The sequence below is a fragment of the Bacillus sp. M5A3_1b genome (assembly GCF_053345335.1).
Map to the genome: position 1 here is coordinate 403,700 of NZ_JBKEZY010000004.1, position 57,671 is coordinate 461,370.

General features: G+C 33.9%; 57 protein-coding genes, 4 pseudogenes and 1 riboswitch (1 of these 62 cut by a window edge). Of the genes and pseudogenes, 18 read left to right on the forward strand and 43 right to left on the reverse strand.

From position 1 onward, the window contains the following. The 5 genes and pseudogenes from ACLBWW_RS14685 to ACLBWW_RS14705 all read right to left on the reverse strand — a co-directional run. On the reverse strand, positions 1–50 hold the 5' end (the start) of the coding sequence (locus tag ACLBWW_RS14685) for a GrpB family protein (RefSeq protein WP_048547756.1). It extends 493 nt beyond the left edge of the window; the window shows 50 of its 543 coding nt (coding positions 1–50); its start codon is at positions 48–50; its stop codon lies off the left edge, out of view. A gap of 43 nt (positions 51–93) precedes the next feature. Further along, a pseudogene (locus tag ACLBWW_RS14690) lies at positions 94–760 on the reverse strand (hypothetical protein). Positions 761–871: 111 nt separating this feature from the next. After that, positions 872–1,615, reverse strand: a complete 744-nt coding sequence (locus ACLBWW_RS14695; protein WP_048547760.1) for a metallophosphoesterase family protein — start codon at positions 1,613–1,615, stop codon at positions 872–874. Between the two features lie 13 nt (positions 1,616–1,628). Next, positions 1,629–2,567 carry an aminoglycoside phosphotransferase family protein gene (locus tag ACLBWW_RS14700; RefSeq protein ID WP_048547761.1) on the reverse strand — a complete coding sequence of 313 codons (939 nt, stop codon included), beginning with the start codon at positions 2,565–2,567 and terminating at the stop codon, positions 1,629–1,631. Between the two features lie 14 nt (positions 2,568–2,581). Continuing rightward, positions 2,582–3,379, reverse strand: a complete 798-nt coding sequence (locus ACLBWW_RS14705) for a VOC family protein (protein WP_048547763.1) — start codon at positions 3,377–3,379, stop codon at positions 2,582–2,584. A 98-nt stretch (positions 3,380–3,477) separates the two neighbouring features. Here ACLBWW_RS14705 and ACLBWW_RS14710 point away from each other — a divergent pair, with 98 nt between their 5' ends. Beyond that, entirely contained in the window at positions 3,478–4,488 is a 1,011-nt protein-coding gene (locus tag ACLBWW_RS14710; protein WP_048547764.1) for a sulfite exporter TauE/SafE family protein, read from the forward strand. Between the two features lie 39 nt (positions 4,489–4,527). Here ACLBWW_RS14710 and ACLBWW_RS14715 read toward each other — a convergent pair whose 3' ends face one another. Further along, on the reverse strand, positions 4,528–4,977 hold the full coding sequence (locus ACLBWW_RS14715) for a GNAT family N-acetyltransferase (protein WP_048547765.1): 450 nt from the start codon (positions 4,975–4,977) through the stop codon (positions 4,528–4,530). 385 nt (positions 4,978–5,362) lie between these two features. Continuing rightward, positions 5,363–5,555, forward strand: a riboswitch (Lysine riboswitch). 112 nt (positions 5,556–5,667) lie between these two features. On the opposite strand from ACLBWW_RS14715, the gene ACLBWW_RS14720 reads away from it, so the two are divergent. The 3 genes from ACLBWW_RS14720 to ACLBWW_RS14730 all read left to right on the forward strand — a co-directional run bounded on the left by ACLBWW_RS14720 (position 5,668) and on the right by ACLBWW_RS14730 (position 8,356). Further along, positions 5,668–7,134, forward strand: coding sequence for an amino acid permease (locus ACLBWW_RS14720; protein ID WP_048547767.1), 1,467 nt, complete (start codon positions 5,668–5,670; stop codon positions 7,132–7,134). Positions 7,135–7,247: 113 nt separating this feature from the next. Further along, positions 7,248–7,553, forward strand: coding sequence for an iron-sulfur cluster biosynthesis family protein (locus ACLBWW_RS14725; RefSeq protein ID WP_048547768.1), 306 nt, complete (start codon positions 7,248–7,250; stop codon positions 7,551–7,553). A 32-nt stretch (positions 7,554–7,585) separates the two neighbouring features. Then, complete coding sequence (locus ACLBWW_RS14730) at positions 7,586–8,356, forward strand: DNA alkylation repair protein (protein ID WP_048547770.1); 771 nt, start codon at positions 7,586–7,588, stop codon at positions 8,354–8,356. Positions 8,357–8,419: 63 nt separating this feature from the next. Here the strand turns inward: ACLBWW_RS14730 and ACLBWW_RS14735 are convergent, their stop codons facing one another. After that, positions 8,420–8,911 (reverse strand): DUF2716 domain-containing protein, encoded by a 492-nt coding sequence (locus ACLBWW_RS14735; RefSeq protein ID WP_048547772.1) that lies wholly within the window; start codon positions 8,909–8,911, stop codon positions 8,420–8,422. Between the two features lie 198 nt (positions 8,912–9,109). Here ACLBWW_RS14735 and ACLBWW_RS14740 point away from each other — a divergent pair, with 198 nt between their 5' ends. Continuing rightward, positions 9,110–9,871: a class I SAM-dependent methyltransferase gene (locus tag ACLBWW_RS14740; protein ID WP_048547774.1), complete on the forward strand. Its 762-nt coding sequence runs from the start codon at positions 9,110–9,112 to the stop codon at positions 9,869–9,871. A 48-nt stretch (positions 9,872–9,919) separates the two neighbouring features. Here the strand turns inward: ACLBWW_RS14740 and ACLBWW_RS14745 are convergent, their stop codons facing one another. Together ACLBWW_RS14745 and ACLBWW_RS14750 are read right to left on the reverse strand one after the other, a co-directional pair. Then, positions 9,920–10,777: a PhzF family phenazine biosynthesis protein gene (locus ACLBWW_RS14745; protein WP_048547776.1), complete on the reverse strand. Its 858-nt coding sequence runs from the start codon at positions 10,775–10,777 to the stop codon at positions 9,920–9,922. A 208-nt stretch (positions 10,778–10,985) separates the two neighbouring features. After that, positions 10,986–11,171, reverse strand: coding sequence for an antitoxin VbhA family protein (locus ACLBWW_RS14750; protein WP_048547778.1), 186 nt, complete (start codon positions 11,169–11,171; stop codon positions 10,986–10,988). Between the two features lie 225 nt (positions 11,172–11,396). Here ACLBWW_RS14750 and ACLBWW_RS14755 point away from each other — a divergent pair, with 225 nt between their 5' ends. After that, positions 11,397–12,020 (forward strand): CmcI family methyltransferase, encoded by a 624-nt coding sequence (locus ACLBWW_RS14755; RefSeq protein WP_053078552.1) that lies wholly within the window; start codon positions 11,397–11,399, stop codon positions 12,018–12,020. A 33-nt stretch (positions 12,021–12,053) separates the two neighbouring features. Here ACLBWW_RS14755 and lepB (ACLBWW_RS14760) read toward each other — a convergent pair whose 3' ends face one another. The 11 genes from lepB (ACLBWW_RS14760) to ACLBWW_RS14810 all read right to left on the reverse strand — a co-directional run bounded on the left by lepB (ACLBWW_RS14760) (position 12,054) and on the right by ACLBWW_RS14810 (position 21,818). After that, positions 12,054–12,575, reverse strand: a complete 522-nt coding sequence (lepB, locus tag ACLBWW_RS14760; protein ID WP_048547782.1) for a signal peptidase I — start codon at positions 12,573–12,575, stop codon at positions 12,054–12,056. Between the two features lie 82 nt (positions 12,576–12,657). Next, positions 12,658–14,811: a peptidoglycan D,D-transpeptidase FtsI family protein gene (locus tag ACLBWW_RS14765; protein ID WP_048547784.1), complete on the reverse strand. Its 2,154-nt coding sequence runs from the start codon at positions 14,809–14,811 to the stop codon at positions 12,658–12,660. 241 nt (positions 14,812–15,052) lie between these two features. Then, entirely contained in the window at positions 15,053–15,790 is a 738-nt protein-coding gene (locus ACLBWW_RS14770) for an NAD-dependent protein deacylase (RefSeq protein WP_088110319.1), read from the reverse strand. Between the two features lie 80 nt (positions 15,791–15,870). Further along, entirely contained in the window at positions 15,871–16,065 is a 195-nt protein-coding gene (locus ACLBWW_RS14775; protein ID WP_048547791.1) for a hypothetical protein, read from the reverse strand. Between the two features lie 168 nt (positions 16,066–16,233). Next, on the reverse strand, positions 16,234–16,881 hold the full coding sequence (pcp, locus tag ACLBWW_RS14780; protein WP_048547793.1) for a pyroglutamyl-peptidase I: 648 nt from the start codon (positions 16,879–16,881) through the stop codon (positions 16,234–16,236). Between the two features lie 15 nt (positions 16,882–16,896). Next, positions 16,897–17,859, reverse strand: a complete 963-nt coding sequence (locus ACLBWW_RS14785; RefSeq protein ID WP_046959846.1) for a DUF979 domain-containing protein — start codon at positions 17,857–17,859, stop codon at positions 16,897–16,899. A gap of 1 nt (position 17,860) precedes the next feature. Beyond that, complete coding sequence (locus tag ACLBWW_RS14790) at positions 17,861–18,556, reverse strand: DUF969 domain-containing protein (RefSeq protein WP_000593393.1); 696 nt, start codon at positions 18,554–18,556, stop codon at positions 17,861–17,863. Positions 18,557–18,577: 21 nt separating this feature from the next. Next, complete coding sequence (gene pxpA, locus ACLBWW_RS14795) at positions 18,578–19,339, reverse strand: 5-oxoprolinase subunit PxpA (protein ID WP_048547795.1); 762 nt, start codon at positions 19,337–19,339, stop codon at positions 18,578–18,580. An 18-nt stretch (positions 19,340–19,357) separates the two neighbouring features. Continuing rightward, positions 19,358–20,347 (reverse strand): 5-oxoprolinase subunit C family protein, encoded by a 990-nt coding sequence (locus ACLBWW_RS14800; protein ID WP_048547796.1) that lies wholly within the window; start codon positions 20,345–20,347, stop codon positions 19,358–19,360. Beyond that, positions 20,338–21,051: a 5-oxoprolinase subunit PxpB gene (gene pxpB / locus ACLBWW_RS14805; protein WP_098069184.1), complete on the reverse strand. Its 714-nt coding sequence runs from the start codon at positions 21,049–21,051 to the stop codon at positions 20,338–20,340. Before pxpB ends, ACLBWW_RS14800 begins: the two co-directional genes overlap by 10 nt. A gap of 14 nt (positions 21,052–21,065) precedes the next feature. Next, the gene (locus tag ACLBWW_RS14810; protein WP_098721208.1) at positions 21,066–21,818 is read right to left on the reverse strand and encodes an IclR family transcriptional regulator; all 753 of its coding nucleotides are present in this window, start codon (positions 21,816–21,818) and stop codon (positions 21,066–21,068) included. A gap of 252 nt (positions 21,819–22,070) precedes the next feature. Here ACLBWW_RS14810 and ACLBWW_RS14815 point away from each other — a divergent pair, with 252 nt between their 5' ends. After that, positions 22,071–22,484, forward strand: a complete 414-nt coding sequence (locus tag ACLBWW_RS14815) for a hypothetical protein (RefSeq protein WP_098048421.1) — start codon at positions 22,071–22,073, stop codon at positions 22,482–22,484. A 48-nt stretch (positions 22,485–22,532) separates the two neighbouring features. On the opposite strand, the gene lepB (ACLBWW_RS14820) is transcribed toward ACLBWW_RS14815, so the two are convergent. The 4 genes from lepB (ACLBWW_RS14820) to ACLBWW_RS14835 form a co-directional block, all read right to left on the reverse strand. Continuing rightward, complete coding sequence (lepB, locus tag ACLBWW_RS14820) at positions 22,533–23,084, reverse strand: signal peptidase I (protein WP_048547804.1); 552 nt, start codon at positions 23,082–23,084, stop codon at positions 22,533–22,535. Positions 23,085–23,107: 23 nt separating this feature from the next. After that, positions 23,108–23,785 (reverse strand): copper homeostasis protein CutC, encoded by a 678-nt coding sequence (locus ACLBWW_RS14825; RefSeq protein WP_098048420.1) that lies wholly within the window; start codon positions 23,783–23,785, stop codon positions 23,108–23,110. A gap of 225 nt (positions 23,786–24,010) precedes the next feature. Continuing rightward, the gene (locus tag ACLBWW_RS14830) at positions 24,011–25,156 is read right to left on the reverse strand and encodes a stage II sporulation protein P (RefSeq protein ID WP_048547808.1); all 1,146 of its coding nucleotides are present in this window, start codon (positions 25,154–25,156) and stop codon (positions 24,011–24,013) included. 236 nt (positions 25,157–25,392) lie between these two features. Then, a complete protein-coding gene (locus ACLBWW_RS14835; protein ID WP_048547809.1) occupies positions 25,393–26,097 on the reverse strand; it encodes an ArsR/SmtB family transcription factor in 705 nt (234 codons plus the stop codon). Positions 26,098–26,166: 69 nt separating this feature from the next. On the opposite strand from ACLBWW_RS14835, the gene ACLBWW_RS14840 reads away from it, so the two are divergent. Further along, a complete protein-coding gene (locus ACLBWW_RS14840) occupies positions 26,167–26,637 on the forward strand; it encodes a DinB family protein (RefSeq protein ID WP_098079365.1) in 471 nt (156 codons plus the stop codon). Positions 26,638–26,776: 139 nt separating this feature from the next. Next, entirely contained in the window at positions 26,777–27,136 is a 360-nt protein-coding gene (locus tag ACLBWW_RS14845; protein ID WP_098069189.1) for a nuclear transport factor 2 family protein, read from the forward strand. 136 nt (positions 27,137–27,272) lie between these two features. Here the strand turns inward: ACLBWW_RS14845 and ACLBWW_RS14850 are convergent, their stop codons facing one another. The 10 genes from ACLBWW_RS14850 to ACLBWW_RS14895 form a co-directional block, all read right to left on the reverse strand. Further along, positions 27,273–28,421, reverse strand: a complete 1,149-nt coding sequence (locus ACLBWW_RS14850) for an acyl-CoA dehydrogenase family protein (RefSeq protein ID WP_098132510.1) — start codon at positions 28,419–28,421, stop codon at positions 27,273–27,275. A 153-nt stretch (positions 28,422–28,574) separates the two neighbouring features. Further along, positions 28,575–29,207: a YdcF family protein gene (locus tag ACLBWW_RS14855; RefSeq protein ID WP_000662223.1), complete on the reverse strand. Its 633-nt coding sequence runs from the start codon at positions 29,205–29,207 to the stop codon at positions 28,575–28,577. Positions 29,208–29,537: 330 nt separating this feature from the next. Further along, complete coding sequence (locus ACLBWW_RS14860) at positions 29,538–30,125, reverse strand: GNAT family N-acetyltransferase (protein ID WP_098123647.1); 588 nt, start codon at positions 30,123–30,125, stop codon at positions 29,538–29,540. Positions 30,126–30,711: 586 nt separating this feature from the next. After that, positions 30,712–32,040 carry a YjiH family protein gene (locus tag ACLBWW_RS14865; protein WP_098132511.1) on the reverse strand — a complete coding sequence of 443 codons (1,329 nt, stop codon included), beginning with the start codon at positions 32,038–32,040 and terminating at the stop codon, positions 30,712–30,714. A gap of 622 nt (positions 32,041–32,662) precedes the next feature. Next, positions 32,663–33,046 carry a hypothetical protein gene (locus tag ACLBWW_RS14870; RefSeq protein WP_064475712.1) on the reverse strand — a complete coding sequence of 128 codons (384 nt, stop codon included), beginning with the start codon at positions 33,044–33,046 and terminating at the stop codon, positions 32,663–32,665. 187 nt (positions 33,047–33,233) lie between these two features. Further along, complete coding sequence (locus ACLBWW_RS14875) at positions 33,234–33,806, reverse strand: histidine phosphatase family protein (protein ID WP_098152471.1); 573 nt, start codon at positions 33,804–33,806, stop codon at positions 33,234–33,236. A gap of 625 nt (positions 33,807–34,431) precedes the next feature. Then, positions 34,432–35,310, reverse strand: a complete 879-nt coding sequence (locus ACLBWW_RS14880) for an aminoglycoside phosphotransferase family protein (protein ID WP_098222100.1) — start codon at positions 35,308–35,310, stop codon at positions 34,432–34,434. A 4-nt stretch (positions 35,311–35,314) separates the two neighbouring features. Then, complete coding sequence (locus ACLBWW_RS14885; RefSeq protein WP_048547820.1) at positions 35,315–35,827, reverse strand: GNAT family N-acetyltransferase; 513 nt, start codon at positions 35,825–35,827, stop codon at positions 35,315–35,317. A 161-nt stretch (positions 35,828–35,988) separates the two neighbouring features. Continuing rightward, positions 35,989–36,423: a ferritin-like domain-containing protein gene (locus tag ACLBWW_RS14890; protein ID WP_048547821.1), complete on the reverse strand. Its 435-nt coding sequence runs from the start codon at positions 36,421–36,423 to the stop codon at positions 35,989–35,991. 189 nt (positions 36,424–36,612) lie between these two features. Further along, positions 36,613–37,833, reverse strand: a complete 1,221-nt coding sequence (locus ACLBWW_RS14895; RefSeq protein WP_098079397.1) for a YhgE/Pip domain-containing protein — start codon at positions 37,831–37,833, stop codon at positions 36,613–36,615. A gap of 131 nt (positions 37,834–37,964) precedes the next feature. Between ACLBWW_RS14895 and ACLBWW_RS14900 the strand changes: the two genes are divergently transcribed. Further along, the gene (locus ACLBWW_RS14900; protein WP_141497583.1) at positions 37,965–38,582 is read left to right on the forward strand and encodes a TetR/AcrR family transcriptional regulator; all 618 of its coding nucleotides are present in this window, start codon (positions 37,965–37,967) and stop codon (positions 38,580–38,582) included. A 55-nt stretch (positions 38,583–38,637) separates the two neighbouring features. Here the strand turns inward: ACLBWW_RS14900 and ppsA are convergent, their stop codons facing one another. Both ppsA and ACLBWW_RS14910 read right to left on the reverse strand, forming a co-directional pair. Then, positions 38,638–41,244, reverse strand: coding sequence for a phosphoenolpyruvate synthase (gene ppsA, locus ACLBWW_RS14905; protein ID WP_098079386.1), 2,607 nt, complete (start codon positions 41,242–41,244; stop codon positions 38,638–38,640). A gap of 119 nt (positions 41,245–41,363) precedes the next feature. Then, entirely contained in the window at positions 41,364–41,645 is a 282-nt protein-coding gene (locus ACLBWW_RS14910) for a YolD-like family protein (RefSeq protein ID WP_048547829.1), read from the reverse strand. A gap of 188 nt (positions 41,646–41,833) precedes the next feature. Between ACLBWW_RS14910 and ACLBWW_RS14915 the strand changes: the two genes are divergently transcribed. Further along, positions 41,834–42,487: a CPBP family intramembrane glutamic endopeptidase gene (locus ACLBWW_RS14915; RefSeq protein ID WP_098132514.1), complete on the forward strand. Its 654-nt coding sequence runs from the start codon at positions 41,834–41,836 to the stop codon at positions 42,485–42,487. A 461-nt stretch (positions 42,488–42,948) separates the two neighbouring features. Here the strand turns inward: ACLBWW_RS14915 and ACLBWW_RS14920 are convergent, their stop codons facing one another. Beyond that, on the reverse strand, positions 42,949–43,290 hold the full coding sequence (locus ACLBWW_RS14920) for a YolD-like family protein (RefSeq protein WP_048547830.1): 342 nt from the start codon (positions 43,288–43,290) through the stop codon (positions 42,949–42,951). Then, positions 43,287–44,351: pseudogene (locus ACLBWW_RS14925) on the reverse strand (Y-family DNA polymerase); the annotation flags it as partial. The gene ACLBWW_RS14920 and the pseudogene ACLBWW_RS14925, both read right to left, overlap by 4 nt. Before the next feature lie 171 nt (positions 44,352–44,522). Between ACLBWW_RS14925 and ACLBWW_RS14930 the strand changes: the two are divergent. The 5 genes and pseudogenes from ACLBWW_RS14930 to ACLBWW_RS14950 all read left to right on the forward strand — a co-directional run. Next, positions 44,523–45,908, forward strand: coding sequence for a hypothetical protein (locus ACLBWW_RS14930; protein ID WP_098273977.1), 1,386 nt, complete (start codon positions 44,523–44,525; stop codon positions 45,906–45,908). Continuing rightward, on the forward strand, positions 45,874–48,843 hold the full coding sequence (locus ACLBWW_RS14935) for a hypothetical protein (protein ID WP_107134519.1): 2,970 nt from the start codon (positions 45,874–45,876) through the stop codon (positions 48,841–48,843). The genes ACLBWW_RS14930 and ACLBWW_RS14935 overlap by 35 nt, the downstream gene beginning before the upstream one ends. 16 nt (positions 48,844–48,859) lie before the next feature. Further along, complete coding sequence (locus tag ACLBWW_RS14940; protein ID WP_223265747.1) at positions 48,860–50,578, forward strand: tyrosine-type recombinase/integrase; 1,719 nt, start codon at positions 48,860–48,862, stop codon at positions 50,576–50,578. A 12-nt stretch (positions 50,579–50,590) separates the two neighbouring features. Further along, on the forward strand, positions 50,591–51,325 hold the full coding sequence (locus ACLBWW_RS14945) for a hypothetical protein (RefSeq protein WP_074651245.1): 735 nt from the start codon (positions 50,591–50,593) through the stop codon (positions 51,323–51,325). A gap of 23 nt (positions 51,326–51,348) precedes the next feature. Continuing rightward, positions 51,349–51,462: pseudogene (locus ACLBWW_RS14950) on the forward strand (helix-turn-helix domain-containing protein); the annotation flags it as partial. 336 nt (positions 51,463–51,798) lie between these two features. On the opposite strand, the gene splB reads toward ACLBWW_RS14950, so the two are convergent. Both splB and ACLBWW_RS14960 read right to left on the reverse strand, forming a co-directional pair. Further along, entirely contained in the window at positions 51,799–52,827 is a 1,029-nt protein-coding gene (gene splB, locus ACLBWW_RS14955; RefSeq protein ID WP_107134517.1) for a spore photoproduct lyase, read from the reverse strand. Next, positions 52,824–53,087, reverse strand: coding sequence for a transcriptional regulator SplA (locus ACLBWW_RS14960; RefSeq protein WP_000423611.1), 264 nt, complete (start codon positions 53,085–53,087; stop codon positions 52,824–52,826). Before ACLBWW_RS14960 ends, splB begins: the two co-directional genes overlap by 4 nt. Before the next feature lie 463 nt (positions 53,088–53,550). Between ACLBWW_RS14960 and ACLBWW_RS14965 the strand changes: the two genes are divergently transcribed. Then, on the forward strand, positions 53,551–53,799 hold the full coding sequence (locus ACLBWW_RS14965; protein WP_000114446.1) for a DUF3243 domain-containing protein: 249 nt from the start codon (positions 53,551–53,553) through the stop codon (positions 53,797–53,799). Positions 53,800–54,153: 354 nt separating this feature from the next. On the opposite strand, the gene ACLBWW_RS14970 is transcribed toward ACLBWW_RS14965, so the two are convergent. Then, the gene (locus ACLBWW_RS14970) at positions 54,154–55,125 is read right to left on the reverse strand and encodes a YbgA family protein (protein ID WP_447614100.1); all 972 of its coding nucleotides are present in this window, start codon (positions 55,123–55,125) and stop codon (positions 54,154–54,156) included. A 582-nt stretch (positions 55,126–55,707) separates the two neighbouring features. Between ACLBWW_RS14970 and ACLBWW_RS14975 the strand changes: the two genes are divergently transcribed. Then, positions 55,708–56,616: a TIGR01777 family oxidoreductase gene (locus tag ACLBWW_RS14975; protein ID WP_447614101.1), complete on the forward strand. Its 909-nt coding sequence runs from the start codon at positions 55,708–55,710 to the stop codon at positions 56,614–56,616. 303 nt (positions 56,617–56,919) lie between these two features. Here the strand turns inward: ACLBWW_RS14975 and ACLBWW_RS14980 are convergent, their stop codons facing one another. After that, on the reverse strand, positions 56,920–57,081 hold the full coding sequence (locus ACLBWW_RS14980) for an MMPL family transporter (RefSeq protein WP_107134514.1): 162 nt from the start codon (positions 57,079–57,081) through the stop codon (positions 56,920–56,922). Beyond that, a pseudogene (locus tag ACLBWW_RS14985) lies at positions 57,065–57,309 on the reverse strand (MMPL family transporter); the annotation flags it as partial. The pseudogene ACLBWW_RS14985 and the gene ACLBWW_RS14980, both read right to left, overlap by 17 nt. Between the last annotated feature and the right edge of the window lie 362 nt (positions 57,310–57,671).

The following is a 57,671-nucleotide window of genomic DNA, read 5'->3' on the forward strand; positions in this document are numbered from 1 at the left end:
GACTCATTCGCCCATACAGGCCAATTGTTCGGATTCTCTTTTGTATCCATCCAAAACATCTCCTTTCACGAATTTTTTGCTGTATAAACAATATTAAATTTCTTTAAATACAACTACTGGATCATCAAAGTTATTATTCCGAAATATAACATCCGCACAACTTTTCGGATTATGCTCATCTATATACATCTTACAGGCCGCGTGATACCTGTTTAAAAATATTTTCTCTGCTTCTTCATAACTTCCAAAAGCTTCAGTTTCCCGCTTAGCACCACGTTTTCTCGCCATCTCAAAATTTGTATCTACAAAGATTTTGTAATCAAATAAATGCGCAACGTCTTTTTTCAATAGAAACGTTCCATCTACTATTAATATCATATTTTGTGTGGCCAATAGCGGCTCAGTATGTACAGGCATATCCGTTATTAAGTTATGAGAAATCGTTTCATACTGTAAATTCCCGTTAGGTCCTAAAGGCATTAATAATCTTTCTTTGAAAGCTGTATAATCGTGTGCATCTTCGTAATACTCTTGCAGACTCTTTTCCTTGTGCATAACGAATCGCTCGCGGATTATGAAAATCGTCAATGCTGGCGCGTGTTACTGGTAATCCTCGTTTTTTTATTTCTTCCGCTAGTTCGTTTGCAAATGTTGTTTTTCCTGAAGCTGTAATACCACTTACTCCAACTCTTGTTGGATGTGTTAAATTTAATTTTAAAATATGATCTGCAATTTCTTTCATGCGTTGTATTCGGTTCATGATATTTCCTCCTACAGTTAGTTTACATAAAATAATTACAGGTAACAATCCGTGTCATTATTTGTCGGTAAGTCGATATATCGAAAAAATCGTTGATATATTATGATTAGCTTACTTTCCCTTAAACCCTCGATATAAAGCAGTCCGTAATTCTTGTTTGTATTCTTCAATTTCTGGCATATCGAGTTCTTCTGCTAGTCTGATAGCTAGTTCAATATCATATGGTACACGTACGAGTTGAATAGAAAAGCTCGCTGCTTCTTTTTCATTGTAAGTACCTTCGAATATTAAATAGGAAGCTTGTGTAATTTCAAGAGGATTACCTACACTACCAGCATTACATAACGTTTTCCCTCTGAAGTTTTGAACGAATGCTTGGTGAACGTCACCGTAGCAAACGACATCTGGTTTTCTTTCCCCTTCTATATTCTCTGTCAGCTCACTGTTTTCAAACATACTAATACGCTCTTCTCTTAAGGCATGTGGCTGAATTCTTTCATATAAACTTCTCGGCGATGCGTGGAACATACGAATTAATTTGCCACTCATAAAAAATTCGATTGAAAATGGTAAGCTTCTTAAATAGTCATTTTGTTCTTCCGATAATTGTTGTTGATGCCATTTTAACGCTTCAAATTCCGTAGGTTTTGTGATGAAATCATCCCAGTTCCCCATTACAACTCCATCACATTCTTTACGAATGATTTCAATCACTTCACTAGAATGAGGACCTTTTCCGACTAAATCTCCAAGACAAATGATGCGCTCAATTCCTCTTACTTTAATATCTTGCAGTACAGATTCTAAAGCTGGAATATTACCGTGAATATCTGAAATTACCGCTATTTTATCCATATGAATCCCTCCATTACTTATTGTTTATTATATCCTCATGTTGTGATTGATACCATTTTGGAATATAGGATGAAAAATTGTTATGATCTTCTAAAATTCCTTTCAATCTTTCCTTCATATCATCTACTAAATGTGGCGTGCTTCTGTTTGTCCATACGATATCAGCTGGGAATGTCATTGCTGCATATAATGAGTACAACTGCCAAAAGTGAAGTGACGGTTCTCCCACGCAATAACCGTGAACTTGTCCAACCGCAAATGGTTTACTTATTCTTGTAGTAAAGATCGCTACGTTATAAAAATCATGTATTGGATCGCCAAAATCATATCCACCAAAATCGATAACGATAAACTCTTTATTATGAATCATACTATTTGCTGGATGGAAGTCATCGTGTAAAAAGGTAATAGGGCGATTTTTCAATAATTGTTTATGCTCCCCTACAAAACTTAATACTGGCTTCAAATCAAGGAAGTCTATTTCATAGTTTGCTAACGCTTCTACGTATCTTTCGTATTTATTCCATCGAACTGTTTCCCATTTATTACTTGCACTTTCTTTTCCAATTGAGTGGATCCTCTTTAATACTTCCCCTGCTTTTCTTCCTGCATTATACTGTTCTTCCACCGATAGCTTCCCTAAACCTTCTTCAGCATTTACACCTTGGGTCCATTCAAATACTTGTACACATTTATTTAATTCCTCAAGTTTTATGAAATGAATTAACTTGGGCGTTGGAATATGTAATAACTCTAATTGTTTCATATACGTATATTCTTCTTGTTTACGTTCAAAATGAACAGCATCACATACTTTCACAAAATAAGTTTCTTCGTTCTTTAATTCAACTTTATATTTTTCTTCATGTGAAAAACCTTTTGAAATAGCTGTACACTTTACAATACGAGGCCATTCTAGTTGTCTCTCTATCTCTCTAAGCATTTCCTTCACGACATTCACCTCTATCAATATATGTACAAACTACTTAACACTTCATGCTCTCGTTTATTGTCACCTTTAAACTCCACTGCAAATGGATATTCGCCATGATGTTTCAAACGTTCTAGTACTAACCCTTCTCCTATTGGTTCACAAAACTGCACATGAACATCACCAAATGATACGCTTTGACACTCCGCATTCCATTCTTCATTTTTAACGACCTGGCTTGCAGTTAGCCCCATTACTTCTTTCCATTTCTGTACTGTTTCTCGAACATTTTTCACTGCGTAATGAATCGTTTCAATTTGTTGTACTTTGTTTTTATGTTCAGTGATCGTCCCTATGTTACGTAAATCGTTTCTTCTTTCTTCATCCGTTTCATTCCACTGTATAAAGAATGGTAATTTCGGTCCGTTTTCCTCTTGCTTTACAAATAACATTTTCCATTCTAAAAGGCGGCCATCTTTTCTCATACGTTTCCCTTCAAATGGTCCTATCGTATGTAAACCTTGCTTACTAAACTTAACTGCTAGGTCTTCAATGGCATCTACTCGAATTGCGATTTGTAGCATTCCTTCTCCGTCTTCTAATTTTACTACTGTTTCTTGTACTAATGGATTGTCTGCTTTCTTCGCTTTTTCTTCATGCTGAACTGCTAAAAATTCTATATATGATAAATCAAAATAACATAAACTATTCCAAGTACCCCAGGTCGTATGCTCTCCGCCTATTGCAGTATGAAATCCACGCTCCTGCATTTGTTTTGCCGCTTCCTCCGGTGTACCATATACTGCGTGTACGAGATGATCAAATCGTAACATGTCTTTCTCCCCTTTCTCTCCATCCTTTTATTGTATATTTTATTTTTCTTTCATTCAATTCAAAAAACTTTAAAACCTAGTTGATTTATACGATTAATATGCATTATAATGAAACAAATTTAATTATTGCTGATTGGAAAAACCAAAGGCACTTTTCTCATACGGGAAAAGTGTCTTTTTCATTTATTATTACAGGGGGATTATTTATGCAGAAATTAATTGTCTTTGCTATTATTGGATTTTTCGCTCAATTGATTGATGGGGCGCTTGGAATGGCGTATGGGGTAACATCTACCTCACTATTATTAATGTTTGGTATCGCACCGGCTGTAGCTTCCGCTTCTGTTCATTTAGCTGAAGTCGTTACAACCGCCGCTTCTGGTGCATCTCACATCAAATTTGGAAACGTTGATAAATATACCGTTTCCAGGCTTACATTACCAGGAGCAATTGGCGCATTTATTGGGGCATGTTTTTTAAGCAATTTACCTGGCGATGTAATTAAACCGTACATTTCCGTATTTTTATTTACTTTAGGGGTTTATATTTTATTACGATTCATCATTCAAAAACAAATTGTTACTTCAAATAAACGTATGTCTGCAAAACAGCTTGTTCCGCTTGGCTTATTCGCTGGATTCGTTGATTCAACTGGTGGTGGTGGCTGGGGTCCGATTACGACACCTGTACTTTTGGCAAGAGGAAATGAAGCTAGAAAAGTTATCGGATCTGTAGATACGAGCGAATTTCCTGTTTCACTCGCTGCAACAATTGGATTTTTCATTTCACTTGGATGGGAACAAGTAAGCTGGGTTTGGGTATTTTCTCTCATGCTCGGTGGTATCGTTGCGGCACCGATCGCTGCATGGTTAGTGCGCATCGTTCCTTCTCATTTACTTGGCGTATTAGTTGGCGGCCTTATTATCTTTACAAACATTCGTACACTGCTTACTACATTTAAAGTTGATCCAACTATTATTTCACTTTCTTACGTGGCAGTTGGTCTTGTCGTTATTATTTCTATTTTCATTGCTGTTCGCAATCATTCCAAGCGTTCTAACGCATCGACAGCTGGATATCCGAATGATCAAAAACAAATGCTACCATAACGATAAAAATACCGCCCGATATACTTCGAGCGGTATTTTTTATTGTTCTATTTTCCAATTAATCATCGTTTCTGTAGTGCCAATTCTCTTCATATGTAGTTTCTCTAATACACGAATCGAGCTAATATTTTCAAGAAGTGTCTCTGCAATAATCGTTTCTACCTCTTCTGTTTGAAAAGCCCAATTTATTAGCTCTCTTACAGCTTCTGTCGCATACCCTTTATTCCAATATTTCTCAATAAATCCGTAACCAATTTCTACTATATGTTCCTCATTTGGTTTCCCTTTAAACCCTATATCACCTAGAACGATGTCATCTTCTTTTCGAATGACATACCACGCACCCCAAGGTAATACTTCCTTATCTTTTTTTACAGTTTCTACATGTCCTACAATATGTGGACCACTATCATATCCTTGCTTGCTCGCAACGTGCATCCTCTCTTCTGTACACGGTACTATATAGAGCCTTTCTGTTTCTAATTTCATGTTGATTTCCCCTTTTCAATTAAACAATACTTCAATTTTACCAGAAATAAAAAGAATATTCATTCTATTCATCAGATTTATACTTATTCTTTGAAACGAATTTAAGGAATAATCCTCTTTTAATAGTTATGTCGAATTATATTTTCTGAATTTTCTTTTAATTTTAGAGGGTTTTTCAATATTTTTTGCGAAACATTTGTATAACAATTTTTTCTTTGCTTATTGTTACATAATAGTAAGTTCGGGTGGAGTTTTGCAAGCGTTTCCTATACAATAACCGATATTTTTTGACTTTTCCTAACAAAATATCTTGCAATATATTCAGAAAGTCATTACAATTGCCATATATTAAAAATCTTAGCAATATATCAAATCCTCATCAATCCGATGAGGTAGAGGTTGCGACTTTTATGAGTAAAACGGACGAGACACAGAGAATGTCACCGACTCCGTTTGAAAGGAAAAGTTGCCGAAGTTTATATTTCTTCTCTGGAATTATGAGCTGGGGCTGTCTCCGAAAGGAACAGAACTGTCACGTTTACAAAATTACCGTGTAAACGTGGGGTGCTATCTTAACGGAAGGGTATGATGGGGTGGTTATTTGTGAAACGTTCCGCCAAATTCCTTTGGCGGTTTTTTGTATTTTTCTCCCCCGTTCCTTCCTATCTTACAAGAAAAGGAGTGTTGAACATGAATAGCGCAACGAATCAAGCTACCTCTAAAACGCAAACTACACAAGGACAAGGTGAATTAAAACGCGGATTAAAATCTCGTCACCTTACGATGATTTCTCTCGGTGGTACAATCGGTACCGGACTATTTCTTGCCAGCGGTGGTGTCATCCATTCAGCTGGACCTGGTGGCGCATTAATTGCATACGCCGCAATTGGGATTATGGTTTACTTTTTAATGACAAGCTTAGCTGAACTCGCAGCTTACATGCCTGTTACTGGATCTTTTAGTACTTATGCAACAAAATTTGTTGATCCGTCCCTTGGCTTTGCACTTGGATGGAACTATTGGTATAACTGGGCCATTACAATTGCTGCTGAACTCGCTGCTGTAACATTAATTATGAAATTTTGGTTCCCTGATACCCCTTCTCTTATTTGGAGTGGATTATGTTTAGCTATTATTTTCCTTTTAAACTATTTATCTGTTAAAGGGTTTGGTGAATCTGAATATTGGTTCGCACTTATTAAAGTAGTTACTATTATTATCTTTTTAATTGTCGGCTTTATGATGATTTTCGGAATTATGGGTGGCGAAACTGTTGGCTTCAAAAACTTTACAGTTGCAGATGCACCATTTAATGGCGGCATTATGGCAATTATCGGTGTATTTATGGCTGCTGGTTTCTCCTTCCAAGGAACTGAATTATTAGGAGTAGCTGCTGGTGAAACTGCTGATCCAGAGCGTAACATTCCAAAAGCAATTCGTTCTATCTTTTGGCGTATTCTTTTATTCTATATCCTTGCGATTCTCGTTATCGGTTTATTAATTCCTTATACAACTGAAAGCCTTGCCGCAAGCGATGTTACAGTAAGTCCGTTTACACTTATTTTTGAAAAAGCGGGCGTTGCCTTTGCTGCTTCTGTTATGAACGCTGTTATTTTAACGGCAGTACTATCTGCTGGTAACTCTGGTATGTATGCATCAACTCGTATGCTTTGGGACTTAGCTCGCCAAGGTAAAGCACCAAAATTCTTAGGCAAATTAGACAGCCGCGGTGTACCTGTTAACGCATTAATCGTAACGTCAATTGTCGGTAGTATCGCTTTCATTGCTTCCTTATTCGGCGACGGTGTTGTATACATTTGGTTATTAAACGCATCTGGAATGTCAGGCTTTATCGCATGGGTCGGAATCGCAATTAGTCATTACCGTTTCCGTAAAGCATATATCGCACAAGGTAAAGATTTAAAAGACTTACCATATAGAGCAAAATGGTTCCCGTTCGGTCCAATCTTCGCATTTGCACTTTGTGTCATCGTAATTTTAGGACAAAACTACGGTGCATTTATGGGTGAATCAATTGATTGGAACGGCGTACTCGTTTCTTACATCGGTTTACCACTCTTCTTAGTACTATGGTTAGGATATAAATTTACGAAGAAAACGAAAGTGATTCCACTTGATAAATGTGAATTGAAATAAAGTGAAACGAGCAAACAAATATGTTTGCTCGTTTTTTATTCCAATGCTTCTCCCTTCCCTATTGCTCCTGTTTTTGCAATAATAAAGGAAATATACATAAAGGTTGGGATACCATGAACATTCGCATTACTGATGAAGCAAAAGCAGCTATACATAGATTAGAACGTGAAGACAAAAAAATCATTCGCATTAGAGGAACAATGACAAACTCTTGCAGTATTTTCATTGATGTTGATTTAATTTGGGATACATATGATGCAGATGATGTTGTATATGAAGATGCTGAGTTTATCGTACAAATGGATTCATTTACGAAAGACTACACTGGTGATACGGTGACACTTGATTATAAAACGACAGGTTTTAGTATTACGACTCCGAGTGAGACTTTAGTTTATGGGTTGCCGATTAAAAAATAAAAATTATTTTCAGCTGATCAATGAGGTGAAAAATGGGTAATTATGTTCCGTTAAAATTTTTATTTAATGAAGAATTAGCAGAAATAATGGCTGATTCTATTTGTAAACACGATCCTAATTTCTCTAAAAGAAACTTCGTATCTTCCGTCACATGTAAAGTTGAAAATTTAGAGTTAAAGCAACGTATAGAAGTAATAGCAGATGAATTACATACTGCATTACAAAAAGATTTTAATGAAGCAATACATATTTTACTGAAAACATTGGGACCAGAAAACACAACAGAAGTAGGTACATTTACAAACGGCTATATGTATATGCCTATTGCAAAATACGTTGAAAAATATGGGCTTAACGATTTTGAAACCTCATGTAACGCCATGTATGAAATAACAAAAAGGAATACTGCTGAATATGCCATTCGGCCTTTTCTCAAAACATACCATGAAAACACACTACACATATTACAACAGTGGATTCATGACGAAAACAGCCACATTAGGAGATTAGTTTCCGAAGGTACAAGACCAAGACTTCCTTGGGCTAAAAAAATGGGAGCTCTGAAAGGTGACTTTAAGAACAATTTACAGCTTCTTGAACCATTAATGAATGATCCTTCTAAATATGTCCAAAAATCAGTAGCCAATCATATTAACGATATTACGAAAGACGATAAAGAACTCGTTTTTCAATGGTTGCAGCAGTTACGTGATAAACAGCATCCTGTTAACCCTTGGATTATAAAACATGGGTTAAGAACGGTAATAAAAAGTGGTACTTTGCCAAAAGATTTTTCTTTTTAAGTATTTTAAACAAAACCGCTTATGCTTCAAAAATGAAGTATAAGCGGTTTTCTCTTTCAAACATTACCCTTGTCTTAAAATATTTTGAAACATTTTTGGCTTATTTCGTTCAAAGCTTTCTATAAGTTCTTTTCCAAATATCGTTATACTCTCCTCCCAAGGATGGCCTAAATAGCCCCACTTAAAGTCTTTCTGAATAAAGAAGTAGTAATCTCCATTCGGAAATACAGGTATCATCCACTCATCAAATTCATTTCTTTCAAACTCAAAATGTGGATTCACCCAATAACACTCATGTTGCCAATCCAGTGCCATAATATATTCATTTGATCCTGTAATTTCTTGAAAAGCTTGTAACGCTTTATCTTCCAGATCGCTATATATATTTATATCTATCGATTCTCCAAAGCAATGAGAAATATCATATGTTACAAAAGGACTTGGCACCTTAAACGATGGGAATATAGAAACACTTGGTGAAAACTTAAGTTCACTATATATCTTGTCCCAAATTTGATTATTCTCTTTGTCCGTAAACTCTATCCAGTTTTCCATTAAGCAACTACCTTCCCTACTAACTTCAAAGGATTTACACTCGATTATCCCGAATATATAAATAACCATTCTGACAAGGAGCGAATGTATATGAATCTATTCGAACACGAAACGTAAAAACGTTCCCCTTTAATAAGAGGTCCTCCTTTTTTTCTTTTTTCATCATATCATTTACTTACAAAATAGGAGGATACAATTATGAAACGTGATCCATTATTTTTAACTTTATTAGAAAGTGCTAATACAAATTTTAGCGGTTGGGATTTTTCTTTCATTTCAGAAACGGGTCGGATGAAGAGCGCACCTTTATCGTGGTCGTATGGCAGCGCTGCTTTCCAGCTTATGCAGCATGCAGAATCAATGGTAGATATGGGCACTGGCGGCGGAGAGTTTTTATCTATGTTACAACCGTTCTCATCAACTATTTTTGCGACTGAGGGCTATGCTCCAAACGTGCCGATTGCTCGGAAGAAATTAGAACCTTTAGGGGTTACAGTTATAGAGGTAACAGATGATACTGCTTTACCATTTCAAGATGGTCAGTTTAATTTAATCATAAATCAACATGAATCATATGCTGCTTCTGAAGTAAAAAGAATACTTTCTCCTAATGGAATATTTTTTACCCAACAAGTTGGTGGTCTCGATTGCGCGGAACTGAATGAACAGTTTAACACACCGCTAAATAGCGAATTTGCAAGTTGGTCGCTTGAAGCGGCATGTTGTGAGTTAAAGGAAAATGGATTTACTATTTTAGAAGAAAAAGAAGAGTTCCCTTTTCAACGCTTTTACGACATTGGCGCTATCGTCTATTATTTAAAAGCGATTCCGTGGCAAATTCCTGATTTTACTGTCGAAGGTTACAATGAGGAATTATATCGTATACATGAAATCATCTTACAAAAAGGTTATTTTGATGTGAAGCAACATCGATTTATGATTAAGGCAATTCGCAGTTAATCATGGAGTATATAAAAAAGAGATGGATCTACCATCTCTTTTTTATTTTCAGTCGATATTTTCTATATTTAAATACTTCGTTTCACAGTAATAGCCTTTGCCGCCAACATAAACCTTTTCTATTTTATTGTTGCTATCGGTTGCTAATTTAACTAATATTTCGGAAGGCGAGTGTAAAGAATAACCTTGTTCAAATACATAGACTTCTTTTTGTAAGTAGCGCTGTTCATACAGGTAGCAAGCTAATGCACCGTTTGAAGTTCCAGTCGCTGCTTCTTCATTAATGTCGTATAGCGGAGCAAAGTTTCTGCATATAATTCGATTGTCATTAAAAGTATATAGATGCATCCCGACAACATTATAATACTTGCTGATTTCTTTAATTTTTTCAAAATTAGGTTGCATTGTATGTAATTGTGTTTCGCTTTTTATAGGAATTAAAATATCTTTTAAGCCCGTGGAGACAATTTGAATTGGGTATGTATTGTCTATATCTTTAATGTCAAAGCAGTCGATAAACTCATTTGGAGATATAACATCATAGAATATCGGTTCGTTTTGCTCCATGAATATGATGTCATCTTTTATGGTAATAGTAAGAACACCGCTGTTCGTTTCAATCGTATAGCGATTCTTGAAAAGTTTATTTACATGCATCAGTATCGCGAAAGAGCCAATTGTGGCATGCCCACATAAATCAACTTCCTCTTTTGGTGTAAAATACTCAATTTTATAATCAGCAATTTCAGACTCTGATATAAATGCGGTTTCCGCATAGCCCAGTTGTTTAGCTATTGCCATTTTTTGAGTAGTGGTCAATGTATTCTCCATAAATACCACTCCTGCTTTATTTCCGCCTTTATGATCCTTGCTAAATGCACTTGCAACATAAACAGATATTTTCATAAGACACCTTCCTTCCTCACTTATAGTAAATTGTAGCATAAAACGTACTACGTATATATATTGTTGGATAAATTCGTCATAAAGCTAGAGACAAACTATTTTTTAGCATCTGAACTCTCCAAAAATAGTTTGTCTACAGCCTGAGAGATGGATCTACCATCTCTTTTTCCCGTTTATTTAACAAAAATTTGTGGCAGCTTCTAGATCATTAAGTAAGTTCGCTTCTCGCAATCGCATCAGCTAATGTAATAAGTTGCTCGTGCGTTATCTTTCCGGCTAACTTTTCTTTTATAACTTTTTCCATTTCTTTTGTAATGGTCATACCTTCTATTTCTAGGCTCGCTTTAGCTGCCTCGAAAGCTTTATTCAGTTCATCCTCGCTTTTGAATGCCATAATTTAAGTTATCTCCTTCACATCATTTTCATTTCTTTTTCTAATGAAGCAAATTGTGTACTTATACATACGTCCATTTCCTTCCCTTTACACATGAGTTATTTAGCTTATTTTTAAGTAAAAACACTCGCCTTACAATTCCTTATCACATAATATATAGTACAACTTTCATACGTAAGCACTTTACGTAAAGCGAAAGAATCCTTTTTAGAAAGGAGAATTAACATCGATACTATAAGCAATGAATTTCTAAAACTTTATTACGACAGCAACGTTTGGTTACATGATACACACTGGCTCGGGGTCCCCATTTTCAAACTTCCCTCTGATCTTTTTTTGTATCAAGAAATTATTTACGAATTAAAACCCGATTTAATTATTGAATGTGGCACTTGTTATGGTGGTAGCGCATTGTATTTAGCTTCTATATTAGATTTAATTGGAAAGGGTCACGTTGTTACTATTGATATATTCCCTCAACCAAATCGTCCATCCCATGACCGAATTACGTATGTAACAGCTTCTTCTGTTTCTGTACATGCCGTTCAAACTATATTAAATATGCGCAAACCTGATGATGTGATTTTAGTTATTTTAGATTCTGATCATAGTAAAGATCATGTATCAAAAGAACTTTTACTTTATAAATCTATCGTTACTACTGGTAGTTATATTATTGTAGAGGATACATCTATTAATGGAAATCCTGTTTCTCCCGATTGGGGCCCCGGCCCAATGGAAGCTGTAGAAGAGTTTTTAGCTAAAAACAACAACTTCATAATTGATGAATCTAAACATAAGTTTTTCATTTCATTTAATCCAAAAGGTTTTTTAAAGAAGATAAAGTGAAACTTTAATAAGTGGGGTTGTGTATAACCCCACTTATTCTATAATCTTCATTTTTGAAAAAGGATAATATACAAATTCCACTTTGCCTATTATATTATCTTCTTCAATATATCCTAAGCCATTTCGACTATCTCTACTAAGTTCACGGTTATCTCCCATTACAAATAATTTATTTGGCGGGATTTTCGTCTTTTGAAAGTTATAAAACACTTGCGTATTATTGAATAAATCTTTATTTGTATACGGTTCTTCTTGCTTTTTATCATTCACATATACTGATCCATTCGTTATGTTAATTACGTCACCAGGAAGTCCTATTACTCGTTTTACATAATATTTCGACTCATCCTCTTCCTTTATAATGACAATTTCTCCGTGCTCTAAATTTGAAAAATGTACTGCTGCTTTATTTACAAATACGTAGTCTTCTTCATATAAAGTCGGTTGCATCGATTTCCCTTCCACTTTACATAAAGTAAAAGAATGATAGGATACTACCAAAACAAACACGAAGAGTATGTATTTCCTCCAGCCTCTTTTAATCTCCTGCTTCATATCCATTCCCACCTTATTTAAACGCTTTTTAACTCAAAAAATATATCACTGCACAATATGTCTCCATGCAGTGATACTATTTTTACTGGGCCTTGTTCGGCTGTTCTACTGGGACTGGATTTCCACCCGCTCTTTTCGTTTTCAATTCAAAATACGCATCCAAAATCTCTTTACCAATCGCGGAATTAATTCCTGATTTGTCATCATTCACCCAAGGTACAACAACTGAAAAAGCTACTTCCGGATCAGCATCATATGGTGCATAACCGGCAAGAGTTAAATTATAACATTTTTTCCGGTTATTGTTTTCATCTCTTCCAATATCACTTTCTCCACCGTATACAGTTTCAGCTGTTCCTGTTTTTCCAGCTGGTTTATACGGTAATCCTTTAAACGTTGCCGTACCTGTTCCGTCAGTTTCTTGAAAAACTCTTCTAAATCCTTCTTTTACATGATTAATGTATGAAGTGTCCATATCCACTCGATTTAAAATAACTGGTTCAATAGACCGAACAACTTTTCCAACATCCTCTGGTCTATGTGGTTGCTCTCTCACTTCTTGCACAATTTGTGGTTTCATTCGGTATCCGCCGTTTGCAATTGTTGACATATATTGAGCAAGCTGAAGCGGCGTATATGTATCATACTGTCCAATCGCGTAATCAAGTAAAAAACCAGGTATGTTATCTGTTCTACCCATTTGACCAATCGATTCATTCGGTAAGTCAATTCCAGTCGGTACACCTAAGCCAAACTGTCTAAAGTAGTAGCGCATTTTATTAAATGTCTCTTTTTTAATATCTAACGGATTGTTTGGCACATAATTAATACCTGCCATTTTTAATGCTGTATTAAACATATAAACGTTTGATGAAACTTGTAAAGCCCTTAAATCATCAATATCACCAAAATCTTTCCACGATTTCTTTGGCTTAGTACTTCCTTTAAAATACATTGGTGCATCAAAGAAATGCGTATACGGCTTAATTGCTTCAGTTTGATATCCGGCTAATAACGTAGCCCCTTTCACAGTTGACCCTAACTCATAAGAACTTGTCATCGTTCCTAAAGCGAAGTCTTCTATTTGCATTCCGCCATCTTTATTTACAATTTTCTTTCCTGCCATTGATAAAATTTGGCCGTTTTTCGGGTTCATCATTACAACGAACGCGCGATCCATCATCGGCTCTGCAGAATGAAATGCTCGTAAATTCTTTTCAAGACTTTCCTCTACTTTTTTCTGTAACTCCATATCTACTGTTAACATTAAATTATTTCCGCTTTTTCCTTCGGTCACTTTTTCAGTTCGAATAATATTTCCTGCTTTATCCGTAATATTTTTAGACTGTTCTTTCGTTCCATGTAATGCATCTTCGTACTGTTTCTCGATGTAACTCTTACCAATGCGATCATTTCGGTTATAATCACGCACTAAATAATAATCTAACTGTTCTCTCGGCAAGCCCTCATTTTCAGTAGAAACGCTACCAAGTATGGAACGAAGTATTTTATCATTTGGGTATTCACGTTCCCAATCCACTGTCGTATCCACTCCTGGCAAACTTGCCAATCTTTCACTTACGATTGCATATTCATTTTGACTTACATCTTTTTTAACAATTTGCGGCGTCATTTTATATCCCGCATTCATCCTACTTTTAATTGCTAGTACTTCTAAATCTTCTTTTGAAAGTTCGTTTAATTCTTCTTGCGTAATTCTTTCACGACGCAACTCTTCAACTTTTTTATCTAATTCTTTCCCCTCTATCTCTTGCTTCCTAAATGCACTCTCATCTTCTTTCGTTACTTTTTCTGCTGCTCGCTTTTCATTTAACTGCATCCAAAAATCTTTTTTATCTGTTTCTGTCAACTTATTTATATCTTCTGGCGACATTTCAATAAGCTGAGCTAAATTTCTTGCTACTTGTAAAACTTCTTTCGAATCTACTCCTTTCATTTTCGTATATGTAACGGTTCGTAGTGGTTTATTATTTACAATCACTTGACCTTGCCGATCAAACATTTTCCCTCTAGGAACAGGAGTGCTTACCGTTACATCTTCCTTTTTGTTCACTTCATTTCTATACGTTTCTCCATCAATGATTTGTACTTTACCTAATTGAATTATAATAGCTGAAAATAAAAGAAAGACGATAAAAAATAGTACATTTAATCGAAAAGGAATATGAGTCTTTTTCTTTTTCGATTGTTTCTTCTGCTCCTTTTTCTGTCTCATTTCGCTCCCTCACTTCATTCTATTAACATTTCTACATAGAACCATTATGTATCAAATTTATTTATATGATATATATAGAATTTTATATTAATTACTAAAGAAATAAAAGATTTAATTTTCAGTTTTTTGATTTTATGTCCTATTTATTACCATTCCCCTTAATTCGTCATAACATGAATTTTATTCAAACAAAAAACTGAGGTGTTCTCTATACACCTCAGTTTTTCATAAAAATAATAACTTATTTAACCGACGATACACCTTCAACAAATTCACCAATCTTATTTTGAAAAACATAATCAAAGTTATATTCTTGCCCTGTTAACTCTTCATTTACTAAAATTGTTGTTGCCCCTATTTCCTTCTTTGCGATTTGTGGGAATGAAGCGACAGGTTGTACTTTTAACGACGTTCCCATAACGATAAGTACATCTGTTTCATATAAACGTGTTATCGCATTTTGATATTGCGGCAATGTATCTCCGTATAAAACAACGTCTGGATTTAAAATGAAATTACACTTCTCGCAGCGAGGCACTTCATGATCAATCATATACTGCAAATCATATCCCGCTTTACACTTCGGACAATGTGCTGTTTGAAGTGTTCCATGTAAATCAATGACATGCTTACTACCACCTAGTTGATGTAAACCGTCAATATTTTGCGTTAAAATCGTAATGTCTTTCCCTTGTTCTTCTAATTCAGCTAAAAAGCGATGGCCGCGATTTGGTTTATATTGATGAAACGTATTAATTTGAAAGATTTCTTTATAATGCTTCCAAAATTCTTTCGGACTCCTATTATAATATCCTCTTGATAAATACATCTCCACATTCGCATCAGCATATAATCCATTTGCTGAACGAAAATCTGGGATACCACTTTCCGTACTTGCTCCTGCACCTGTTAACGCTGTAATTTTCTTCGCTTTTTCTAAAATTGAACGTACTTCTTCAAATTGTTGCACAAAAATCACCTCTATGTATTTTCCTATACTTATTATACCAGTTGTTTACAAGAGGTGTTGTCTTTGTATAAAGAACTCTTTAAACTTCCTTATTTTATATAGTTTTTCTTGATGATATCTTTTGCATTATTGTACAGAAATACAAGGAAGATAACTGCTAGGATACCGTTTACCCAATAATATGTATTTCCAGAAGTAAACCTATTATAAAAGGATTGAGCATTATAATATAATAGCCCCGCTGAAAGCACAGTAGAGAATACTAACATACCAAAACTTTTCAAGATATCCACCTCAATTTCCAAAATTCCAATTTTTACAATAATTATACATGAGAATGGGCGAATTTAAAATATGCAATGTACCCTATCATTATCAAGTGAACGATATATCCTTCTTCCAAACAAAAATAACAACTACATACGCACTTCGGTACTACCTCAGAATCTTACTTAATGCGTCGTACCCCCAATTTCTACAATATCAACCTCAACTATCGTCGTTACCTCAACCGCCAGTTCTATCCCTTTACGAATAGTAGAAAGTGACATACTCGGTTGGCCTGGATAATTGCTCGCTTGTTCTGGTAAGAACGGAATATGAATAAATCCGCCTTTTATTTTCTTATCACGCTTCTCTAGTTCATGCATGAGACCGTAGAATAAATGATTACAAACGAATGTACCTGCTGTTTGTGAAACGGAAGCTGGTATCCCTTCTTCTTGTAGCTTTTTTACAATTGCTTTCATCGGAAGTGTAGACCAGTAGGCAGCTGATCCTTCTTCTACAACCGGTACATCTACGGGCTGATTTCCTTCATTGTCAGCAATTCTTGCATCATCAACGTTAATTGCAACACGCTCTATCGTAATATCTGGTCTGCCCCCAGCTTGTCCGATACATATAATCATTTCAGGGTTTAGTTCTTCTATATACTCTTTTAAAACTTGTATTGATTTATGGAATACAGTTGGTACTTGTTTACTAATAATCTTGTATTCTCCGATTGTTTTTTCGTGCAAACTTTTTGCGACTTCCCAAGCTGGGTTGATGCTTTCTCCGCCGAATGGATCAAATCCTGTTAGTAATACTGTTTTCATAGTTTTCCCTCCTAATTAGAAACGATATACAAGGCCGTACATAATAAACATATTTATGATAAAGATTGAAAGAGCAATTGGTACTTGCGCTTTAATAACTGCATTTTTATCTTTTAGCTCTAAAAGCATTGCCGGAACGATATTAAAGTTTGCTGCCATTGGAGTAAGCAATGTTCCGCAATATCCAGCAAACATACCAAGCGCTGCCATAATTGCCGGATTTCCACCGTGCATTTGAACAATTAAAGGTAAGCCAATTCCGCCAGTAATAACGGCAAACGCTGCGAATGCATTTCCCATTACGACTGTAAAGAGCATCATTCCTAAACAATATGCCATAACAGCAACGAACGGATACTCTGTCGGTAATACTTGTCCGACTAAATCAGAAACGACTTGTCCAACGCCAGATTTTGCAAAAATACCACCAAGTGCCGCTAACATTTGTGGTAAAATAACAGCCCAACCGACAGCTTGTAATAGTCTGCTTCCTTCTTGCACAGGCGTTGTTATTTTCGATTTTGTAATACGCATCGCCGCAATGAATGCAAGTAGTGCCCCAAGTGCTAATGCAACTAATGTGACTTTATCTGGATCAACAAGGGATACATTCCCCCATTTAATCTTCCCTAACGTTAACGTACCGATAATTGTAAAAATAGGAATTAATAGTGCAGGCATAAAAATTTTATTTTTTAATTTCTCCGCATGTTTCACACGTTCTTGTACTGGAACTTCTTTCTCCTCTGATTTTGTTACTTTATTTAATGAAGCTAACACGACCATAGCAAGCACAATACAACCAACGTAAAACGAAGGAATTACATTTCCAAATAAAAATGTAACTGCAAACAATGCCCAAAATAAGCTAGAACCAAATCGATTTGGATGCTCACGATCAAACGCAATACGAACAGCGATAAATGCAACGATTATACCTAATACGTAATAAATTGTATCCATAGTTATGATGTTCATATTATATTGCCTCCTTCTCTTCTTTTCCTTCTGTCTTCATTGTTTTCTCTATATATTTATCAAACCTTCTAAACCTAATCCAGCTCACGATAAGTGCAGATATTGCAGTTGGAATACCCCAAAGTGCCATATCCCATACACCGACATGCATACCTACTGAATCGAAGAATCCTTTCATTAATAAAATGGCACCAGTTGCGATAAAAATGTCTTCTCCGAAAAACCAAGCTGTATTTTCCGCAGCTGCTGCGTTTGCTTTAATCTTCTCTCTTAATTTTTCAGGAAGTTTACCGTATTTACCTTGCGCAGCCCCTTCTGCCATCGGTGCAACGAGCGGTCTTACTGTTTGCGCATGACCACCAATGTTCAGCCCCAGTGCTGCTGATGATTCTCTTATCGTAAAATATGACATTAATACTCTTCCAGTTGTTGCACCTTTAGATTTCGTTATAAGTGCTTCTGCTCTTTCTTTTAAACCGTAACGCTCTAAAATTCCAATTACCGGTAAAGTTAATATTATTGGCATAGACATATATCTATTTTCTATGAAAAATTTACCGAACATGCTAATGACATCATAAAAGCTTAACCCTGAAACCATACCAGTAACAATACCTGCAACCATAACTACTAATAGTGTATTTAATCTAAATAAAAAACCAACTGCAACAAGTAATATCCCGATTAATTTAATCATTCCAGCACTTCCCCCTATTCTTTATTTCGGTGCACAAATAGAAATACCATTAAGTTCGAATGTTCTGTATATTTTTCCCGCAAATTGGACTGCTTTCTCTCCATCACCATGTAAACAAATTGTTTGTGCTTGAACTGCTACTTTCTCTCCGCTCACCGCGTTTACATACCCTTCTTTCACCATTTGAAGCACTTGCTTTATCGCTTCGTCTTCATTTTTTATGAGCGCATTTTCTTCTGTACGACTTGTCAACGTTCCATCTTGCTTATACGTACGATCTGCAAAAGCTTCTTGTACGAGAGTTATATTGTATTTTTCCGCAGCCTGTATAAACGCCTCGCTATTTGCTAATCCGTAAAGTAATAGAGTTGGATTCACATGAGAAATTGCCTTTGCGATTGCATTTGTAATTTCTAGATTAGTTACTGCCATATTATATAAAGCACCGTGCGGTTTTACATGATGTATCTTCCCGCCAGCTGCTTTCACAAAAGCGTCTAATGCACCGATTTGATATAAAACGTAATCGTATACTTCACTTGCTGAAACATTCATGTTTCTTCTTCCAAATCCAATTAAATCAGGAAAACCAGGATGCGCGCCAATTGCTACGTTATGCTGCAGTGCCTTTTCGACCGTTTTCCTCATTACAGTCGGATCACCCGCATGAAAACCACAAGCAACATTTATAGAGGAAACGAACGGAAGAATTTCATCATCATTCCCCATTTTATAGGCTCCAAAACTTTCTCCTAAATCACAATTTAAATCGATTGTCGTCACGATATTCCCCTCCTAATGTCAACTTCGTAAAGTGATGAATTTCTTTAATAGATTCATATTTACTTCTTGTTCTATGTACAATTGTTCCGCTTCCTCAAGCGTAATTTTCTCAAAAGATACATAGTCCCCCGGTTTTAATTGAGCAAGAAGTGGTAAATCTACTGAAATAATATTTCCCATTCTCGGATAGCCACCTGTCGTTTGCCTATCTGACATTAATATAATCGGCTGTCCTCCATTAGGAACTTGAATGGTCCCAAATGTAACCGGACTCGATAAAATCTCTTTTTCTTCCACTCTATTTAAAACTTCTCCTTCAACTCTATAGCCCATACGGTCAGCGTAATTAGATACTTTATATTCTTTCGTAAAAAATGCCTGTATACTTTCTTCTGTAAATTGATCATATTCAAAATCAGTTATAACGCGAAGCTTAGGGTACTTCTTATACTTTGGCAGTACGCTTTTGCTAATTGCCCATTTCGTTTTGATTTGCTCCTCCTTTTGTAAGTCTTGAATGAAACGACTCGCTATTTCTGAGTGGGTACCAATTTGAAAATAATCTCCTTTTTTCAGCATTCTTCCCTCAATACCACCAATCGCAGCACGTATATAAGTACTTTTGCTTCCCATCGTATGATCAATATGTATACCACCTGCAAAAGTCACATACGCTCTGCAACCGTTTTTCACTTTCCCAAAACAAAGCATGCTACCTTCTTCCGCTAAAATGGGACGCCATAACGGAATACGCTTCCCATTCAGTAACGGCTCCATATTTGCTCCACCAATTGCGAGTAACGTCGTTTTCTTTATTAACAATTTCGGTCCCATAATCGTCATTTCGAGTCCCGCTTCATTCTCTTCATTACCGACTAATATATTGATCATCCGAAGTGCACTTTGATCCATGGCCCCGCCAACTGGTACACCGTATTGTTGATAATGAGCTCGCCCTAAATCTTGGACTGTTGTAAACATTCCTGCATGTAAAACTTCTACATCCATTCTTTAGCCCCCTCAAGTGATACGTACTCTTCCTTCGTTATTGGGATAAATCGTAAATACATACCGCTTTGAATATATGTTGGTGTTTCTTCTTCTGGATTAAATAAGGAGATTGGAGTTCGGCCGATAATATTCCATCCTCCTGGTGTTTCAAGCGGATATATACCTGTTTGATTCCCACCAATCCCTACTGAACCGGGAGGTATTTGTAACCGCGGCGTTTCTTTTCTAGGTGTTTCTAGTTCTTTTGATAGTCCTCCTAAATACGGGAACCCTGGTGTAAAACCTAACATATACACAAAATATGTTGTTTCACTATGTATACGAATAACATCCTCCGCTTGTAACCCTCTAGAATGTGCGACCTCTTCTAAATCAGGTCCATATTCTCCCCCGTAGCAAACAGGTATAGAAATATGTTTCACATCTTGATTCACTTCTTCTTTATATGAATTACATAGCTCTTTTATATATTGACAAACGTAATGATACGGCCCTTCACTTCTCCCATTTCGCTTCCATACTTCGTATACATTGTAGTAGACAGCTAATGAAGTGAAAGATGGCACACACTCAACCATTCCTGCAAACGGATGCTGCCTTAACGCTTGAAACAATCGCTGCACTTTTTCGTATGTCTCCATCCCAATTTCTTCACCAAATGTAACAATAATTGCTTGATCCCCTAACGCAGAAAATTTCATCCCACTCCCTCTTTCTATACCAAAAAGCCGAGTTCTTTCGAAATGCGATGTGCTGTTTCTTTCACCTTCGCAATAAAATATGAAATATTACTTTCGCTGTACTCAATTGCTAATCCCGAAATACTAATACCTGCTACAACCGTTCCATCGCTTGCAAAAATGGGCGCTGCTATAGCCGCTGTATGATTTTCTAACTCCGAGTAGCTAATTGTATGTCCTTCCTTTTTCGCCATTTGCAACACTTCTAGCAATTGTTCCTTATCCACAATTGTTCCATCTGCAAACTGTTTTAAATCCGTTTCCTCTATGTATTTCCGTTTCTCTTCCTCAGAGAAATACGATAGTAAAATTCTCGGACATGCACCCGCATAAAGTGGCGCTCTTCTTCCAACTGCCGTATACACGCGTACAGGCTGAACGCCTTCCATCTTTTCCACATAAATCGCGTCATTACCATCTTGAATAATTAAATTAACTGCCTGTCCTAAACTATCTCTAAGCTCTTTCATATATGGAATCGCAATATTCCTTACTGATAATCTTTGTGAAACAAGTTGACCGAACCGTAAAAATACGACCCCTAAACGATATTTCCCCTTCTCGTTTTTTTGTAAAAACTCCATTTCTTCTAACGAGCCAATTAAACGATAAACAGATGTTTTCGGCATACTCGTAAGCTGAACCATCTCTGTTAAACTTAGCTCTTCATGCTCATAAAACAACTCTAAAATATCCATTGTCTTAACTGCCGTTTTATTTATACTCATTCTATCTCCCTCTTGTTCCGAATTTTGAAACTTAAATTCCGTTTTTTGAAACGAATATATAATTTAAAATTATAAAATATTCTTTCAATTCTATCAATATTTTTTTCAAGCGTATGACTCGATATATTTGTCAGTAATTTAAAAAACGACAATAATTCAATTCTTTTGTAAATTTTCACATTAAACCATTACATATCCAATATATTCCAATTATCATGATATATGTAAAACAACATATAAGGAGTGTTTCTTTTGAAAAAGTTGCTAGTAATTCCTGCTATTATGTTATCTTTTTGTATAGGTTATAATGTGACATTTGCGACAAATGAAGATACTCATTCAACCGCTAAAGTTGCCCAACATCATAAAATAGCGAACGAAGAAATTCATTTTTTCGGATCAAGTATTTCTGACTTTTACTATTCTCACGGGGATGACTTAAGCGTTCTTGTAAAAAATATAGGCGATTCTCCTTTTAGTTACACTTTATATACTGCTAAAGATTCTTGGATGATTGACGGAACTTTAAAACCTGGGGAACAAGCGATCAACGAATTTAGTATAAATTGGAGCGATTGGCTTCCTGAAGGTGAATATAAGATTAAATTCAGGAATAATGATGGTTCTCTTTCAAAAGTTCAAGTTATAGCAAAACCAAACATTTAAATAAAGCACAAAAAAAGTATGGAAGAATATTCTTCCATACTTTTTGTTTTATAACGCTCTTACTTGTTTCAACGGCCAGAAAACAGCTTGGCCTTTTCCGACAATTTCATCTTCTGAAATAAATCCGAACATTCGACCGTCTTTCGAAACTTCACGATTATCTCCTAAAACAAACACTTGGCCTTCTGGCACTTTCGTTTTTCCAGTGATTTGTTCTAACGTAAAGTCTGGAGTTAGTACACGGCCTGCTGCTTTTTCTTTAAACTCTTTTAAATATGGTTCTTCCATCGCTGTTCCGTTTACATATAACACATCGTTTTTATACTCCACTGTATCGCCTGGTAAACCAATCACTCGTTTTACTAAATCGTATCCCTCTTTTCCGTGGAAGACGATAATATCAAAGCGATCTAATCCACTTATACTATAACCAATCTTATTCACAAGAACTCGTTCGTTATTTTCTAAAGTAGGCATCATCGATTCACCTTGTACTAATGAAGGTGTAAATAAAACACCGCGAATAATAGCAATTAATAAAAGAGTAAATCCTATCGTTTTAGCCCATGAGAATAATTCTTTCTTCGTATTTTCCTTCATCGTTTCTCCTCTTTCTTAACTGTTTATTGTATAATTTGAACTAATTCTTGTACTAAATTAAGATCAATTTCAGAAAAACATGATTTCCCTTCTCTTACCGCTGTACCGACATGTGCTTGCGAAATTCCAGTTTCATCTAGTAATTTCTTTATATTTTCTTTCGTCACGCCAGCTCCAGCAACAAGTTGAATTTGGCCATCGCTTACCTTTTGCATTTCTGCAAGCACCGGAATATTATCTACTATATTTCCTTGTCCACCTGAAGTTAAAACGTGAGTCACTTTATGAAACTTCTTTAAAGTTCTCATCGCTTCTACTGGATTTTCTGTATCATCTATTGCACGGTGATATGTGACATTTATCCTGTCTACCACAGATAATAAATCCGCTAGTTTCTTTTCATCCACTTCATTTCGTTCATTTAATACACCTAATACAACACCAGCTACTCCTAATTTCTGAGCAACTACAATATCTTCTTTCATCATTTCAATTTCTTCTTCCGTATATGTAAAAGATTTCGCATGCGGACGAATCATAACGTGAATTGGTACATGTACTGCTTCTACCGCTTTTTTAATAAATGCATAACTCGGCGTTAAACCGCCTTCTGTATAAGATGAAATTAATTCAATTCGCTTCCCGCCAGCTCGTTCAATTCGTTTCACATCTTCTAAACATGTTGCAATAACCTCTAGCATGAGATGACCTCTTTTCGTGCTTTTTTCTTATTATACAGTAGCTGAAATAAGAAACATAGCATTCTCCTATAAAACTGTAAAAAGAAGAATGAAAAGAAAGATTTTTTTTATTGATTGCCTTCATTGTTAATATTATATTCTACTAAAAAAGGAGTAACCCCTAGAACTTCTGACTAGGTGTCACTCCTTTTTATTTTACAAAAATACTAGGTTTCCCCTATACATTTAGTTATTTTTCTTAGTTACTTCATTATAATAGTGGCTAAATGCTTCTACTAATGCGTCAACTGACGCATACAATTCTTCTGGTGTATTATCTACCCCTCCCATTTCAATAAGTAATGCATTCGGAGAAAGGTCTTGATTATATACTCCGTTCCCGCTTTTACGATCTTTAATAAAAATGCCTCGGCTTAAACCGTAATACTTTTCATCTAAATATGAATTGATTGCCGTTACTATTTTTTTATTTTTTTCATAATTAGGATTTTCCCGTCCTAAAATGAAATAGAGCCGAGCATAATTCTTTCCGTTAATATTTTTTGTTGTAGTATTTTTTCGTGCATCATCTCTATGGAGGTCCATTGGGAACATAATATTTTTATCTTGCGTTAATTTATCTTGTAATATTTGACGGGACCCTTTATAAGATTGGGCCCAATTTAAATTTTTATTTCGCAGAAAATCCCTCATATTTGTCGTATCATGCGAAACACCTATTCCTTTTTCTTCTAATTTTTGTTTTAAATAGTTTCCAACAAACGTAATATTCACTTCATTATTTGTACTGGAAGCATCATCGGGTACAGTAGCACCTGGAATAAGAGGAATAAACGATTCCCAACTATGTGTATGATAAATAAAAACTTTATTTTCACTGTTATTTTGTGTATTTGAATTTTTATCAGTAGAATTGTTTTCTTTCCCACTCTTTGGGCGCTCAACAGCAGTACCTTTATCTTTAATTTTATCTAAAGGAATGCTGGATTCTTCAGGAATGTTCGTATAATCTGTTCCTTCCCCAGCAATTAATATTTCCGAATAAAATTGATTCATATTAGGAAGTTCTCTAGTTAATAAACTTCGGAGATCATTTACATTAATGTTTGTAGAAAGTGACAGTAAAAAAGATTCCAAAGACGCTCGTCCTTTTTCTTGATGAAATTCTTCTGCAAAATAACGATTTTCACTTCCTATCATATACATAAGACCTTTAGTAGAATTCGTTCCTAATAACTGATTCATATAAAATGATTTAAATACGCTGGAATTACTAGAAATGACGAATGAAGTGAGGATACATATAATCGTGAATAAAATACATATCACTACATATCTTACATTCAATACTTTCAGTTTCACTTTATTCATTTTATATCTCCCTTCATTTACTATATTCTTACGCATAATTTTTAAGTAATATGATTACTAATTTAATAGAACTTCCTGAACTACTATATTTTCATTTAAGCTCTTTCCGTAAAGCGAATGATGTTAAAGTTACCGTGCGCAAATATCATCAAAGATTAAAAGAAAATCAAATAACCTGAGTCTATGTATAGACTCAGGTTATTTAATATTTTTCACTCGACAGAAGACACTGCATTTTAATGGGATTTTTTATTTTCCATGTCAATGCCTAATTGGTCTTTCAATAACTTCATACCTTTTTTTGTAAGATGGACGGCTCTATTCTTATCCGTTTTTGTAATCCATTCCTGTTCAAAAAATAGTTTTGCTATCGCAGATCCTAACCAACCAGCAATATGGTAGCGTCGTTCACTCCAATCAAGACAAGGTTTTGCAAATACCCTTCTCTTTATATCTGCCGTTTCAATATTTATTCCAAAATTCAGAAACCACTGCTTACCTTGTTCCGTTACAATGTATTCTCCTTTCTCTAAAATTATAAATTCCTTATCTAATAATTTTTCGGTTATCTCTACACCGAGTTTGCCTGCAAGATGATCATAGCAAGTTCGAGCATAACGAACTTGTTTTAGTTGATCCGATTGTTTTAAAGAACGAACTTGGACTGTTGGTGCGATTGTTCCTAACTTTTCAAGAACTTCTGCTACCTCTTGATTAGCAAGTCGATAGTAACGATGTCTACCATGTTGTTCAACTGTAAGTAGATTCCCCTCTACTAATTTAGAAAGATGGGAACTAATCGTTGGATGTGACACTTTTGCCTTATAAGCCAATTCGCTAGCAGGTAGTGCCTGATTATTCATTAGACAATCTAAGATAATTGCTCTTGTAGGTTCAGCAATTAGTTTAGCTATATATGAGATATTCGGATATACATTCATATTTCGATGATACCCTAACTATTAAACTGATACAATTATTTTAAGTTTAATAGTAAAGGAGAATGTATTATGAATGCAATTGATCTTAGTATATTAAATTTGAAAGAAACGAGAAGGCGCTCAGAAAAATTATGGAATTCTCTTCCCGATAATTTTCTTAATTGGAAGCCTGATCATGAAGCTATGTCTTTTGGTGAGATGATTCGTCATGTATGGAGCTCAACTTTTTACTATCATATGATTTTAAAAAACAACGGCTCAATACATGATATACATTTCCCGTATGATGACGAGCCAATTACTTGTGTAAAAAAGGAAATTGAATTGGCACAATCGTACTTTACTGACTTTATAGAATATGTTCAATCCATAAGCATAGCTGAGCTAGATTCAACCCTTATTGATCGAAGCGATGTTGGCTATGAAAGATATTTAGGCGACATGCTATTACGAATTGCCTATCATGATGCGGTCCATGCTGGTCAATTTTTACAATATTTACGAATTATAAACTTGGAAAGACCTTTAATCTGGGATTAAATATAACAAATGTTTACAAAGCTTTCAAACTGGCATTATAATAATACGCAACCAATTATCTAACTAGTCAAAATTCTTTTCGTTAGTTAAAAAGAGCAATTTAGTTGTTGTACGATAATTAATATATGGGGATGATCACGTGAAAAAGCACTCTGAATTAAAAAAGCATTTATGTGAACTGGAGGAAAAACTATTAGAACCTAAAACTCGTACAAATCCAACAGAACTGGACAAATTACTTGCAGACGACTTTTTTGAGTTTGGAAGTTCGGGAAACGTTTGGTATAAGAAGGATTCTGTTGGTGGAGACGGACTTAGTGTGAGAGAAATGACTCTTTCTAATTTTGAAATATACCCTTTATCGAAGGATACTGTGTTGGCGACATATCTTGTAAGAGATGAAACTAGAATGCAGAATACTTTGCGAAGTTCCATTTGGAAACTGATAGATGGAAAATGGCAAATGTTTTTCCATCAAGGAACACTTACAAAATCATGATAACCATTTATACTAAAAATCTACATCTCAATTTGGTACGTCGTACACATAAAAAGCACGTGTTCGATTACTAATCAAACACGTGCTTTCAAAACAACTATATTGTCCATAAACAATAAAATGTAAGTTAAAAAAACTACGGCCGAAACGCCGCATCCGCTAACATAGATAGTGTTGCATCATCCATCGGCGGATTGTGCAATCCTGCTCTGACGTTTAAATAGTAACGATGAAGCGGATTTTTTTCTGATAAACTTTTTGCCCCTACGATGCGCATTGATTTATCCACTATTGATATCGCCGCATTTGTTACGGCGTATTTCACTGCCGCTAATTCTGCTTGCAGTGATAGTTTATCTTCTGCCTCATCGTACTTTTTCGCAATTTGATATAAAAAGACGCGAGCTTGCATAAGCTCAAGTTCTAATTCTCCAACTAATCTTCTAACATTCGGCAATAAACTAATAGAATGATTTAAACTGTTTGGCTTGTATGATCCCGCAAATTGAACCGCATAATTTCTTGCTGATTGTGCAATTCCTAAATAACATGCTGGTATATGTAGCAACCAGCCAATACCCTTTTGTTTCACTTTCCCGCCCAATACATTCGTAAAAAAGCGACTTTCTATCTCTACATTTTGTAAGACAAGGTCGTGACTAGCAGTCCCTCGCATCGCAACGCTATCCCACGTTTCTTCAATGGATACACCGAGCGTATTTCTCGGAATGACAAACTCACCAACTTCTTCTCGGCCTTCCACACTCGCTGAAATAATAAAATAATCAAGTATTGGCGCCATCGTTGTAAAAGTTTTTCTTCCATTTATAATCCACTTCTCGCCTTGTTGAACCGCTATCGTTTCTGGCCTACCACCACGCGTCGGACTCCCTGTTTTTGGTTCTGTTGCTGCCCTGTTAAAAAGCGCACCGTTACGTACTTCTTCGCAAAACCATTTGAACATCTCATCATTCCAAGAGTGATTTTCCGCTAGCTCCTTCACAATGCCAATATGCCAGCCAATCGATAACGCAGTAGCTCCGCAGCCTTCCGCGATTTTCTCTTGAAATAAAACGAAGTCATATAAAGAAATCGCACTACCACCAAATTCCTTCGGTAACGTTAATTTCGTATATCCGATATCTTTCAAATCACTTATATTTTCATACGGAAATGATCCTAATTCACTTAGTTGATGCTCTCTTTCCATGAACTTCGGAATCAATTTATTTATTTGTTCAATAATGAAAGATTGTTCTTCTGTTTCAACAAATGAGAGTGCCATACTATAATCTCCTTTATGTTCGATTCATCAACCGCTCACTTTTTCATTATGATTATATGAAGCTACCTCTCTATTGTTTCACTATTCCGATAAAAATACAATGTTTTTGACCAATAAGAAAAGTTCCCATTTAAAATAGGTTCTTTTCTTATATTAGTCTCCCTTCAATGCCTTTAACGGCAAAGAGGTTACATATCCAATGTACGAGAATAATTCTTTAAAGAAGAATGGTATTTCTGTGTCTAACGTTTTATATGCTGATGTCGGCGTTGGTGAAGCATACGCTTCAATATTAATATGTTTTGCGATTCTCATTGCGCGTTTCATATGAAGTGGATCACTTACAATCGTGTATGTGCGTATTCCGTTCTCTATTCCAACTTCCTTCGCATTCTTTAAGTTTTCTTCTGTGAAAAGGGATTTTGTTTCAATTAAAATATCTTCCTCTTTTACACCTTGTTTCATTGCATATACTCTTGCAGTACGCGCTTCCTCAAGTTCTGCCTCGAACTTTGTACCACCTGTAAAAATAATCTTTTTAATATTTCCGTTCTTATATAAAGAAATCGCATGATTAATTCTTTCTTTAAATACAGGAGATGGTTTTCCGTTCCATGAAGCTGCTCCTAATACAATACCAGCATCCGTTTTCACACTATCATCTGTTTTAAAACGATAGCTCCAAATATCGTAAGCTGCATAACTTACATATAAAATAGCAGAACAAATCATTAGTAAAAATACTTGAAAGATTCGTCTTTTCTTACTCTTCTTATTTTCTTTCATTTGTAATTGCCTCCGTACATCATCCATACTTCTATAAAAAAACATTTATATCAAATCGTTTCGTTTGAGTTTATTTAAAAGAAGGAACTTTACTTGTTATTTATGTATAAAAGGGTTTTCATTTAAAATTGAGGATTATCAATTCATTTTTATTTGCGGTTTTCATTACATGTTTTAAATTCATAAGTTTATTACCATACAACTACATTGTAACGAATTTTTTCTCAGAAGGGAACGATGAAACAAAAGGAATTAAAATAAAGTAGCATTTTGTAAGAAAAAAGGTATATTTTTCATACATCACGAACAATATACCTTTCAAAACACGAATTATAACTTTTCTTTATACAACTCTAAATTTTCTAATAAACGTACTTTCACAACTGGCCATTCACTTGCGATAATACTATATACAACCGCATCTCTCACATGACCACTTGGCAATTTTCTTTCGTTTCTAAGCACACCCTCTTTTACTGCACCTAACCTTTCAATTGCTCGTTGTGCTTTTTCATTTCTTGCATCCGTCTTAATTTGTACTCTCAGCATACGTAATTTTTCAAAAGCATACTGGAGAAGCATGTACTTACACTCTGTATTTATACTCGTACGTTGCACACTTGGATGATACCAAGTTTGCCCTAACTCGACTGTCTTATCTTCTACTGAAATATTATATAGACGTGTACTTCCTACAATCGTATTCGTCTGTTGATCCACTACAACGAAAGGGATTTGCGTACCCTTTCCATAACCTTGTATCGCTTTTTGAACGTATTGCTGCATATCTTGCGCACTATCCATTTTAGAAATTAAATACGCCCAAATATCCCGATTTCCTTCTACAATCGAAAACAAAGTTTCGACATCATCACTATCTATTAACCGTAACTTTGCTCTTTCGTGAATGCTTTCCATTTGTAAGCCCCCTTTTTCTTACTATATCATACAAAATAAAATTTAATTATATAGATATTTTAATTTTAATCCCACTTTTAAATGCACTTACATTCAATTTTTAATAACTTCTCACATCATAATCAACCAAAAATCTCTAACAAATACCGTTTACATCTCATTGTTTCAAGCTACATTCATATTGGTTTCGTTTCATGTGAAATTATTCTTTTTCTAATGGTCTAATGTGTGTTCTTTAAAGATTTGCACAGCAAAAACGCTATTTTTTCTACAAATAGATTATTGTTTTTCATTTATGGATCAATTTTTCAGCTTGATAGTATGGATAAATATGGATAATAACCCAAAAATACTATATAATAATAAAGTGAAAGTTTTACAGTTAATTAATATGGGATAAATGGGAGGATATAAAAATGCTAGATCAAATTACTTGGGGAACACCAGGCAGCTTATTATGCTTAGGATTCTTTTTTGCAGGGTTAGGAATCTTCTTAAGAAGCATGACGTCATATACGAAAAATAAATAAAAGAAGCCTTCTGTAAAAAGGCTTCTTTTGTTTATAGCTTTATCTTTTCAAAAATTTTAAAGCAACAAATAAGCAATCGGTGTAATGATAAGCAACGTTAATATCGTTCTTTGTACGTACAGAATAATAAGTTCCGATACTTTTAACGGAATATCTGTTGATAGTATACAAGGAATGGAAGCTGAGAAAAACAATATTGATGATACCGAAACAACCGCAATGACAAACTTTGTCACAAGTGGTGCACTAACTACTAATAATGATGGTAAGAACATTTCCGCAATACCAACGGATGCTGCTTTAGCAGCTAAGTCGGCTTCTGGTAATTGTAAAGCCCATGTAAAAGGATAAAAAATATAGCTGACCCAATCAAATATTGGTGTGAATTTCGCTAAGACGATACCAATTAATCCTACTGACATAATAGAAGGTAAAATTCCCATTGTCATAATAAACCCATCTTTTAAGTTCACTGCGATATTTTTTATAATACTCGGTGCAGATTTCGATACTTCTAGCGCATCTTCCCAAGCGCGTTCTAGCATTTTCTCCTTATAAACGGGCTCTGGGAACCCTTCTTCTGTTACATATGTATCTGGTTTTCTACTAAGGGGCGGGAGTCTTACGGTGATAGCAGTTACGATGAATGTTACAACGAGAGTAGTCCAAAAATAAACATTCCATAAATGCATAATGTCTAATGTTTTTGCGATGATGATCATAAATGTTGCGGATACTGTAGAAAAGCCTGTAGCGATAATGGCTGCTTCTTTTGTCGTATACTTTCCTTCTTTATACACGCGATTCGTAATTAATAAAGCAAGCGAATAACTCCCCACAAAGGAAGCAACCGCATCAATTGCTGATCGTCCTGGTGTTTTCCATAACGGTCTCATAATGGGACGGCAAAACGTACCGATAAATTCAAGTAATCCGTACCCGACTAACAACGCTAAAAAAGCCGAGCCAATTGGTACGAGTACACTTACCGATATGACTAGTTTTTCATACAAAAACGGCCCTACATCTTGTGCAAAGAACCATGCTGGCCCTACTTTCAAGCAATATAATACACCAAAGACAACGCCAACTACTTTTAAAATAGAAAAACAAATGTCTACGATAGATGCATTCCATTTTTTCGTATAAAACGGATAAATCGCACCCATTATCATAACGAGTAGAGCGTAATAAGGTACTACGCTCGGAACCGAAGTCCGGATCCATGATACGATATGATCAATCATAATGGAAGAAGCACCATTTATCGTAACTGGTACAAAAAACATAAACACCCCAACTAGACTAGCGAGTATAAACCGGAGAATAACCCCCTTCTCACTCCCAGTCTTAATTACATTCCTTTTTAATTCAATTTCACTCAAAATTCGACACCTCCTATTATCTAAATATTCTGTATAATTACGTTAGATTCCTTCTATTGATTTTGAATATTTAATTATAAAGACTCCAAATATAACAATATAAAAACTCCTTGCTAAATTTATATAATAAGTATATAAGTTCAACGAAGGAGTTATTTTATGTAACACAATTAAACATTATTAAAAAATATAGGTATTTATATTCATTTGTCATTTTCTGTAACCGTATAAAAATACTTGAGTAATAATAATCGAATACATGTCCCAAGGAACATTACAGAATAAATAATAGAAAAATAGACCTAGACCATTACACTTCTGCCTATTAAAAAGGATATATAACTAAATTGCAACTTTGTAAAAGAAGCTATATATGTTATCAAGCATACAATAATAGTCGACCCAGTTGACGCCCCATACCCATCAACTTAAAAATATTAATTAACTTCAAGTGTAAAAAAACGGTATTTTTATCTGTTAGTTTGATGGACATGTGGCTGAACCCCTAATACTTTACTTTAATAATGACTCTTTTCATAAAATAAAATTCAATTATCAATCTAAAACGTTTTTTAGATTTAACAATAATAGGCGTACATTTTTACCTTTCAGATAGTCTCTTTTATTCTAATTTCTTCATTTCTTTCAGCCGTTCTATATCCTTTTCTAAAGCATTTTCTATTTTATACAGTTCATAGCTACCCTTTATCTCATTTATCACTGCAAATTCAATTTCATTCCGAACATAGCTTTTCATTTTTCCTTTTTTATAACCAATAACATTATCTAATATAGTTTCCCCACTATCTTTTTTATATAAATTATAGCTAACAGGTGGACGACCAATTACATACTTATTATCAGAAAATCCGACTATATCATCCCTTCCTAATCCCGTCGAAACACTCCAGACAAACATAATCTGAAATATAGAAAAAACAACAATACCGAATAAGAAAAAAAATAGGATTAATTTAAAAAATAACTTTAAAAGTATCCTGCCCAAAAACATTCCCTCCCATTTCATCTCGAGGTAGCAAGAACAAAACGCGAATTTTGTATGCTAAGGAACCGGATTTTTTAGATTGTTGAACTCAATCCCCCGTTAGTGCCATAAGAAAAAGAGTTACCGCAGTAACCCTATTGTTTATAATACACGTCACTAGGAAAAGCTACGGATGAATAAAGTCAATCTATTCAATTTCCCACAATCTTTTAATCTCCACCAATTCCTGTCCATTGAATTCCATTCTGTATATATCTGGTTTTGATGTCTGTAGTAAAAAATTCAAACCATACTTACTATCATAATACCCCATCATCAAAGTCATAACAGCTCCATGGGTTCCTAATACCACTTTCTGTCCTCGATAGGTTTTTAATAATTCTTTTAAAACTTTTATAGCACGCTTCTGACAGTCGACATTAGACTCTCCTCCCGTTAAAGCAAAGTCGGGTTCTAAAAATGACTTTGTTATCAAAGGGAATAATTCTTTATCCGACATTCGTTCCTCTTCAGCAATAAAGATTCTCTCTTTTAAGTCTTCAAATACTAAAACTTCTTGTCCTATTTGCTTCGCTAACTGCTGAACAGTTAGAATTGAACGATTGTATGGACTTGAGATAACAACATCGATTCCCTCACCTTGTAATATATCTGTTATTCGTTGAACATCTAACTTTCCTTTTTCAGTTAATCCTCTTGTTTTTTCTTTTCCAGATTTCGGTGAATCCCCATGTCTCACCATATATATGAAAGTTTTCATAATTCCCTCCATTTTTCCAGGTTCCTTTACAATTCCTTTCTCATATTAGCATATATATCCAATTCAGTCCCCTTAAAAATAACAGAAAACTGTGAATTTGAAATAAAGTCACGATATTTGTAAGAAAGACGCGAAGTTTTCACTACCCTCTGGTATAAAAAAGCATTATTCTTTCTAAACAAGCTAGATTAGAAAAGATGATGTTTTTTATGAATCTTTGAATTCAAAGTGAACTCCAATTATTTGCTGAAGAATTATATGAACATCTTACTCCTTAATTTCTGGAAAACCTCGCTAAAGAACTAGGGTTTGTACAACGGAATAGATAAAATTAATACACTCTTATCGGTTGGTTCTACTGCTTAAGATTTATTTGTCCCTCTATTCAACCTGTTAATCAAATAGTATAAATTTAAAACCACCTCTAGAGAAAATCAAGCACATACTAGCAAGCAAATTCTAGTAGGAATAACCCCAAAATAAATAGCATAAAGCTGCAAACATCTCCCTTTCTAAAAAACAGTGCATATTTACAGAAATGAACACTTTTATAATAAATAATTCTAAGTATCAATTAATAGAAAAGGCCTCTTTTGAATCCTACAAACAAAAGAGGCTTTTTCTATTAATCCCCATAATCATCCACAATCACTTGAATGACACGATACGATTCTTCTGCCACTATCTTATTATTTGCCTTATTCGCATCATATGTAATTAACGCTTTCCAAAGTGCCCATCCTCTCGCTCTATTCCACGTTTCTTCATCTATTTGTAATACTTCTTTAAATATTTTTCTACTAATTTTACCAAAAAACGTCCATGCCATCGCTGCATCACAAGCTGGATCTCCTACTCCTAAAATACCAAAATCAATTACGGCGCAAAGCTTTCCGTCCTTAACGAGTAAATTTCCTGGTGCAACATCTCCATGAACCCAAACTGGTTTACGCTTCCACGTTGACTGAAGTGCTACATCCCAAAGGTGCTTTAATACAGTTTTATCAAAAACGTCCTTATTATTTTCGATAGCACCTCTCGCCTCTTCATCATATACAGATATAAGCCCACCTCGGTAAAAATTATGCGCTCCAGCTATTGGTCCATTACTCGCATCAATGGATTGTAATTCTACTAAAAATGCTCCTAAGTCCGCCGCAAATTCATTTAAGTCACGAACATTTTGTTTCGTAACTATTTCGCCCTCTATCCACTTATTAATAGACCAAGGCCATGGATACGCTTCAGATGGATTACCTTTCGCAAGTGGTGTAGAAATCGGTAAAGAAAGCCCCTTACTTAATAGAGGTAGCCACTTATTTTCTTTCTCTACTTGTGGTGCATATGCCGCATCACTTGGCAATCTTACACTCATCTCATCTCCTAGATGAAACGTTCTATTATCATGCCCACTAAACTTTACAGGTCTCACTTCTAAATGTGCCCATTCAGGAAACTGTTCCTCTATCAACCTTTTAACTAAAGCAGTAGGAAATTGATTCATCCACTTACCCCCTTCTCTTTTGAAACTTACTATGTCCATCCGTACTACCGATATATTCAAAACCGTTTTTCTTATAAAAGTCATTCAATGTACGATTATGTCCAACACAATCTAACTTCAAATACTGTTTATCACTTTGCATATTCTCATCTACCCACTGTAAAATGTGTTCTCCTATTCCATTCCCCTTATGCTGCCTTTTCACTGCAAATCTATGAATATATAACGAATTAGAAACTTCCTCTTTACCAAAGATATGTTCATCCCAATCATTTTGTTTAGGAGATGCTGTAACCGTACCGACAATTTCATCTCCTTTCGTAACAACATACGTATATTTCTCTCTTATACCTTCTAGTATTTCAGCCGTAGCCTCTCCACTTAACAGATACTGCCACTGATTTACTTCTTTATGTTGTAGCCACTCTGCTACTTCTTTTAATAGAGTGATAATGCTATCGCTTTCCTCTTCAATAGCAGTTCGAATTGTATATTCTTTAACTGTGTTTCTCTCCATATTGCTGTTCCCCTTTCATATGTTTACTTCTTCCTTTATTTCGTTTTATACATTATATACCAAAATTAATTACTACCCCTTCAAATATATCTATTTTACAACTTCTATTCCACAAAAAAAACGTCCCACTACTAGTGAAACGGTTTTAATTCCTTTAGCATTCACTTCGTTTTCACAAAGTAATATAAAAACCACACCGCATGATTTTGTTCATCGGCAGCTATTCTGCGCAACAACTCTTTCATGTTCGCATCTGATGTTTCATCTGAAATTTCCAAATAAAAATCCACTGTCTTCTGTTCATCTTGTATTGCGAATTCTAACCCTTGTAAGTACGTATTTGGGCATTCTTCCGTAATTTGTGGTTTCGGCTGCTGACCAGTTACATTTGTATAGATTTGTACAAAATGATGAAAATGCTTTATTTCATCGTTACGAATTTCAAGAATTTGATTTCGTTCCGCCGCATTTGGAGCCATGTTGGCTAATTTCGCATAGCAATTTATAGCACTAAACTCTCCATTAATTGCTTTCTCAATATCACGAATCAACTTATCATTTTGCCTATACCAATCATAATCATTCGAATTATACATCGTATCCCCTCCATTATTTCACATAACATTTTATGCAATTTGAAATAGCAGGAGCATGTATACAAAAAGGAACTGCAAATCCGAACTCTTCTATTCCCTTTAAAATATAGAAAAACCTATCCTTCTTGATTTCCCGATAAGTTAATAAAAGCAAAAAACGCTTCACTCCTAGTGAAACGTTTTTTGCTTTTATGCGTTTAATTCCGTTTTTCGTCCCTTTACTACACTACGTTTGAAAGCAGTCGCTAAAATAATAACCATACTTACTACGCCAATCCAAACGAGCACAGTAAGTGGTGTACTCCAGCTTAACCCTTTTCCGAAGAAGAATATTTCTCTAAGTCCTTCAATCATAAATCGCATTGGCAACCATGCGTACACCCAGTCTTGATAAAATGGCGACAACATTTCAGGTGCTAACGATAATAACGGTGCCCCAAAGAAAAGTAAGAGTGCGAATACACCAATTCCTTTTAGTCCAACTAGTGAAAGTACTGCGGATATCATTAAAAAGAAGCTAAAGGACGTAATTGATAAAAACAGTGCCGTATCCGTGAAATTCGAAATATTTAAACCTACCATACCATCCGCGATCCATGTGAGGCCAAATCCAATAACAAGTGCCGCGACAGCCCCTGTTATGATTTGTTTTAGCTTTAATACGAAGTTTTCTTTTCTTGTACCTACTGGCATTTTACTTATCGCAATAAAGATAATTGCTGCGCTCGCTAAACTTGCAATCCATAACGGTTGGAATAAAGACATTGGCGAGTTACCGTTCGCACTATTTTTGCCGATTTCATTTACGTTTGTCACTTTCTTTGCAATTGGTGTGACTACATTTGAAACTTGGTCTGTTGTTACTGTAGCTCCTTTTGCTTTCAATCCTTCTAATAGTTGCGCGCGAACAGTATTATTCATATTATCAACGATCGCATTTAACATTTGTCCTGCCATAGTTGATGCCGCTGTATTCATTCCTTGATTGATGAATATTTCTAATTCTGGTGAAGATGGCTGTGCTGTTCGTAATGATGCTTGTTTTGTGCTAAAGTCTTTCGGAATAACTAACGCTGCGTAATACTCTTGATTATTTAATCCTTTTTGCACAGCTTCCTTATCTTTCACTTCTACCCACTTCACCGCAGGTTCTTCCTCTGATTTTGATGTCTTTTTCATATTATCAACAATCGTTTGCCCCATATTCATCTTCGGTTGATTCGGAATTTCTACTTCTTGATCCTCATTTACAATTGCGATTGGCAAGTTTTTCGGCTGAGGTTGAACAGTTGGAAATAACGTTAATGAAAAAATAAAAACAACAAGTAGTGCAATAACTGGTGATAACAATAAAAGTTTATTTTTAAACATCTTCTTTTCTCCTCCTATCATTTGATTTATAATAACCAACAACGTGTTGTTTATTTATATTTGAATTATATGTTTGAGTTGATCCTTATACAATAATCAAAAATCGTGAATGTGTCGGTTATAAGACACATCTTTGAAATGTGTTGGCTAAAATGAAGGAGGGACATACTTTGCGTGATAGTAATTTAGATTTACGAGTTATTCGTACGAAAACTGCCATACGAAATGCATTGGTGGAACTAATTGAAGAAAAAGGCTTTGACGCCATTACAGTGAAAGATATTACAACGAAAGCAAACATTAATCGCGGCACTTTCTATGCGCACTATCAAGATAAATTTGATTTAATGACGAAATGCCAAGAAGAAATTATGTATGAGTTTTCTAGCATTGCCAAACAGAGATTGCCTGAAGTTATTGCTGATCTTGGGTCAAACCCTTCCCCAACAATGCCGTTTATACTTATTACTTCTATTCTTGAATTTCTAAATGAAAATAGTGATTTTATGAAAGCAGTATTAAGCCCAAAAGGAGATTTATCTTTCCAAACAAAACTAAAAGACTTTATGTGGAAAACAATATTTGAAGATACGAATGGTGCCCTCATTAATAAGGAGAATTTACTTGTCCCAAGTCAATACTTAGCTTCTTATATGGCATCTGCTCATATAGGTGTCATTCAGCAATGGTTAAATACCGGGCAAAAAGAAACACCTGAGGAAATTGCTCGTATTTTATCAACAATCGCAGTTCATGGACCTTTTTATGCGGCTGGCTTAAAGAAATAAGTTAGCTATATAATAAAAGATCATCTACTATAATAGCAGATGATCTTTTATTTCATTACAACACTTCAATATACCCTTCAGTCCCATGTACCCGAATTCGTTGCCCATCTTTTATTCGTTTCGTAGCATTCTCTACCCCGACGACTGCTGGTAATCCATATTCACGTGCAATCACTGCCCCGTGAGTCATAAGCCCGCCAACTTCGGTGACTAACCCTTTTATAGACACAAATAACGGTGTCCAGCCCGGGTCAGTAAAAGCAGTAACTAATATATCCCCCTCTTCTAAATTCGCATCTTCCATGTTTAAAATAACGCGAGCTCTTCCCTCAATCACTCCTGAAGAAACAGGCAGGCCTACAATCGCATCAGCTGGGAGGTTTTCTCGTTTATATTTGCCTGTAATGATTTCTCCATCAGACGTCATGATACGAGGAGGCGTTAGTTTTCCATATAATTTGTAATCATTTTTTTGTTTTTGTATCCGCTCGTAATCTAGTTTATTCGTGCGAACAACTTCGTGAAGTTCTTCAAAGGTTAGATAGTATATATCATCGATTTCATGAATGACACCGCTCTGTACAAGTTGCTCAGCTTCTTTCAATAATGCCTGCTTATATATGAAATAACGATTAATCATGCCGTATTTTGGATATTCACGATAACCGATAAAATTACGGATATTACGAACCATCCGCTTCATCTCTTCTACTTTTTGCTTTCCATTTGGCAAGTGCTGCAATCGATTTACTAACTCTTCTTCTTTTTTCAAAGCTTCTTGCAGCCCTTCTTCAAACTTCCGTTTACTAGCACCCGCTTCAAAGTCTCTTATATTATTTAAAATCATCGGGATAATTGTAGTTGGCTTTTCACTCCAGCGCGTTTTCGTAATATCGATTTCTCCGCTGCATCTCATTCCGTATTTATTTAGAAAAGTTAGAATAGCATCTCGAGCTTTTTCTCCGCCTTTAAATTGAACTAATTCATCTAAAAAGTTATCATTTTCTACATGTTGTAAATACGTAATAACTTCTTGGTACGGTCGAATCACATCAGCAACGTCTAGTAATGCTAAACCCATTTCAGACGTAATATTATTTTGTACAGATTGAGAAAGCGTGTCTGCTGCATTCTTTTCGCCTAGCCAGTGCTCCATCTTTTCATTCATCCATGTTGAAGCATTCATACCAGCCATAATAACAGCTATACTTTGCGGGTTAAATAATACTTTTTTTAATTGCTGAATGTCTTCCAAAATAAAATCAAGTACATCCACCCCTGATTTCATTTGCATGTTTCGTTTTAACTCTTCGATTGATGCTTCACTATTCTGTATTAAATTCGTAACGATTGCCGGATCATTTTCGATTTCTGGTTGCGAATTTGCAGGTTGCTTACTTTTACTAACACTCTTTTCTTTTTCATCATCCGGCAACAATGTAATAAAATTATCTCGCTCGATTATAGTTGTTAATGCATCTCTTACGAGTGGATCTGATTTTCCTAAAGTGTTTATTAAATAATCTCTGCTAGCAGGTGAAGCTAATTGTTGCGTAGCATCCACAAACAGCCGTCCTCCCGCTTTACGCATAGGAGCATTAGTCGTTAACAGGAAAAAAGATAACCCAAGCGGTTTCATCGCATCGGTCATCATTTGTTGGTGGCCAACTGATATATACACATGATTTCCCCCATCATTTTCTTCAGGAATTGGATATAAAGTCGTAATGGGGCGACTTTGGACAATATAAAATGTATCATCCACTAAACACCATTCAATATCTTGCGGACAACCAAAATAAGCTTCAATCTGTCTTCCAATCTGTGCTAGTTGTAAAATTTGTTGTTCAGACAATGTTTGAATTTGTTGCTGAGCCGGATCAATCTGTTTCGTCTCCGTTCCGCCCTCTTTTAAAGCATAAATAGCCAATTTTTTAGTTGCTATCATCTTTCCGGTAATTTCGCCTTCTTTTACTTTATAATTATCGGCAGAGACCAGTCCTGATACTAATGCCTCACCAAGTCCAAAACTGGCATCAATTGATACTACCTTTCGGTTAGAAGTAACCGGATCAGCAGTAAATAAAATTCCCGAAGCCTCAGGGAAAATCATTTTTTGAACGACAACACATATAGAAACTTGATTATGTTCAAAATCATTTTGCATGCGGTACATTACTGCTCGCTCTGTAAATAAAGAAGCCCAGCACTTTCTTACATGCTGCAAAATCGCTTCTTTACCGATAATATTTAAATACGTATCTTGTTGACCAGCAAACGAGGCATACGGTAAATCTTCAGCCGTCGCACTAGAGCGCACGGCATACGCATGTTCATTTCCAAAACGTGAGAGATAATGAGCTACCGCTTCCACTACTTCAGAAGGGATTTTTACTGCCATAATGACTTCTCTAATCTTCTTACTCATTTCACCAATTTGGGCTCGCTCTTCCTTTTTCAACTTTGTTAGTTGCTGCAACAAAGTTTGAAGCTCCTCATTTTGCTCGATGGCCTTTTCATATCCTACCGTTGTAACACAAAATCCTTCTGGCACTTGTATCCCTTGAACGCTTGATAACTCCCCTAAATTCAATCCTTTTCCACCAACGAGTGCAAGCTGCGTGTTTTCTATTTCCTGAAAATCGAGAACGAAAGAACTCATTTACCATCTCTCCTTACTATGCATGTGTTCTTGATTGTAGCAGTAGTAAATACGAATAAACAGTCTATTTCGAACTTGATTTACATGATATAATTAAGTTAGGAAGAAATATCCCCCCTCTAATTCACTTCAACTACATCACCAAACTTAAACATCCTTTGATTATGAAAAGTATCGGTACAAGTGATCGTCTTATTTAATGGATTTATATCAGCTACTGTTATGTAATTTTTATATAGATAGCCATTTTTATAATATGTAAGTAAAACCTCTTCTTCACCTAAATATGAAATTAACAGCTTATTTTCAATCCTTTCTTTTGCATCTTGCGTTAAAATTGGACGCGGGATTTTCGTTTGCTCATGTATCATTTCTTTAATACAGGCGAACTGCTCTGGCATACTAGCAACGATAAAAAAGTAGGCATGCTAAATAAGCCTATTAAGTTTGTTTAAAAAATCGCTTTACTGCATTTATACAACGATATTATACAAAAGTTATGGCACCCTTCTGAATTACCATTAATTAGGGATAATATATGTTATTATATATTTGTAATTAATGAAATAATAAGAAAGAAGGGGTTGTTGTGGAAACAAAGATTATAGAAACAAAAAAGAAAATTGATTCAAAATCTCTTTTGGCTTTAGGATTATTAATTATTTCAGGAATTGTATATCAATGTATTGCACTTATAGTAGGTAATATACCTGAATTATTAGAAATGATTCTTGAAGCTTCATGGAATCTTGTATTATGTGGAATTATAGGATACTATTTTTTAGGGAAAATATCTTTAGAGCAATTCAAACATTTTAAATTTAAAACATTAATCTGGGGTTTACCTTTAACAATCATAGTGGGCATGGGTTCAGGCACACTATATAACTATATTTTTGAACCTCCAACTACAAATTCTGTTGCTCAAGTAATAAGCGTTTCGATGATTTTGACCCGTGTACCATTCATGTTAATGGGTGAAGAATTGCTATGTACTAACATAATCATCGCATTACAAAAATTAGGATTAAAATTTGGTACAGCATCAATAATATGTAGCGTTCTGTTTGCCTTGTGGCATATTCCTGCTTATGGTTTCGTGCCAATGCAATTATTGATAACTATAGTCCCTGTTAGGTTATTACTGAATTATATATGGAAAAATTCAAAGAGTGTTTGGGTAAGTTGGATTTGCCACCTTGCTTTCGACATTATTGGATTTTTACCAATGCTTTTTAAATAAAAAATTACATTGTACTTATAAGTAACAAACAATAACATAAAAACAAAAAGAACCTTAGGGTTCTTTTTTACTTAACAGAAAATATTACTTAGAATATAGATAAAATACCCATTCATTTCAGGGACAGATACATGAGAAATATATATATTTACACCTATAAAAGGATTCTTCAATGTTTGACACAAACTATATTGACTTCGAAAATTTTCAAATAGGCATTCAAAATATGAATTCGTATTTTGAATGCCTATTTAGTAGTGATCATTCTTATTTTTTAGGTTCTTTAAGTTTTAATATATTAGTCGGAAGTACGTGTTTTATAACTTGAAAACCCATGGTACTTACACTTTATATTATGAACTTCTTTTGTAACTTTGGGTTTTGCATAAAAATAGAAATAACACTTGAAGTAAATGAGCATTTCTTTGTAAATAGTACAAAAATACATCAGCTAAAAAGTTCTAATCAATTTCAATTACATCACCAAACTTAAAAATCTTCTTATTACAAAAAGCATCCGTGCAAGTAATCAATCCATTCAAGGGATTTATATCAACTACAGTTATGTAATTTTTATATAAGTATCCACCTCTATAATATGTAAGTAAAACCTCTTCTTCACCTAAATATGAAATTAACAGCTTATTTTCAATCCTTTCTTTTGCATCTTGCGTTAAAATTGGACGCGGGATTTTTGTTTGCTCCTGTATCATGTCTTTAATACAGATGAACTGCTCTGGCATACTAGCAAACGGTTGCCACTTTACCATTCCTCTTCCTTTTGGCATATTAGCATTCTTCACGATTTGTGCCCTCCTAATAATGTGTTTCTATATCTTGCTGTTGCGACGCTTGTGTAAGAAATCCCACGTAAAATACTGTTCTTACCAAATCGTGTTCGAATTTCGTCCATCACCTTCGTTAATCTCATTTCTTTTTCTCTCTGTATAATGTTATCGAAAAGCGAAATTTGCTCTTCTCCTTCATGTATTAAATTTGTTAAGGAAAGACTTATCGATCGAATCGGCTCTCCTGTATGCCGCTCGTATAAAAAATATGTGCAAACGTTGTAAATATCCATCGTTAAATTTGTTGCTCTATTTAACGTATGTGCTTTTTTTATTCCTCCCCCGTATTCCCTACTATATCCGACTGAAAAATGAATCGTTTGCGCGTATTTCTTTTCTCGTCTCAATCTGTAACAAACTTCTTCTGTATGCTCTAATAAAATAACGATGAACTCTTCTACCGAATAATCACGAAATAATATTTGGCTTTTCGCTATAGATGTTGTCGCTGGAACATATTTCTCTGCTATTCTGCTAAAATCAATCCCGTTACTATGCAAGTGTAATTCCTCTCCTATCACACCAAATGATTGCTTTAAATACTTCAACGGGTACTGCGCTAAATCTCCAATCGTATGTATACCTTTTCGATTTAATTTCATTTCTGTTTTATACGATATACCCCAAAATTTACTGAGTGGTCTAATACTCCATAACTTCTCGGGTATATCGTCATACGTCCACTGCGCTATTCCATCGTTATTCTTTTTCGCTTCCACATCCAGTGCTACTTTACTCAATAATAAATTGGGTCCAATACCAATCGTACTTTCAATCCGTGTACGTTCATATATTTCTCGCTTAAACTTTAATGCGAACTCGCACGGATTACTGGCAAACAAATGAATACTTGCGGTCATGTCCATAAAAAACTCATCAATACTATATTGATGGAAATCTTCCGGCGCAACATACTGTAAAGCTAAACCAGTTATGTAAGTTGAACACTTCATATATGTATGCATAATCGGATTCACAATAATAATATCTGACCGCTTCGGTATTTCGTACATTCTATTATGTGGGTGATTTCGCTAATAATTAAAATTTAAAATAAATATTCTGAATTATATGTTGATTTGTAGATAATTTACAGATAAACTTAATTTATCTCAAGATGATATTTTAAGAGATTAATCAATTAGGAGGACTTTAAGCAGTGGTTAGATTACTAAAGGAGGATGCTATTGGATCCGAATAATAGAAATATCAAGTTCAGTGTGAAGAAAGCATGTGTCGATATTGGAAATGACTATCAAGTGGAGTATGCAACTATAGTTGTTGAAGACACTAAGACTAAGTTTTTTAGAGTTCACCCTACAACCAATTTTATTAAACAACGCTATGGGAAAACAGATCACAATTTTAACTCGCAAAAAAGAGCTGCTGATGTCATTGTACAGTTCTTAAATTGGCTATTAATTGAGAAATACAGTACTTATCAAATAAGTTCTTTAAAACAACTTACCTTATCACATGGTGTTGATTTCTTGAATTATTTAAAAACCACTAAGTATAAAAAAAAGAAAGATAGAAATAGCATATACAGGTCTAGAGGGACTTTAGAACATGCAGATCTGTACTTAAGATATTTTTTTAAATTCTTAAAAGATCAACACATCCTTCAAGGTGCATTAGCAGATGTTATTGAAAAACATACATACAAAGCAAATAATAAAGAAATAATTAGCTCTATTTTTATTGGAAATGGTTTTTCACTCCCAGCAAAAAACGTTACAAGACATGAATTTAAACTAGAACACTTCCCTCACCCCCAATTAATTACTTTATTATTAGAAGTATCTGATTTGGTAGCGCCAGAAATTTCTTTTGGGATTTATCTACAAATATTTGGTGGATTACGCAGAGGTGAAGTTGTTAATGTCTTACGAAGTGACCTTCGCGAAATCGGTCCTAATGGGGAACATGGTTTATCTGTTAGGATAGGCTACAAACCTTATATATGGGAAAGATTAAATGATATTTCATCTTGCTCAGTTAAAAGAGATACTAAACTTTTCCCTATACAACCCATTCAAGTTATCCCAACTATTTCAGTCCCTATTTTAAAAAGTTTGAAGATTCGATTAGAAACATTACAAAAATCGAACAGACATAATGCGCTATTTGTTGATAATAATGGTAATCCAATGAGTGGTGATACTTATGATGCTCGTTTTAATAAAGTTAAGCGTAAATTTTTAATGACTGTAAAAAAGAAAATGCCTGCTTATTTCTCTCTACTTTCATCTAATACCTGGGGGACGCATATTGGTCGACGAATATATACTAATCTGATGGCAAAGATCGTTAAAAGTCCAGCTGAGTTAGCTATTCTTCGAGGAGATAAAAGTCTTGAATCTGCCCTTGTTTATATGAGCAAAGAAGCAATTCGTGAAGAAATACAAGAAGGTTTACAACAGATGTATCAAGAGAACATGAACACCAACGATAATTTAGATGAAGAATCAATTAGTTTAGCACAGCAATATAACAATAATTTTATAAATTCCATTTTAAGAGAGGATGCTGTAAATTTTGAGTCGATTACTAATACAGAAAGAAGTTATTGAGTTAACTGGTTTCAGTGCAGATAAAGTTAGACGGTTAGCAGAATTAAACCTAATTAAGTTTAACGGAAAATATTATCAGCAAGATTCCATACTACAATACTTAGATTATGAAAAAGGAATAATTGATACTTCTTTCAACATCAATGATTTTACAAAATTTGTACAGATACCGAATTATACCGGCATTCAGAATCTTCAATCGCATTTCCCTGAAGAATTTCACCTTCTTGAAATAATAAAATTAACTTTTCCGATCAACGGAAAGTATATTTTCATCACAAAAGAATCTTCCCTCACCTTTAGAAATACTTTAGATAAAAAAAGAGTAATATTTTCTACTCATATTTCTACAAAAGAAGCTAATAAAAGATATGGTTTTGGATTTGCTAGAATTAAATATTATACAAAAATCAAAAAATTAAATCCTATTATAGCTCCTCCTAATATTAGTGAACGCGGCTTGTATTATCCTATTGAAGAACTAGAAGCAGTCGCCGCAGAAGAACAGGCCTTTTTAGAAGAGCATTATTCAGTTTCTGCAGTAAAAAAAATGCTTGGATACGCTGAAAGTAGCTTATGTTCAATTATGGCTCTAGTTGAAGAAGGGTTTTTAACCTTTCGGAAAACCGAATATGGAATAATTAATGAAAATGCTGGCCACAATACATTTTGGATAACAAAAGAGTCTGTTCATTCATTTTTAGATTTATTAGAAAATAAGTATTTGAAGCTAGAGCATATAGAGAATAAGTTAAAACTTTCACACATACATTTACTTTCCGTTTTTTCAAACAATGACAAGCTCATTATAAGTAAACAAATATACATAAAAAAAGAAAAAGCATTTAAACTTTTAGAAAGATATGACTTAAAAAGTATAGAAGAGGCTTACTCTCCGAATCCCAATATCCCTTCTACTATCTATGACTACTATACTTTAAAAGGTATCGCATCTCTTTCCTCAAGAACAGAAATAACCTTATATAAACTGCTGCAAAAATCTGAATATAAGAACCTTTTTAAAGATTATATAGAACCAATTAATCAAGAAGAGTTTTGGAAAATCAGCAAAAAAGAAGTCGATAATTACTTAAAAGAAATAATAAAACTGAAAGAAAAATATTATACACGCGCTGAATTATTAAAAAAATTACAGTTACCAAATAACTTTCAATACATCCCTATCTCTTCTATAAAGGTACCGTTGCATATGAAGTTTTTCACCAATATTTTAAGTAGTTATCTATATGATAAACAAGAAGCACAACTTTTTTTAGATAACCCAGAACTATCTCACCTTATTTTTAAACAATCGCACCTTAGCCTTAGCGATTATATAAAATCATTTATTGATTTAAGAAAATTTCCTGAAAGCCTTAAAGAAACAGCAGATCTCTTAAAGTCTTTTACTGAGCAAAATCTTTCAGCAAAACAGGCTAACCCTGATACATTAAACAGTTATAAAAGAGAATATCTAATTGCGATAGAATATTTAATTAAATATCCCCTCAAAAAAGAACTCTATCTTTTCGATAATACTGAAGTACAGTTATTTATTGAGAAATGCTCCTCAACACATCATAAAACCTGTTTATGGAGGATCTTAACTTTTATAGAAAAAGAAAGATTATGTAGATATTCACTAAAAAAGTTACCCAATCCACGTAAACAAAGGCTTAAAAAAGAACAAGAAAAACTTTGTTTTGATGATTGGCTAGAAATTTATAAGTATGCACAGAAAATCGATGCACACTTACATCAAGCTATTATTGATAAACAGTATGCAAATTTATGGTTATTCGTCATAATACTCTTAACTAACGCTTGGAGACCTAGTGATGTTTTTCGAATACCCCCTATACAGCCTGAAATTATTGGTATACCTAACATTGATTGGCTTACGCATCATAAAATTACTCAACCTAAGGCACAAAAAATTATAAATATTATCCGTAGTTATAATTTAGTTACAGCTAAAAACGGAATGCCTAGGGATTTCACATGCAATCTTGACCTACTTGAACCAATGGTAACTGCATTGTGTATTTGTGAATTTCATAGACGGAAGTCTAATATTCCAACAATAATGGACTTTACGACCGAAAGAAAAAAGAAGAATACTGTTAAAGGGAGTGATTTTAATCATTTTTTTGGAAGAAATATGAATCTAAAACATATTAAATTTTCTCCTTTAATCGCTAACCGTTCATTGATGGAACATTTATTTTATTCTATTCAAGAGAAAAAAGGGAAAGGTAATTCAGCATTTGAACTAGTGATGAAATTACGTAAACATAAAACTGAAGTTACAAAGGAATACATAAGTGATGGAGGAAATACAATCTCTCTCCACTTATTTTTTCGAGGAGAATTTGGCTTTTTATATGACCATTTAATTGAACTTCTTACAGATAAGCGTGAAAGTACGTTATCCCAAAGAACACTAGACATTTGCCAACTCAAACGATTTTTCGAACCATTTGAGGTTGAAAATTTTTCTTATTTTTTATCTAAAGTAATGAACGATGAAGAACAAAATTTAATGGATAAACTCTTATCCTTAACCCCAGATCAAGCATTTGAACACATGCGAAAAATGTATTTAGGACATATGCCATCAAAAAACTTAGATGCACAATGTTTAATTTATCCTAATTGTCATAGACCATCTAACATGTTTAGTTGTAATCAATGTCCCTTTGCAGTGCATAACGTTTATGCGCTAACCTCCATATTCAATGAATTTGATGATAGCATTCAAAGGTATAAAAATACAAACAAAAATGGAGTAAAACAAAGAGAACAAAATACTATTTTTAAATTACAAAACCTTCTTATTAAAGCAATAGAAAAATTTGGTGAGGACTATGTATTTAGTTTTTATACTGGCGGAGAAAATGTTTTTGTACAGCAATTAACCCTTATAGAGGAGTGATCTTTTCTTGTCACAAATGAAAATTCAAGGTAACTTATATGGAATTAATTACCCTCAGGAATTTTCGGAGGATGAGTTTCTAAAAGAGTATTCAATTGAAAATGCAAAAGAAATTATTGCAGAACTTACTTTAAACAAAGTTTTTTTAGATGGAAAATTCGATGATGATTCCTGGGTTTTAATAAATAACAAAGAACTAAACATACGTAAATATTTTAATTTTCAGGACATCTTGGATACTGAAATTAAAATTAAAGCCAAGTGTTGGATTTTAAATTATTTACTGACAGTAGCACCTAGTTCTGCAACAGTGTATTTAAATAACTTAAAAAATTTTTTGCTTCTTACAAATTATTTATCATGCCTTGATATCGATGAAATAGAAGCTTCTTTAAATGAATTTAAATTATCAGTTCGATACAACGTTTTAATTTCCGGAATAAATTTCCTGGACTATATATATGGTAGTCAAGTAACTAAATCTAAAATAGAATTATTTTCAAATCAATTACGGTCAATAGTATCTAAGTTTTTCTTTTCTAATACCAGAGACCTCCCCCCTTATAAAGACATTATCAGGTTTAGTTTTATCCTTACTTCATTCTCTAACGTTTGGGATGAAAAATTAGAACTGAAGTTTTTTCCAGTTTTATTGTGGTGGAAATTAACATCTGTTATACCAATGAGACCTTCTGAGTTTTGTTCTATTAAAAGAAACTGCCTATCTATTCAACGTAATGATTTTTTTATAACTTTGCCTAGACAAAAACAAAAAGCTACATCAAAAACTTTTGAAGTACCTAATACCCTACCGATTTCTAAAGAGCTCTACAATCTCATAAAACGCTATATTCACATTTCAGATTCGTACGGTGAAACAACCACTCTTATATCAGCTGCTGTATATCGTAGTACATTAAACTATCCTACACAATCAAAACGTAGGATATTAAATCAAAACCATTTTTTTCTTTATATGTTTAATAATTTACTACATGCTTTTTATTCTGAAGTTTTAAAGGATATATATGGTCTGGAACCAATAGACAAATCAAAGTGGCTAAAAGAAAAAAATAACGTAATGAAATTAAGATCTAATGATGGTTTGAGTGAATTTACTGCTGAGAAACAAATTATCAAAATCCAACCGAATGACACAAGACATTTTGCAATTTGTAGTATGATGATTCAAGGATTTAATCCATTAACTATTGCACGTATGGCTGGTCATCAACATATTGAATCACAATACCACTATCAAAAGCATATTGAATTTTTTATAGATTCCAAAGCGTATGAAGCAACATTATTAAATCGTTTAACAAATTCATCTAAGGATACAAATTATAACTCCACGCTTGTAATAAAGGATTTAATTAACAGGTCCTTAGCTCCTGAGGAAATGTTTGAGTATAAAGAGGAAGTCGAAATTGGCTATTGCACAGATGAATTAAGACGATGTGAATCTAGAATTTGCATTTTCTGCTCTAAAAATTGGATCCCTCGTGAAGAAATAGAAAGTAATTTTAAAGAAATTGTTGAATTAAAAACTGAATACAGCAAAAAACTAAAAATTAGAGCACAAACACTATCGAGAATTTATAAAGATATTAAAATAGAATATAAATCTTGTAGAGTAAATCCTTTAGAACTAGCTGAACTGGCTAGAGAGTCTAAATTAACAAACAGTGAAATACATGATTATGCTGTACTTATTTCAAAAATTTTCGAGTAAAAGGTGAGATAATTGAGCAAATTAAAAAATCCCAAAGGTGCTGGACGTAAAAGAAAATATGACAATCCGGCGGAACAAACTAGATTAAAGAAATTAGTTTATCTTTACAGAGAAAGAAATCCTTCAGGAATAATTAAAATCTCTCATTTAGTAAGATTTTCAGAAGAAATGAATAAAATAAAACCCGATGAATTTCCATCAACATATAATAAAGATGTTTGGAGTAACTGGGGAAGAGAAATAATTAATCTAGCAAACGAACCAATTACTATTAAAATCGTGTCAGAATTAGGTGATCATCATGAAATACCTAACTTTTCTGATATCGTTGATAAGTATATGCATGATAAACCAAAGCTTTTAGAACATTTGTTAACATGTGAAAATTTACTACATGAATCGTTAACCAAAAATAATGACTTTAAATTACAAAATAATATACTTGAGAAGCAAATTAATTCACTAAAACTTGAAATATCTGAACTGGAAGGAACGATTAAAAAATATGAAAAAATGACCTTAGAAATGGCTCATCATAGTGGTGTCGAAAAATATAGAGTAAAGTACGGCTTAAAAAATCAAATATCTGTATCAAAAAATCAGAAAGCTTTTGATAATTTGGACGACCTTCACTCATTTCTCGATCCTGATTTAACCCTCAAAAATAACGAAGAAAAAAATAGTCTAAAAAAAATTGTAAAAGAAGAATCCCCTATCTTAGCTAACTGGAAAAAATTACGGAATTAAATCCAGTAACAATTATAACTAAATTTCTGAGTATCATTACTTCTCTAATACATCAAAAAAATATTGATGAATTGCAATTCATCCTAAAGTTTATTCATAGCTTCTCTGAGTTCGTAGAAAGGAACAGTATAAAATAATAACTGCAACATGTCCTTAAATAATAATCAAAACATTTACTTACAATAAATGTTTTAAATCATCTAAAATTACTAAAAGGATTTCCTCGCGCATAAGAAATATCTGTATTTTATCTACAGCTGAAATGTAAAGTACTTCTTATCCACTTTTGAACTTAAGAAATTTAATACCATTTAATAAAAAAGTTATCCTTTCTAACACATTTAGAAAGGATAACTTTTTTATATTTTTTAATTTATAACATTAACTTTAGACTAAATGAACATACATGCAATTTTGAACTTTAAACGTATATTTTTTAAATTACATTTCTTATATTAAGAATCTCCATTATATTATGTAAAATACTCTAATTTTGCATTTGGAAAGAATTTATTCATATATGAATAAAGTTGATTTTTTATATCATCTTCTTCTTCTTTTTGATAAATATATTTACCAATTCCATATTTCCCCCATTTATATCTTCTTCTCTCTTCATCTAATTCTAATTTTGACATAGGATAATTTTTTTCAATCACTCTCTTTGCAGGCTTTGTAAAACGATGTTGAATAAATTCAAATGTAATGTCATCTCTTACATCAAGAGGTAATTCAGCATCAAGACGTTCAAACATAAGATAATAACCGTTCTGCCAGCCTTCATGAAGATAAATAGGAGCCACTATGAACCCTAACGGATATCCTGCTCTAGCTACTTTTCCTGCTGCTTCAATTCGTTTAGCTAAAGGAGAAGTACCTGGTTCAAAGTTTTTAATAACATAATCAGCATTTACACTAAATCGAAATCTTGTTTTCCCATTATGTTTTGCATCAAGTAAATGATCTACATGATGAAATTTTGTAACAAACCTCAGCTTTCCGTATTTTGATTCCCCAAAATGTTCAATTGCCCGTTTTAGCGTATGTGTTAAGTGATCAATTCCTACAATATCTGATGTACACGAAGCTTCAAATCTTGTTAATTCTGGTTCACGAGCCTCCATGTATTTGTCAGCGGCTTCTAAGATTTCATCAACATTTACATAAGTACGGATATATGGCTTACTTCCCATTGTTGTCTGTAAATAGCAATAATGACAATGTCCCATACACCCTGTTGCAAAGGGAATAGCATACTCTGCTGAAGGCTTGGAAGTATCAAATTTCAGTGTTTTTCTAACACCAACAACAAGCGTAGATTTTGCTACTCGATACTTTTGAAAATCATTATCGCCTGGCAAATCTCTTACTTGATTATGGGAAGTAGTATGTCGAATTTCAACATCCATCTTTGAAAACTTCTCAAACAGCTCTTTCCCCAAAGGATAATCTAATGCTTTAGGTTCAAAATATACGAGCTTAGGCATAAATGGCTTATTCATTCCAACATCCCCTCTGGAATATCACCATAATAGTAAGTGTACGCTTGGTTTGCCTCTTCTTCCGTAGAATAAACCGCCATCTCATTTGTTAGTGGATAATACGTTTCGTAAAGGAACAATGCTAATTCATTTGGTCTCTCAGGGTTATTTACAACTGCTGCGGCTTGTATATTTGCTACATCTTGAGTGTGGGGATTTCGATAAAAAATATAGACAATATCTCCAGCATGATAAGTTTTACTTTCATTAGAAAGCTCCATTCAATCACCTTTTCTTTTTTAAAAATTGTAATGTGCAAAGTAATACATTCTAAATTTTTTCCTATAGTCCATAAAAATATGTCTACTTTTATCAAGAAGAATCTTTATTTTGAATTACATTTATGATTGACGCTATGGAAAAATATCCCCACACGCTCATAACCGATCAACTTAAGAGCAGAAACCAAATAGAATTTCGTTTATCAGGACTAAAATATCCTTAAAAAAATAGTAAACTCTTAATTCTCTTTCTTCGTACTGAGCACATACCTATTTGAAGTATTAGTACCACAATGGCCTAGTTTGAAAGAACATTTTTTAGTCCTTTAAATTTGTTACACCAAAACCAACTTAATTGAGGTAAACGATGGTTGACATTGTTAAAATAAAAATCTTCACATATAAAATAAGAATTTGCACAAAGTAAGTATGGTTCTATTACTTAATAGTGAGGTGATTAATTATGTCAGTACTAGACAATTTTGATCAATGGAAAAGCTTTTTAGGAGAACGATTAGAACAAGCCGAAGGAAAAGGAATTGCTGGTGAGGCAGTTTCAGATATGGCATTCCGTGTAGGTGATTATTTGGCAAATGAAGTAGAGGCGCGAAATGACCAAGAAAAACTATTAGCTGAGCTTTGGAAAGTTGCTAATGAACAGGAACAGCATACAATTGCTAATTTAATGGTAAAGTTTGTCCAACATAAATAAACAAGCATGCATTTTTAGTCACACTTCTATATGAAAAGAGTGTGACTATTTATTTTTTTAGACTCCCATACTCTTTTCATATATAAATGTGTTTAATATTTGATTTATTTTATGTAACTGGTTTTATACGAAAACTTAAATTCCAGTGTGTATATCAAATAACTATATGTTTTTGTTGTACGCTTATTTTTTATAAAAGTTGATGCTACTAGAAGTGAAAGTATAATAGCTTTTCCGTATGTTATGTAAGAAAACAAGTAATCTTTGTCATTGATTCCTATCACTTATACACGAAAATTTCTATTTTGTTCTAAAACAGCAAAGGAATTGTACAATAAGATTATGTAGTTCTCTTTAGTAATCTCTGCCCTTTCCTGAATCTGAAATTTCTACTAAGGCTTCTGGATAAGGTTCAAAATAGGTTTGCCTTAATAAATAGTGTTCTTCAAAACGAAGAGCCCATGATTTTAATACAGCGAGCAAACTGCTAAGCGGTATCCTTTTTTCTTTATACTTTTGAAGAAGTGTTAAAAAATGCTCTTTTTCTTGATTTTTCAAATTCTTTTTAAAATAACCAAAGATATGCTGACATACGTTTACATGTGATGTATAACGAGGTGTTCTTTTTAATAATTCATATAACATTTCCTCATATTTTTTAAATACGCTCTCAACATTATCTTTTTTGTGATTGGCAATAATTCTGCCTAACTCTTTTTGTTTTGACTGATTATATGCCATGAATAAATGCTTATAAACGGATTGAAAAGCAATCAATTCTTCTAAATTTCTATTTTGTTTGATTCTTCTAAAATGAGTAATTGTAAATAATTTTGTGAAAAAACATTCTCGAATAGTGAAATTTAACAATCTCCCTTCCTCTTCTACTGCAATATGAGATAATTTTCTTAGCACAGCCCCACCAAATATGCCAGGACCTTTTCCTTTCGTTGGTGACTTTTCATACCCCGTATAGATATTCACATCTTTTATTCCACAACTTGGAGATCGACTTTTTAAAATAAATCCATCGACATCTGGTAATGTACTTAAAAAATTATTAGAAAAATGCTGCATTTGTTCTGTTAAATCTTTTCTTGTAGAAGGCTGCACAAGCTTTTGAACACCATTCTCCTCAACGATTCGAATTGTTTCACGAGGTATACCCAATCCAATTTCTACTTCAGGACATACAGGAATAAATGTAACAAATGGTTTTAAATTTTGAATTGTAACATCAAAAATCATATCTCCGTTATAACGACAGGTATCAAATTCCAAGCATTTACTCACAACCACTTTTGGTTTAGGAAATTGTTTCTGCATGTTATTGCCTCCTTAGGATTTAATCAGCAATATATTAAGTATTAAATTATCTTTTAAACTTTTATGCCATCATTACAGTGTTTTACATCCAATATAAAAATATTCCGTAATGTTGTTAGAATTGTCAAGAGTATCGATATTCTATGAAATTGGTATTTGTTTAATAAAACATTTGAACATGTATTTTTATTTTTTTTGGCTTAAAAAAGAACATTTTTGAGAAAACCCTTTTTCCCATAAAGGTAAGAGTATTTTTAATTTGCTTTCCCATCGAATCCTCTTGTAAACTGTGTCTAAGAATCAATTCTTGAGCACCTTGACTTAACAGTTTTCTTTTTATAAAAATTGGGCCCTTTTAATTAAAAGGACTTTTTGTCCAAACATATAAAAAATTAAAAGTTTTTTATCATAAATATATTGGTTATGTAATAGTTTGAAAATACATTTAGAGATGATGGCTTTTCCAACTATTATCTCTAAATTCCTCTACTTTGATTTCTGTAATGACAATCATACTCTTCACTGTTATTTTAACATAGTCACAATTTTTTTAAGAATTAATATAATGAGGAGGAAATTTTATTGAAAATTGCAATTTGTGGTGGAAGTGGATTTATTGGTAGACATCTTTCAAATTTTCTTAGCAATGAGGGGCATACTGTTTATATTCTTACACGGAAAAAGATAGATAATTTTTCAACTTCTAATATTCAATATGTAAAATGGGATGCTAATTCAAATACATTTCCTTTTTCGTCTATTGATGTTGTCATTAATCTAGCTGGAGAATCTATTAATAACGGTAGATGGACAAAGAAACAAAAAGAAAAGATTTTAGAGAGTAGGTTACAAACTACAAAAGGACTTATTAAGCAATTACACACCCTTGAAATAAAACCTCAAACTTTCATTAATGCCAGTGCTATTGGATACTACGGGGCATCTCAAAAGCAGTCTTTCACAGAGGAACACGAAACTCCGGGAAATGATTTTTTAGCAACTACAGTATCTTTATGGGAACAAGTAGCATCTCAAGCTAAATCTCTCGGAATACGTACTATTTACACTAGATTCGGTATTGTATTAGGTAAAGATGGAGGTGCTTTTCCAAAAATGCTCCTTCCCTATCAATTGTATATTGGCGGTACAATCGGAACCGGAAACCAATGGTTATCATGGATTCACATAGATGATGCCGTACGTATAATTGATTTTGCTATCAACAAAAAGGAGGTAAAAGGACCTCTTAATATTACAGCACCAACACCAGCTACTATGAAAGAATTCGGGAAAAATATTGCAAAAATTACAGGGCGCCCACATTGGCTGCCAGTCCCTTCTTTTATCCTCCATACTTTACTGGGAGAAATGAGCATGCTGATATTAGAAGGACAGCACGTATTACCTCAAAAAGCTATTGAACACGGATATCAATATAAATTTTTAGCATTAGAACATGCATTACAAAATATAATTCCATCTACAATGTAGTACTTCAAAATACAACTTATCTATATTTAAAATATGGCAATAAAATTGCGGAAGATTAGAAATACATATTTTAAACTTTAATCTATGTGAGATTTAGAAGATTTCTCCACCTTTTAAGAGGTTAATTAAGGAATTTTCTTAATAACAAGATGATAAAAGGTAGGCATCTCTTATAAAAAGATATCTACCTTTACTTCCCTAAAATATATTGTATTTCTAAAAAATCCATATTCGTAACTTCTGAAAAATTCTATATTCATTTCATTATTTTATTAAGCATCCACATTCTCTCTCTTTTCCATTCTAGATTTCACCTGAACAAAATTTGAACCATCCTAGAATCACCGTACTGGCAGGGGCAAGAAGAGACCTAACAATGAATGTATCCAACATTACTCCTATTGCCGTAATAATTCCAAATTGAACAAGTACGTGGATTGGTGAATTAGCTTTTATATAAATCATACGTATATTGGCTGCGTGGAACAAATGAAGCCAACCCGCCTAGTAGGAATACCGTTAGCAGAATAATTGTCCATGGCTTACGAATAACAAATTCTGCATTTTTTTGCTTAATGCTCCTTTTGATTCCTTTAATTTAACTTTCTTATTTTTCTTTTTAGTATGCTCTTCACTCATTTCCTTAGTTCTTGGAATGTATGGGAAAAATGCTACTCTCCCAAAAATAAAAATACAAAATCTACAAATTTTTTAAGTAAAGGTTATCAAGGTGTTTCTATGGAAGATGTTGCAAAAGTTCATTGTTAAAAGACTTGAATCTTTTATAATCAAAGTGGGTTACTATATTGGAAAATTTAGAAAACCTTTACATACCGTATTTATCTGCATATAGAAGATTCACCTTCTATACCCCTAGTGCAGGACTTTATTTTCAATTCAGGTATAGTACTTGAAATTTATTTTTACTTCAACTTAAATTATAATTATACGTTTAGATAAATTTTTTATTATCTGAACAATATGTAAACATGTTAAAATATATAAAGAAGGATTGGTATTTTATACCTTATTAATATGAGGATGTTTTAAGTTTG

Coding starts and splice junctions, on each gene's coding strand:
- ACLBWW_RS14695 (WP_048547760.1), bottom strand. CDS start 1,615: ATGGATAAAATAGCGGTAATTTCAGATATTCACGGTAATATTCCAGCT.
- ACLBWW_RS14705 (WP_048547763.1), bottom strand. CDS start 3,379: ATGTTACGATTTGATCATCTCGTACACGCAGTATATGGTACACCGGAG.
- ACLBWW_RS14710 (WP_048547764.1), top strand. CDS start 3,478: ATGCATTATAATGAAACAAATTTAATTATTGCTGATTGGAAAAACCAA.
- ACLBWW_RS14715 (WP_048547765.1), bottom strand. CDS start 4,977: ATGAAATTAGAAACAGAAAGGCTCTATATAGTACCGTGTACAGAAGAG.
- ACLBWW_RS14720 (WP_048547767.1), top strand. CDS start 5,668: ATGAATAGCGCAACGAATCAAGCTACCTCTAAAACGCAAACTACACAA.
- ACLBWW_RS14725 (WP_048547768.1), top strand. CDS start 7,248: ATGAACATTCGCATTACTGATGAAGCAAAAGCAGCTATACATAGATTA.
- ACLBWW_RS14730 (WP_048547770.1), top strand. CDS start 7,586: ATGGGTAATTATGTTCCGTTAAAATTTTTATTTAATGAAGAATTAGCA.
- ACLBWW_RS14735 (WP_048547772.1), bottom strand. CDS start 8,911: ATGGAAAACTGGATAGAGTTTACGGACAAAGAGAATAATCAAATTTGG.
- ACLBWW_RS14740 (WP_048547774.1), top strand. CDS start 9,110: ATGAAACGTGATCCATTATTTTTAACTTTATTAGAAAGTGCTAATACA.
- ACLBWW_RS14745 (WP_048547776.1), bottom strand. CDS start 10,777: ATGAAAATATCTGTTTATGTTGCAAGTGCATTTAGCAAGGATCATAAA.
- ACLBWW_RS14750 (WP_048547778.1), bottom strand. CDS start 11,171: ATGGCATTCAAAAGCGAGGATGAACTGAATAAAGCTTTCGAGGCAGCT.
- lepB (WP_048547782.1), bottom strand. CDS start 12,575: ATGAAGCAGGAGATTAAAAGAGGCTGGAGGAAATACATACTCTTCGTG.
- ACLBWW_RS14765 (WP_048547784.1), bottom strand. CDS start 14,811: ATGAGACAGAAAAAGGAGCAGAAGAAACAATCGAAAAAGAAAAAGACT.
- pcp (WP_048547793.1), bottom strand. CDS start 16,881: ATGAAAACAGTATTACTAACAGGATTTGATCCATTCGGCGGAGAAAGC.
- ACLBWW_RS14785 (WP_046959846.1), bottom strand. CDS start 17,859: ATGAACATCATAACTATGGATACAATTTATTACGTATTAGGTATAATC.
- ACLBWW_RS14790 (WP_000593393.1), bottom strand. CDS start 18,556: ATGATTAAATTAATCGGGATATTACTTGTTGCAGTTGGTTTTTTATTT.
- ACLBWW_RS14800 (WP_048547796.1), bottom strand. CDS start 20,347: ATGGATGTAGAAGTTTTACATGCAGGAATGTTTACAACAGTCCAAGAT.
- pxpB (WP_098069184.1), bottom strand. CDS start 21,051: ATGAAATTTTCTGCGTTAGGGGATCAAGCAATTATTGTTACATTTGGT.
- ACLBWW_RS14810 (WP_098721208.1), bottom strand. CDS start 21,818: ATGAGTATAAATAAAACGGCAGTTAAGACAATGGATATTTTAGAGTTG.
- lepB (WP_048547804.1), bottom strand. CDS start 23,084: ATGAAGGAAAATACGAAGAAAGAATTATTCTCATGGGCTAAAACGATA.
- ACLBWW_RS14825 (WP_098048420.1), bottom strand. CDS start 23,785: ATGCTAGAGGTTATTGCAACATGTTTAGAAGATGTGAAACGAATTGAA.
- ACLBWW_RS14830 (WP_048547808.1), bottom strand. CDS start 25,156: ATGAATAAAGTGAAACTGAAAGTATTGAATGTAAGATATGTAGTGATA.
- ACLBWW_RS14835 (WP_048547809.1), bottom strand. CDS start 26,097: ATGAATGTATATCCGAATATCTCATATATAGCTAAACTAATTGCTGAA.
- ACLBWW_RS14840 (WP_098079365.1), top strand. CDS start 26,167: ATGAATGCAATTGATCTTAGTATATTAAATTTGAAAGAAACGAGAAGG.
- ACLBWW_RS14850 (WP_098132510.1), bottom strand. CDS start 28,421: ATGGCACTCTCATTTGTTGAAACAGAAGAACAATCTTTCATTATTGAA.
- ACLBWW_RS14855 (WP_000662223.1), bottom strand. CDS start 29,207: ATGAAAGAAAATAAGAAGAGTAAGAAAAGACGAATCTTTCAAGTATTT.
- ACLBWW_RS14860 (WP_098123647.1), bottom strand. CDS start 30,125: ATGGAAAGCATTCACGAAAGAGCAAAGTTACGGTTAATAGATAGTGAT.
- ACLBWW_RS14875 (WP_098152471.1), bottom strand. CDS start 33,806: ATGAAAACTTTCATATATATGGTGAGACATGGGGATTCACCGAAATCT.
- ACLBWW_RS14880 (WP_098222100.1), bottom strand. CDS start 35,310: ATGAATCAATTTCCTACTGCTTTAGTTAAAAGGTTGATAGAGGAACAG.
- ACLBWW_RS14885 (WP_048547820.1), bottom strand. CDS start 35,827: ATGGAGAGAAACACAGTTAAAGAATATACAATTCGAACTGCTATTGAA.
- ACLBWW_RS14890 (WP_048547821.1), bottom strand. CDS start 36,423: ATGTATAATTCGAATGATTATGATTGGTATAGGCAAAATGATAAGTTG.
- ppsA (WP_098079386.1), bottom strand. CDS start 41,244: ATGAGTTCTTTCGTTCTCGATTTTCAGGAAATAGAAAACACGCAGCTT.
- ACLBWW_RS14910 (WP_048547829.1), bottom strand. CDS start 41,645: ATGCCAGAGCAGTTCGCCTGTATTAAAGAAATGATACATGAGCAAACG.
- ACLBWW_RS14940 (WP_223265747.1), top strand. CDS start 48,860: ATGAAAATTCAAGGTAACTTATATGGAATTAATTACCCTCAGGAATTT.
- splB (WP_107134517.1), bottom strand. CDS start 52,827: ATGAATAAGCCATTTATGCCTAAGCTCGTATATTTTGAACCTAAAGCA.
- ACLBWW_RS14960 (WP_000423611.1), bottom strand. CDS start 53,087: ATGGAGCTTTCTAATGAAAGTAAAACTTATCATGCTGGAGATATTGTC.
- ACLBWW_RS14965 (WP_000114446.1), top strand. CDS start 53,551: ATGTCAGTACTAGACAATTTTGATCAATGGAAAAGCTTTTTAGGAGAA.
- ACLBWW_RS14970 (WP_447614100.1), bottom strand. CDS start 55,125: ATGCAGAAACAATTTCCTAAACCAAAAGTGGTTGTGAGTAAATGCTTG.
- ACLBWW_RS14980 (WP_107134514.1), bottom strand. CDS start 57,081: ATGATTTATATAAAAGCTAATTCACCAATCCACGTACTTGTTCAATTT.